Here is a 57327-nt window from a genome sequence, read left to right as displayed (position 1 = left end):
AGCGCACGCCGCCGTCGGCGATCAGGGGCACGCCGCTGCCGCGCAGGGCCGTGGCCACGTTGTCGATGGCCATGATCTGCGGCACGCCGACGCCCGCCACCATGCGCGTGGTGCAGATGCTGCCGGGGCCGATGCCGACCTTCACCGCGTCTGCACCGGCCTCGGCCAGCGCCAGGGCGGCCGCGCCGGTGGCGATATTGCCGCCGATCACATCGACGTTGGGATAGTTCTGCTTGACCCAGCGCACGCGTTCGATCACGCCCTTGCTGTGGCCATGCGCCGTATCGACCACGATGGCATCGACGCCGGCACGCACCAGCGCTTCGACGCGTTCTTCGGTGCCGTCACCCACCCCGACCGCCGCGCCCACGCGCAACTGGCCCCGGGCATCGCGCGCCGCATTGGGGAAGCTGGTCTGCTTGGTGATGTCCTTGACGGTGATCAGGCCCTTCAGCTCGAAGGCTTCGTTGACGACCAGCAGCCGTTCGAGCTTCGACTTGTTCAGCAGGGCCTTGGCTTCGGCGAGCGAGGCGCCTTCCTTCACCGTGACGAGCTTCTCGCGCGGCGTCATGATTTCGCTCACCGGCACGTCGTAGCGCGTCTCGAAGCGCAGGTCGCGGCTGGTGACGATGCCGACCACCTTGCCGCCGTCGCACACCGGGAAACCGGAAATGCCGAGTTGCGCGGCCATGTCGATGACCTGGCGTACGGTGTGTGTCGGCGTGATGATGACCGGATCGCGCAACACGCCGGATTCGTAGCGCTTGACCTTGGCCACTTCGGCGGCCTGCTGCTGCGCGGTGAGGTTCTTGTGCACGATGCCCATGCCGCCCTCCTGCGCGATGGCGATCGCCAGGCGAGCTTCGGTGACGGTGTCCATGGCGGCGGACACGAGCGGCAGGTTCAGGGTGATGTTGCGCGACAGACGGGTCGCAAGGGAGGTGTCCTTGGGAAGGACTTGGGAGAACGCAGGCACCAGCAACACGTCGTCGAAGGTGAGCGCTTTTCCTAGCAGGCGCATAGATCAAAGCTCCAAAAGACCGATTGTACTAGGGCGCGAGGCGCGACACATCCGCCTACGCCTTGTAACCGTTTCCAGCAAAGTCTTTTCGGATAAAGCGCAAATCGCGCAGGCTGCGGCATGTTCATCCGACGCCCCCGGCGCTAAACTGACTGGATGCAGCTTTTCAAGACCCTCGTCCTGACCGCCGGCCTCGGTTTCGCCCTAGCGGCGTCGGCCCAATGGCAGTGGGTGGACAAGGATGGCAACAAGGTGTTCAGCGACCGCGCACCGCCGTCCGACATTCCCGACAAGAACATCCTGCGCCGGCCGGGCGGCAACCGCCCTGCTCCGCCGCCGGTCGCCGTGGATGCCGCCGCCACGCCCGCCGCGCCCCAGGCGAAGGGCACGGACCCGGCGCTCGAAGAGAAGAAAAAACTGGCCGAGGAGGCCGAGGCCGCCAAGAAGAAGGCGGAGGAAGCCAGGATCGCCGCCGCGCGCGCGGAAAACTGCACCCGTTCACGCCAGGCCAAGGCGTCCTTCGATTCCGGTCTGCGCATCGCGCGCACCAATGCCCAGGGCGAACGCGAAATCCTGGACGATGCGGCGCGTGCCGCCGAAACCAAGCGGCTCCAGGAGATCATCGCGGCGGACTGCCGCTGACCGGCCGGTCAGTAGCCGGCCTTGGCGCCAGCACGTTTCTTGGCGAACAGGCCGGTTGCGCGCGCGCCCTGGGTGGCAAAACGTTCGCGCCGGGCTGTCTTCGGATCGACGAGCAGCGGCCGGTACACCTCGACGCGATCGCCCTCTTTCAGACGCTGCCGGCCTTCGACCTGGCGCCCCCAGATGCCGATCCGGCCCGGCGAAAGCCCGGCCGCGGCCAACGCGCTCGACACCGCCGGGTGCGCCAGCGCGTCCTGCACGCAAGCCCCATCGTGCAGCGTCACTTCGAGTTCGACCACTTGCCTCGGTGCCGCCGCGTACACGACGGCGACGTGGAGGCGGGGCGTGTCGCCAGCCATGGCAGTCAGCCGTAGACCTGTTCGGCGCGCTTCACGAAGGCATCCACCAGGCTGCCGGCGATGCGGTCGAACACCGGGCCGACCAGTGCCGACAGCGCGATGTTGTCGAAGCCGTAGTTGAGCTGGAGTTCCACCCGGCAGGCGCGCTGCTGGCCGTCGCCCACCGGGGCGAAGGTCCAAACGCCGTCGAGTTTCGAGAACGGTCCCTTGACCAGTTTCATCGTCACCTGGCGGCCTGGAACGTGGGTGTTGCGCGTGGTGAAGGTCTGACGCAGGCCGCTGAAGGCGATGCCGACTTCGGCCGTCATGCCCTCGGTGTCGGTGCTCAACACGGCCGCACGGTCGCACCAGGGCAGAAACTCCGGGTATTTGTCCACCGCTGTCACGAGGGCGAACATTTCTTCGGGGCTGTACCAGATCAGGACGGACTTATGAACGTTTTTCATAGAATGCAAGGCTGCGCGGGATTGTAGACAAGCCTTGCCGAATTGCCCGACGCCCCCAACTGTGACCCCATGGCCAAGAAACCTGATACCTCTTCCCGCATTGCCGACAACAAGAAGGCCGCCTACAACTATTTCTTCGAGGAACGTTTCGAAGCCGGGCTCGTGCTCGAAGGCTGGGAGGTCAAGGCGCTGCGCGAAGGCAAGGTGCAGCTCACCGATGGCTACGTGGTGGTGCGCGATGGCGAGCTGTTCGTCATCGGCTGCCAGATCAATCCGCTTAAAAGCGCCTCGACGCACATCACTCCCGATGCGGTGCGCACCAAGAAGCTGCTGCTGCACAAGGAAGAGATCAAGAAGCTGATCGTCAAGGTGGACCAGAAGGGCTACACCCTGGTGCCGCTGAACCTGCACTGGAAAGCGGGCAAGGTCAAGTGCGAGATCGCGCTGGCCAAGGGCAAGGCCGAACACGACAAGCGCGACACCATCAAGGACCGCGAAGGCAAACGCGAAGTGGAACGCGCGATGAAGTCGCGCAACCGTTAACGGAGAAAAGAAAAGCCCCGGCGCTCAGGCCGTCACGTGGCAGGCGCAGGCTTCGCCGTGTGCCGCCGCCACGAGCTCATGCAGGATGCCGCATTCGCCCTGGCCGTGTTCCCCGCTGCACAGCGAACGCAGCTGCACCAATTGTTTTTCCAACGCCTGCATGCTTTGCAGCCGGGCGCGCACGCGGGCGAGTTGAGCGTCCACCAGCCGGTCGACGTCGGCGCAATCGCCAGCCGGCGCATCGCTCAGGTCGAGCAGGCGCTTCACGTCGGACAACGGCATGTCCAGCGCGCGGCAGTGCCGCACGAAGGCCAGCCGTTCGAGGTGGGCCGCCGTGTAGTCGCGGTAACCGTTGTCGCTGCGAGCCGGCGCCGGCAGCAGGCCTTCCTTCTCGTAGAAACGGATGGTTTCGACCTCGACGCCGGTGGCCTGGCCGAGTTCCTTGATGCGCATGTTGCTGCTCCTAAAGCCTTGCTTCAGTATAGGACTTGACCCTCTAGCGACTTCAGGGTTTCCAATCAAGGCCTTACCAGGAATACGCCGAATGACCACCCATCCACATGCCGGACACGACCACGACTGCTGCGCGCCATCCCTGGCGCCAGCGGCGGGCTTCAAGCCGGGCGCCGACGAACGCGGCCAGGCCTTCCGCATCGCGAGCATGGACTGCGCCGCCGAGGAGTCCGACATCCGCCGGGTGCTCGAACCGCTGGCGGGTATCCGCAGCCTGCGTTTCCATCTCGGTGCCCGCACCTTGGTCATCGATGCGGAAGAGGCCGCGCTGCCGCCCGCGCTCGACGCGATCCGCAAGGCCGGTTACGACCCGCAGCGGCAATCCGCCGAAGCCGATGCGCCGCAAGGCCATCTGCACGAACATGGCGCCGGCATGGCCGGCGGCACCATGCGCCTGGCCACCGCACTCGGGCTGGCCATCGCCGCCGAAGCCGTCGCGTTCTTTGCACCGGACGCCCTGCCCTGGAAGCTGGCCGGCATGGCCGTGGCCGCCGTGGCGATCTGGCTCGCCGGCGTGGAAACCTACCAGAAGGGCCTGGTCGCACTGCGGCATCTGCGCCTCAACATCAACGCGCTCATGAGCGTGGCGGTGACCGGCGCCTTCCTGCTGGGCGAGTGGCCCGAGGCGGCGATGGTGATGGCGCTCTACGCCATCGCGGAGATGATCGAAGCCCGGGCGGTCGATGGTGCGCGCGGCGCGATCCAGGGCCTGCTGGCGCTTGCGCCGGAGACCGCCGAAGTACGCCAGGCCGACGGCCGCTGGCAGGCCACGCCGGCGCGTTCCGTCGCCCTCGGTGCCATCGTGCGCGTGAAGCCCGGCGAACGCATCGCACTCGACGGTGCGGTCACCGATGGCCGCAGCGCGGTCGACCAGTCGGCCGTCACCGGCGAAAGCATCCCGGTCGAGAAGTCCGCGGGCGACCCCGTCTTCGCCGGCACCGTCAACACCTCCGGCGGGCTCGAATTCCGCGTGACGGCCGAAGCCGGAAACTCCACCCTGGCGCGCATCATCCACGCGGTGGAAGAAGCCCAGGGCAGCCGGGCGCCGACGCAGCGCTTCGTGGACCGCTTCGCCGCCGTCTACACGCCGGCCGTGTTCGGGCTCGCACTCGCCGTGGCGATCGTGCCACCACTCTTCTTCGATTGGGCCTGGGCCGCGGCGCTGTACAAGGCGCTGGTGCTGCTGGTGATCGCCTGCCCGTGCGCGCTAGTGATCGCCACGCCGGTCACGGTGGTCAGCGGGCTCACGGCGGCCGCGCGACGCGGCATCCTGATCAAGGGGGGTGTCTACCTCGAGGAGGCGCGCAAACTCAAGGCCGTGGCGCTGGACAAGACCGGCACACTCACCGAAGGCAAGCCACGCCTGGTGGACTGGCAGGCGTTGGACGCGGGCCAGTGGTCGCGCGACGATCTGGCCTTGCTGGCGTCGAGCCTGGCGGCCCGGTCCGACCATCCGGTCTCGCGCGCCATCGCAGGCGGCCTGCCAGCGGCACACGAAGCCGTCGAGGACTTCACCGCCCTGCCCGGCCGGGGCGTGCAGGGTGCGCTGCGCGGCCGTGTCTTCGCGCTCGGCAATCAGCGGCTGCTGAGCGCGCCGGGCGCGGCCGGCCTGCAGGCATGGCTCGCCAGGTACGAGGCCGATGGCCATTCGGTGAGCCTGCTCACGACCGATGGCTTGCCGCTGGCCGTGTTCGCCGTGGCCGACACGATCAAGCCCTCTTCGCGCGCCGCCGTGGCCGAACTTCAGGCCATGGGCGTCACGCCGGTGATGCTGACCGGCGACAACGCCGCCACCGCCCGCCACGTGGCGCAACAGGCCGGCATCCAGGATGCACGTGGCCAGCTGCTGCCTGAAGACAAGCTCGCCGCTATCGAGGACATGCAGCGCCGCTACGGCCCGACCGCCATGGTGGGCGACGGCATCAACGACGCGCCGGCACTGGCCCGGGCCGACATCGGTTTCGCCATGGGCGGCGCCGGCACCGACATTGCCATGGAAGCCGCCGACGTGGTGATCATGACCGACGACCTGCGCCGCATCGCCACCACCATCGCGTTCTCGCGTCGCGCCCATGCCGTGTTGTGGCAGAACATCGTCATCGCGATCGGCATCAAACTGGTTTTCTTCGCGCTCGCGGTGTTCGGCACGGCCAGCATGTGGATGGCCGTGTTCGCCGACATGGGCGCCAGCCTCCTGGTCGTGGCCAACGGCCTGCGGCTGATGCGCGGCGGCCCCGGCGCGCATCAGCCGCAGGCCATGCCGCCCCCCCGCCCCACCGCTGTGCACGACCACGACACCGCGCACGCCGGCCACGCGCACTAGTCGGATCGGCGGTCCTCGGCACCGGAGCCAGGCCCGCACCAGGGGCGATAATCCACGCCCATGCCCCAGCGCCCCACCGAGATCCCCTTGCCCAGCCAGCCACCCGCATCCGCGGGCGCGATCACCGACGTCGCCGGCATCGAAGTCGGGCAGTTCACGCACACCGGCCGCCCCACGGGCTGCAGCGTGGTCATCGCGCGCGATGGTGCGGTCGCAGGCGTGGACGTGCGTGGCGCAGCGCCGGGCACGCGCGAGACGGAACTGCTGCATCCGAGCAACCTGGTGCAGAAGGTCCATGCCGTCGCACTCTGCGGCGGCAGTGCCTGGGGCCTGGATGCGGCCAGCGGCGTGATGCGCTGGCTCGAGGAACAGGGTATCGGCCTGGTGGTCGGCCGTGGGCTGGTGCCGATCGTGCCGGCGGCGGTGCTGTTCGACCTGCACGTCGGTGATACGCACATCCGGCCCGACGCCGCCGCCGGCTACCAGGCCTGCGTGGATGCCAGCCGCGCCGCACCGGCGGAAGGCAATGTGGGCGCGGGCGCCGGCGCGCTGGTGGGCAAGCTCTATGGCCTCGGGCGCGCGATGAAAGGCGGCATCGGTACGGCATCCTTGCGGGTGGACGGCGTCACGGTCGGGGCGCTCGTGGCCTGCAACGCGGTCGGCGACGTGATCGATCCCGACACGGCCCAGGTCGTCGCCGGCGCCCGCACGCCGGACGGCACGGGCCTGCTCGACACCCGCCGCGCGGTGCTCGCCGGCCTGCCGCCCAGCTCGCCGCTGGCCGGCACCAACACCACCATCGGCGTGGTCGCCACCGACGCGGTCCTGACCAAGGCACAGGCACATCGCCTGGCCCAGGTGGCGCACGACGGCCTCGCCCGCAGCATCAACCCCGTGCACACCATGCTGGACGGCGACACGATGTTCGCGCTCGGTACCGGCGCGTCGGGACGGACGTCGGACATGACAACCCTCAGCGTGCTGGTCGCCGAGGTCACGGCACGTGCGGTGGTCCGGGCCATCCTGGCCGCGCGCGCGATCACTGTGGATGGCATGCACTGGCCAGCGGCACATGACATCGGCGCCCTGCGCGGCCCTCGCCCGACAGGTGCGGGCGGCCCGCGCTGATGCAGCCCTCCTCGTTCTGGCGCTCCCTGCGGCCGTCGCACACGCCCAGCCGCGCGCCGGTGGCCGTCGCCGCGTCCGATCTCGCCCTTGCACGGGTCCTGCCCTGGCTGGTGCTGCTGTTGTCGGCCGCGCTGTCGGGCTTGCTCATCGCCCATCTTGAAGAGAGCCGCCTGCAACGGGAGCGGAACCGTGTCACGGCCCTGGTCGGCGACCATGCGGTGGCCATCCAGACCCTGGTCGAGCGCGCATTGTCCAGCACCCAGGCTTTGGCGGAGATGGTGCGGCAACGACGCGGCGCCATCGACGATTTCGACCGGGTCGCCACCGAGATGATGCCGCTGTACCCGGGCGCATCGATCCTCGGCCTCGCGCCGGGCGGCGTGGTGCGCTACGTCGTGCCCAAGGCCGGCAACGAACGCTCGATCGGCTTCGACCTGTTCAAGGATCCCGTGCAGAAGAAGGACGCCTTCGCCGCGCTCGAAAGCGGCGAACTCACGCTGGCCGGGCCGCTGAACCTGGTGCAGGGCGGCCTCGGGGCCGTGGGCCGCCAGCCGATCTACCTGCCCGACGGCGAGGGGCGGCTTGCCTTCTGGGGCTTCGCCTACGTGGTCATCCGCTTTCCACAGGCGCTCGAAGGGGCGCGGCTGGCGCAACTCGTCGAACAGGGTGTGGACTACGAACTGTGGCGCGTGCATCCCGATACGCAGTCGAAACAGCTCATCGCGGCCTCGCCCACGCACACCCTCATCGATCCGGTGGGCCGCACCGTGCATCCACCGGGGGGGCTGTGGGTGCTCAGCGGCGCGCCCACGCACGGCTGGAGCGACCCGGCCGGCCTGGCCACACAATCGGCCATGGCCCTGGCGGTGTGCCTGCTGCTGGCCTACCTCACCAAGCTGCTGGCCACGCTGCGCGCCCAAGGCCGGGGCCTGGAGGCCCTGGTCACGGAACGCACCAGCGAAATCTTCGCCACGCAAAACCGCCTGCAAGCCACGCTCGACGCGATACCCGACCTGATTTTCGAGCTCGGCCTGGACGGCACCTGCCACGACTTCCGCGCGCCGGCCGGCGAGTTCGGCACGGCGCAACGCGGCCGGCTGGTGGGCCGACGCGCCGACCAAGTGCTGCCGGCCGCGGCCGCCCAGACCGTGCTGGCTGCGTTGGCGCAGGCGCTGCGGCACGGCCGGTCCGAAGGGCACCAGATCGAAGTCACGCGACCCGGAGACGCCCGCGCGAGCTGGTTCGAGTTCTCGGTGGCGCACAAGCGGGACGCGCAGGAGTCGGCTGGCGGCGAGCCGCGGTTCATCGTGCTGGCGCGCGACATCACAAAGCCGAAACAGGCCGAGTCGGACCTGCGCGTGGCGGCCACGGCCTTCGACGCGCAGCAGGGCATGGCCATCACCGGTACCGACAAGCTCATCGTGCGCGTGAACCCGTCTTTCACCGCGATCACCGGCTACAGCGCCCAGGACGCGATCGGCCGCAGCCTGAACTTCCTCAACTCCGGCCGCCACGAAAGCGCCTTCTACGAGAAGATGTGGGCCACGGTAACGGCCACCGGCGCCTGGCGCGGCGAGGTCTGGAACCGGCGCAAGAACGGCGAGATCTACCCCGACATGCGCACCGTGACGGCGGTGCGCGCCGAGGACGGCGCGATCACCCATTACGTCAACACCTTCGCCGATTTCAGCGAACGCAAGGCCACCGAGGACGAGATCCGCAACCTCGCGTTCTACGACGCGCTGACCCAACTGCCCAACCGGCGCCTGTTGCTGGACCGGCTGCGACAGTCCCTGCTGGCGAGTGCCCGCAACCACCATTGCGGCGCGCTGCAGTTCATCGACCTGGACAATTTCAAGACGCTGAACGACACGCTGGGCCACGACATGGGCGACCTGCTGCTGCAGCAGGTTGCCGAACGCTTGAGCCTCAGCGTGCGCGAAGCCGACACCGTCGCCCGGCTGGGCGGCGATGAATTCGTGGTGATGATCGAAGGCCTCGATCCGCTGCGCGAAGCCGCCGCCGCCCAGGCTCGGCTGCTTGGCGACAAGATCCTCGCGGCGCTGAACCTGCCCTATGCGCTGGCTGGCCGCGAATACCACATCACCCCCAGCATCGGCGTGGCCATCTACAGCGGCAGCCACGAAACCACCGACGAGGTGCTGAAACACGCCGACCTCGCTATGTACCAGGCCAAGGCCGCCGGGCGCAATGCGCTGCGCTTCTTCAACCCCGGCATGCAGGCCGCGGTGAACGCGCGCGTCTCGCTCGAGTCCGACATCCGGCGCGGCCTGGTCGAACAGCAGTTCACGCTGCATTACCAGCCGCAGATCGACGGCAGCGGCCGCACCGTCGGCGCGGAAGCCCTGCTGCGCTGGCAGCATCCGGAGCGCGGCGCCATCTCGCCGGCCGAGTTCATTCCCGTGGCCGAAGAGACCGGGCTGATCCTGCCGCTGGGTGAATGGGTGTTGAAGACCGCTTGCGCGCAGTTGAAGGCCTGGTCCGCCTACGCGGCCACGCGCGCACTGACCCTGTCCGTCAACGTGAGCGCGCGCCAGTTCCGCCAGCAGGATTTCGCCGAACACGTGTTGGCGCTGGTGCGCAGCATGGAAGCGGACACGGGCGCGTGCCGGCTGAAGATCGAACTCACCGAAAGCCTGCTGCTCAACGACGTCGAGGACACCATCGCCAAGATGAACCTGCTGAAGGCGCACGGTGTGGGGTTCTCGCTCGACGATTTCGGCACCGGTTATTCCTCGTTGTCCTACCTCAAGCGCCTGCCGCTGGACCAGCTCAAGATCGATCAGTCCTTCGTGCGCGACCTGCTCACCGACGCCAACGACGCCGCCATCGCACGCACCGTGATCGCGCTCGGTCACAGCCTGGGCCTGGCCGTCATCGCCGAGGGCGTCGAGACCGAGGCGCAGCGCGCCTTCCTGTCCACGCAGGGCTGCGACGGCTACCAGGGCTACCTGTTCAGCCGGCCGCTGCCTGCGGCCGCGTTCGACGCATGGCAGCGCGGGCGTACCGGCCCCGATCATGCGCAGCCGGCGGTATTTTTCGAGATCTGATGCCCATGCCCAAAACCCTCAAACTGATCCTGTTGTCCGTGCGCGATCTGATTGTCTCGGCAGGCCCGGTGGTGTTCATCGTCATCGGCGCGCTCGTCGCAGCCTATTGGTACCTCGATCCGCAGCCGCCGAAAAAGGTCACCCTCGCCACCGGCCCGGCCGGCAGCGCCTATGCCGCGTTCGGCAAGCGCTACGCCGACGCGCTGAAGGCCGACGGCATCGAGGTGGTGCTCAAAGCCACCGACGGCGCGGCCGACAACCTGCAGATGCTGCGCAACGGCGAGGCCGACGTGGGCTTCGTGCGTGGTGGCAGCGCCGATCCGGTGGCCGACGAAGAGGCCGGCCTGGTCTCGCTGGGCAGCCTGTTCTACGAACCGCTGTGGCTGTTCTACCGCAGCGACGCGGCGCGCCGCATCGACGGCCAGGCCGCCACGCTCACGACCTTGACGCAGCTCAAGGGCCTGCGCGTCAATGTCGACAAACAAGGCAGCGGCGTGCCCGACATCATGGCCAGGCTGCTCAAGGCGAACCACATGGAGACCACCGCACTGCGGCTGTCGAACCTGGAGCCGGCCCCGGCCACCGAGGCCCTGCTCGCCGGCCGGCTCGACGCCATCGTGCTGGCGTCCGCGCCGCAGTCACCGCTCGTGCAGCGGCTGCTGCGCGCGCGCGGCATCCAGCTCATGGATTTCGGCCAAAGCGACGCCTACGCGCGGCGCTTCCCCTTCCTGTCGGCCGTCACGCTGCCGCGCGGCGTGGTCGACCTGGCCACCGACATGCCGCCGCACGACGTGGCCCTGCTGGCCGCGACCACTTCGCTGATCTCGCGCGAGCAGACGCACCCCGCCCTGCGCCAGCTGTTCGCGCAGAGCGCGCAGAGCGTGCACAGCGGTGCCGGCTGGTTCAACCGCGCGCGCGACTTCCCGAACACGCGCACCAGCGAATTGCCCGTGAGCGCCGAGGGCGATCGCGCCATCAACGGCACGCCACCGTTCTGGCAGCGGTACCTGCCGTTCTGGGCGAGCAACCTGATCGAGCGCATGTGGCTGGTGCTCGGCGGACTCGTGGTGCTGATGCTGCCGCTGTCCAAGATCGTGCCGCCGCTCTACCAGTTCCGCGTGCGCAGCCGCGTGTTCCGCTGGTACGCACGGCTGCGCGAGATCGAAACCAAGGTGGATGCGCGAGAAGGCGAGCGCGATGCGCTGCTCGATGAGCTCGACGAACTCGACCGCGTGACGCACCGCATTGCGGTGCCGCTGTCCTACACCGACGAGCTCTATGCGCTGCGCAACAACATCTATGCGGTGAGGAAACGGCTGCTGGCGACCTGGCCGAAGGAGGCCGAGGCGACCGGGGGCTGAGGGCCTTCGACAAGCTCAGGCCGAACGGCGCTCGGGCTGCACCGGGTGCTTCGACAGGCTCAGCACGAACGGCTCCAAAACAAGAACGGCCCGTAAGAACGGTCCGGACTTATTCCAGAACAACCGCGGAACGGGCTTTGCCCGGCCGCTGGTTGTGCCCCCTGCAAGGGGGAGGAGCGACACGAAGTGCGCAACTTGGGGGTGTGCTACTTCAATGCCTTGAACCGCATGCGCTTCGGCTTGGCGCCTTCTTCACCCAGGCGCTTGCGTTTGTCCGCCTCGTATTCCTGGTAGTTGCCGTCGAAGAAGTTCCACTGGCTGTCGCCTTCGCAGGCCAGGATGTGCGTCGCGATGCGGTCCAGGAACCAGCGGTCATGGCTGATGACCATCAGCGTGCCGGCGAATTCGAGCAAGGCGTCTTCCAGGGCGCGCAGGGTTTCCACGTCGAGGTCGTTCGACGGTTCATCGAGCATCAGCACGTTGCCGCCGGCAATCAGGGTCTGCGCCAGGTGCAGCCGGCCGCGTTCGCCGCCGGACAGCATGCCAACCTTCTTCTGCTGGTCGCTGCCGTTGAAGTTGAAGCGGCCGCAGTAGGCGCGGCTGGCCATCTGGAACTTGCCGACGTTCAGGATGTCGAGCCCGCCCGATACGGCTTCCCACACGGTCTTGTCGTTCTCGAGCTCGTCGCGGTTCTGGTCGACGAAGACCATCTTCACGGTCTTGCCGATCTTGACCTCGCCGCTGTCGGGCTGCTCCTTGCCCGCGATCATGCGGAACAAGGTGGATTTGCCCGCGCCGTTCGGGCCGATGATGCCGACGATGGCACCGGCCGGCACCTTGAAGCTCAGGTTGTCGATCAGCACGCGGTCGCCGAAGGACTTGGTCACGTTGACGAACTCGATCACCTCGTGGCCCAGGCGTTCGGCCACGGGAATGAAGATTTCATTGGTCTCGTTGCGCTTCTGGTATTCGAAGTCCGAGAGTTCCTCGAAGCGGGCCAGACGCGCCTTGCTCTTGGCCTGGCGCGCCTTGGGGTTCTGGCGCGACCATTCCAGTTCCTTCTTCAAGGCCTTGGCGCGCGATTCCTCGCCCTTCTGTTCCTGCTCCAGCCGGGCCTGCTTCTGCGTGAGCCAGTCGCTGTAGTTGCCCTTGTACGGGATGCCGGAGCCACGGTCGAGTTCCAGAATCCATTCGGCGGCGTTGTCGAGGAAGTAGCGATCGTGGGTGATGGCCACCACGGTGCCGGAATAACGCTGCAGGAACTGCTCCAGCCAGTCCACCGATTCGGCGTCCAAGTGGTTGGTCGGTTCGTCGAGCAGCAGCATGTCGGGCTTGGACAGCAGCAGGCGGCACAGCGCGACACGGCGTTTTTCACCGCCGGAGAGCACGCCGACGTTGGCGTCCCACGGCGGCAGGCGCAGCGCGTCGGCGGCAATTTCGAGTTGATGCTCGGAATCCGTGCCCGCGGTGGCGATGATGGCTTCCAGCTCGGCCTGCTCGGCGGCGAGTGCGTCGAAGTCGGCATCCTCCTCGCCATAGGCGGTGTAGACCTCCTCCAGCCGGGCCTTGGCGCTGAACACCTTGCCCATGGCGGATTCGACGCTTTCGCGTACGGTCTGGGTCGGGTCGAGTTGCGGCTCCTGCGGCAGGTAACCGATGTTCAGCCCGGCCATGGGCACGGCTTCACCTTCGATTTCCTTGTCCACGCCGGCCATGATCTTGAGCAAGGTGGACTTGCCCGAGCCGTTCGTGCCGAGCACGCCGATCTTGGCGCCGGGGAAGAAGCTGAGCGAAATGTCCTTGAGGATCTGGCGCTTCGGCGGGACGATCTTGCCGACGCGGTTCATGGTAAAGACGTACTGGGCCATTGATGGGTGCTTTGTGAAAAGAGACAGGAAAAGACAGCCGAAATTGTTCGGGCGAACGCCGATTATCCCAGCATGCGACAATACACCGGTTGCGGCATTCCAATTGGCTGCAACGCCAGCGTTTCGCTGGGGGCCAAAATCTCTATTTTGCGTCCATCTCCTTGTATCTGTCGGCCTTTGATTGGTGCACGTGTTTTCACACACGCGCGACAGGCCAGACGTCCAAGCGCCCAGGACGGGCGCAATAAAATGAACTTTGAAGAACTGAATCTGGCCCCGGCCATTCTGAAGGCCGTGCAAGAGCAAGGCTATACCGAACCAACCCCCATTCAGGCCCAGGCCATCCCCGTCGTTCTCGCCGGCCACGATCTGCTCGGCGGCGCCCAGACCGGCACCGGCAAGACCGCTGCCTTCACCCTCCCCCTGCTGCAGCGACTCTCTGAATCCGCGCCGGCACAGAACAAATTCGGCGGCAAGGGCATTCGAGCGCTGGTGCTTACGCCGACGCGCGAACTGGCCGCCCAGGTCGAGGAATCGGTCCAGACCTACGGCAAATACCTCGAGCTGACTTCCACCGTCATCTTCGGCGGTGTGGGCATGAACCCGCAGATCACCAAGGTCAAGAAAGGTGTCGACATCCTCGTGGCCACGCCCGGCCGCCTGCTCGACCTGATGCAGCAAGGCGTGCTCGACCTCGGTCAGGTGCAGATGCTGGTGCTCGACGAAGCCGACCGCATGCTGGACATGGGCTTCATCCATGACGTGAAGAAAGTGCTGGCCGCCGTGCCCAAGGACAAGCAGAGCCTGTTGTTCTCGGCCACCTTCAGCGATGAAATCCGCGACCTCGCCGCCACCCTGCTGAAAAACCCGCAGAGCGTGCAGGTCACGCCGCGCAACACCACCGTGCAGCGCATCACCCAGGTGATCCATCCGGTCGGCCGCGGCAAGAAGAAGGCCCTGCTCGCCCACATCATCCAGGAACACAACTGGAGCCAGGTGCTGGTGTTCACCCGCACCAAGTTCGGCGCCAACAACGTCGCCGAATTCCTGACCAAGAACGGCATCCAGGCCATGGCCCTGCACGGCAACAAGAGCCAGTCGGCACGTACACAGGCGCTGCAGGGCTTCAAGAGCGGCGACATCCGCGCCCTGGTGGCCACCGACATCGCCGCGCGCGGCATCGACATCGATGACCTGCCGCACGTCGTCAACTACGAAATTCCGAACGTCTGCGAAGACTACGTGCACCGCATCGGCCGCACCGGCCGCGCGGGTGCCGAAGGCGCAGCCGTGAACCTGGTGTGCCTCGACGAAGAAGGTTTCATGCAGGACATCGAACGCTTCACCAAGCGCGAGATCCCGGTGCAGGTCATCGAAGGCTTCATGCCCGAGCCCGGCGAGAAGGCCGAGCCGATCGCCATGGGCCGCCAGACCATCTGGGGCGGCGCCGGCAAGCCGCCGAGCCGCGACGTGATGCAGGCCGCCGCCAAGGCCGCCCGCACCGAAATGCTGCAGCGTGTGCGTGAAAACAAGGGCGCACAAGGCGACGGCGCAGGCCGCGGTGGTAACGGTGGTGGTGGCGGTGGCCGCAATGCACCGCGCGGCGGCCAACGCTCGGCCCCGGCCGGCGACGGCCAGCCGCCGCGTTCCCAAGGCCCGCGTCCGCCACAAGGCGGCCGTGGTGGCCGGCCGAATGGTGGTGGCGGCGCACGCACCGGTGGTGGCGGCTACGGTGGCGGTGGCAATGGCGGTGGCGCTTACGGCGGCCTGCAGCCCGACCACACGCGTTCGGCTTCGATGGGCGGCCATGCCACGCCGGTGGCACGCGCGCCTGGTGGCCAGCCCGACCCGATGCGCACCAGCGTGGACAGCATGTCGGCCGGCGGTCGTCGTGGCGGTGGCGGCTACGGCGGCAACCGCAGTGGTGGCGGCGGCGGCGGTTACGGCGGTGGCGGTGGCCGCAGCGGTGGCGGTGGTTCCCGCGGCCCGGGCGGCGGCTCGCGCGGTCCCTTCGGCCGCTGAACTTCCGGCTGAATGACAAAGGGCGCCTTTTCGGCGCCCTTTTTGCGTTGGTGCGCCGTTCGGGGCTCAGGCGCGCACGAACATCGTCACCAGCGGCTCGTCTCCGACCTGGCGGCTCCAGTGGCCATGCAACTTGGCATCGAAGCTCGCGCCTTCGGGCAAGGTGTCGACGGAATAGAAGTGTTCACCCGGCTTGAAGACACGGCTGCTGCCGTCCTGCAGTCCGATCTCCATCTGCCCGCTCAGGATCACCACCCACTGCGGCGTCACGCTCACGTGGAACTGGCTGCGAAAGCCGACCGGGCTGTGCCGGACCTGGAAGCCGCCGGTCGCCATCAATGGCGACAACATCGCCTGCGGGCTGCCTTCGGTGAGTTCGATGGCGTCCTCGCGGAAGCGGGCGCGGCCATCGGTGTCGGTGAAAAGCGTGACTTTGGTGAACGTCGTCATGGGGAGTCCTGTGTGAATTTCGGGGTGGCCCGTTCACGCTGCCGGACATCAGGCCGGAGGCGCCTCGGGTCGATGCTCATTAGGGGGGCAGTTGCAGCGAAGCCACGACGGATGCAACGACAACCTCGGTCGCCTGCGTCACGTCGAAGGCCAACGCATTTTCGTCGGGCGCGGGCGGCTCGAGCGTGGCCAGCTGGCTGTCCAGCAGCGAGGCCGGCATGTAATGGCGCGTGCGGGCGGCCATGCGCTTGGCCAACACGGCGGCATCGCCGTGCAGGAAGACGAAACGCAGGCGGTCCGAGCCCGCGCGCAACATGTCGCGGTAGCTGCGCTTGAGCGCCGAGCATGAAAGCACCAGGCCCTGGCGCTGACGGTCAGCCTCGGCGATGTGGCCAGCCAGGGTGCGCAGCCAGCCTTCGCGATCGGCATCGGTCAGCGGTACGCCGGCGGCCATGCGGGCCACGTTGCCGGCGGGGTGAAAGTCGTCGCCCTCAAGGAAAGGCACTTGCAGCGCCACGGCCAGCCGCTGCCCGACCGTGCTCTTGCCGCACCCGCTGACGCCCATCACCACCACGATGGGCGGCTGGCTGGAGGAAGTGGATTCGGAAGTCATGGGGCCAGATTACACCGCAAGGAGGTATGCCGCCGTCCTCGGCTGGCACGCCTCAGGATCATTCGATACGCTGGCCGGACGCCTGATCGAACAGATGGGCCTTGCTGGCCTCGATGTCCAGCATGACGATATCGTCGGGCTTGGCGTCGGTACGGCCGTGCATCACCAGCACCAGCCGGGAGCCGCCGATCTCCACCAGCAGTTCCGTTTCGGCGCCGGTCGGCTCCACCACGATGACCTTGGCCGGAATGCCCTGGCCGGTACTGGAGATGGCCACATCGGTCGGCCGCACGCCATAGTGCACGGCCTGCCCTTCCCTCCCCTGCGTGGCCGCGCCCATCGGCCACTGCGCACCCTCGGCCTCGACCCAGGCACGGTCGGCGGACTTGCGCAGCGTGCCCTTGAGCACGTTCATCGACGGCGAGCCGATGAACTGCGCAACGAACAGGTTGCCCGGCCTGTCGAACAGTTCCAGCGGCGTGCCGATCTGCTCGACAATGCCGTCGTGCATCACCACGATGCGATCGGCCATGGTCATGGCTTCGATCTGGTCATGCGTCACGTAGACGGTGGTGGTCTTGAGCCGCTGGTGCAGTGCCTTGATCTCGGCGCGCATCGCCACACGCAGCTTGGCATCCAGGTTGGACAGCGGTTCGTCGAACAGGAACACCTTGGGATCGCGCACGATGGCCCGTCCCATGGCCACGCGTTGGCGCTGGCCGCCCGAGAGTTCGCGTGGAAAACGGTCGAGCAAGGCGTCCAGGTTGAGAATGCGCGCGGCATTGCTCACGCGCTTCTGTGTCAGCTCGGCATCGGCATTGCGCAGGCGCAGGCTGAACGCCATGTTGTCGCGTACCGTCATGTGCGGATACAGCGCATAGCTCTGGAACACCATGGCGATGTCGCGGTCCTTGGAGTCGAGTTCGTTGACCACCTTGCCGTCGATCGCGATCTCGCCGCCACTGATGTCCTCCAGGCCGGCCAGCATGCGCAGCAGCGTGGACTTGCCACAGCCCGACGGCCCGACCAGCACCACGAATTCACCGTCGGTGATCTCGAAGCTGATGCCGTGGATGATCTTGACCTTGCCGAAGTTTTTCTCGATTTTCTTGAACGATACGGATGCCATGTTTCTCTTTCTTTTGGATCTGGTCGAGGACGTGAGGGTCAGCTCTTGACTGCACCGGCGGTCAATCCACCAACCATGTAGCGTTTGAACGTGTAGTAGATGGCCGCAGGCGGCAGCGCGTAGATCAGGCCGGTGGTCATCAGGAGCTCCCACGGCGAATCGTCGGCCGACAGGAAGTTGCCGAGCGCGACGGCCAGCGTCACGCTGCGGTCGTTCGACAACAGCAGGAAGGCGTAGAGGTACTCGTTCCAGGCCAGCAGCAGCGCATAGGTGCCCACCGCCACCAGCGACGGCACCATCAGCGGCAGGTAGACCAGGCGGAACAGCTGCATGGCCGTGGCGCCGTCCATCTTGGCGGCTTCGTCGAGTTCGTAGGGCAGCTTGTCGGAAGCCTGCTTCAGCACCCAGATGCAGTAAGGCGAGGCAATCGTCACCATCGCCAGGATCAGCGACCACTGGCTGTTGAGCAGGCCATAGTTGCCCATGGTCTTGTACATCGGCACGGCCAGGAAGGCAGCCGGGATGAAATAGGTGAACAGCGCCAGGTTCAGCACCGTGCGCCCACCGCGCAGCTTGAGCCGGCTGATGGCGAACGCGGCGCAGGTCGACACCATCAGCGTGAGCGCCCCCACCGACACGGCGATCAGCAGCGAGTTGCCCATCTGCAGCCAGAAGTGGTCGAGGTAGAAGTGCTTCTGCTGGAACACGATGCGGAAGTTATCCAGCGTTGGCTGCTTGGGCCAGAGCCGGCCCGAAGTGGCCGAGTCCTTGCCGGAAATGGCGAACAGCACCATGTGGTAGACCGGTATCAACGTCCACAGCACGACCGGGATGCCGATCAGCAGCAGCTTGGCCTCGGTGGTGACCGATTTGAGGCTCCAGGATTTCATGTTGTCCTCCGACGAGCCGTCTCCAGGCGGGCAACGCCCCCCCTGGGAGGCAGCGAATACACGCAGTGATGAGCGAGGGGGTTCATTTCGACAGCCTTTTCATCATGAAGAACACCAACGGGAGTACGAGCGGCATCGCCACCACGATCGAGGCCATCGACAGGTCGACCTGGTCCAGCCGCAGGTAGCGGATACCGAGCGTGGCCAACACGTGGGTCAGGTCGGCTGGCCCGCCGCCGGTCAGCAGGTAGACGGAGTTGAAGTCGCCCAGCGTCCAGATCATCGACAGGATGGTCGAGGTGAGGTAGAGATTGCGCATCGAAGGCCAGGTGATGAAGCGGAACTTCTGCAGGCTAGTGGCGCCATCCACCGACGCGGCCTCGTATTGCTCGGCCGGAATGGCCAGGCGCCCGGCCACGAGAATCAAGGTCCAGAACGGCAGCGATTTCCAGATATGGGTCAGCATCGCGAGCGTCAGTGCCAGGATCGGATCGTTCAGCCAGTTGGGGCCGTCCATGCCAGTGAGCTTGAAGATCAGCGAATTCACCACGCCCCATTCGGGGTTGAGCATGAAGCGGATCGACAGGATGGTCGGGATCGACGGCAGCGCCCAGGGCAGGATGAACAGCGCGGCGACGATCTTGATCCACCAGCGCGGTGTGACGAAAAAGCCGGAGAGCACGAGCGCGACGATCATCTTGACGTTGATCGCCACCACCAGGAAGAACACGGTGTTGATCACCGCGCGGAAGAAAATGGGATCTTCGAACAGCTTCACGTAGCTGGACGGATGCCGCGCCAGCCAAAGGCCGTAGCCCACGGGATAGAGCACGAAGATCAGGAACACCAGCAGATAAGGGACAACCATCACCATGCCCCAGAACTGCCAGGAAGACATGGGCTTCTTGGGACTGCGGGCCGGCGGCGAAAGCGTCGTGGAGGTGAGGGTATTCATGTTGAAAGCGTCCTGTGCACCCGCCGCGCACTGCCATGGCGGCACGCGGCGGGGTTGGGGGTCAGCAGGGATCCGATGACCCGGGTTCGGCCATCCGACTTAACGGGCCACCGTCTTGATGCGCTCGATCATTTCGTCGACCGCCTTGTCGACCGGCACCTTCTCGCTGACGATGCGGTTCATGGCCTTGGCCCAGACGTTTTCGTTGTTCAGGATGGTGAACTTGTAGTTCTTCGTGAACTCGAAAGGCACGGTGCCATTGGCGTACTGGTTGTAGACCGACAGGCGATGCGGATCGGCCTTCCAGAACGGACGCTCCTGCGCCGCTTTGGTCACCGGGAACCAGCGGCCCAGCGAGCCTTCGACATAAGGCGTGAGGTTTTCCTCTTCCATCAGGAATGCCACGAATTCCTTGGCACGCTTGACGTTCTTGCCGGCCTTGAACACCACACCGGTCTTCACCGCGGTGCGGTAGATCATCTTCGTGCCGTCCGGCTTGTTCGGGAAGCCCGCCGTGCGGATGCGCTCGGTGTAGTTCAGCTTGGCCTGTTCGCGCTGCTCGGGCGTGAGCGCGGCGTTGTTGGAATCGTCGAGCCACTTCGCTGCGATCGAGATGGTGGCGTTGTGCGTCATCACCGTGGTCTTGTTGTGGAAGGCCACGTTGTTGTCCGGGTCCTTCCAGCTCGTCGACGACGGTGGCGTGCAACCCTTCACGTAAGGCGTGGTGTAGTCCGTCATGGCGTTGATGAGGCCGGTGCGCACGGCGGGATCATCGACCAGCAGCTTGCCGCTGTCGTTGACCAGCTTCACGTTGTAGGCGTCCATGAAGGTCAGGAAGGAATAGAACGCATCGCTCGAGTCCACGCCCATGGGCTGGCCGATGCCGTAGGTGCGCGCGCCGGTCTTGGCGCGGCTGGCGGGTTGCACCTTCTCGCACCAGAACGACCAGTAGCTCTTCCAGTCGGTCGGGATGTCGGACTCCTTGAAGCCGGCGTCGGTCAGCATGTCGCGCCAGTACTCGATGTGCATGGTCTGCTGCTTGATCGGGAAGGCGTAGTAGGCGCGCTTCTTGTCCACATCGTTGTACAGGAAGGTCGTCTCCACCGTGTTCGGCGCAAAGCGCGACGTGATCGGCGAGATGACGCTCGAGAGGTCCTCGAGCTTGCCCTCGAAGGCCCACTTGCCTGTGACCTGGAAGTCATAGACATCGGAATAGGCCACGTCGGGCGGGCTGCCGGAGTCCATCGAGGCCACGGTCTTGGGGATCATGTCCTGGATCGGGTACTGGGAGAGTTCGATCTTCACATCCTTGTGCTTGGCCTCGTATTTCTTGATCGCCGCGAACAGCGCATCGTCCTCGGCCTTGTAGAACCCCTTGACCCAGAACACGGTCAATTTCTCCTGGGCTGACGCGTACCCCGACGCGAGCAGCGCCGAAGCCATGAGCGCCGCGGTTGCAGCAAGTTTGAACTTCATCTGACTGTCTCCTTCTTGGTTGTGGAAAACTGAAACCCGTGAATCCCCGCCGTGGCACCAACGCACCACGACGTATCGAACCGTCTCAAGCCGCCTTCAGTGTCGGTGGTGGCTTGCTCAGCCGCGGCAGCCGCCGACGCGAGGCCAGCACCTGTTCGATGTCGTCGTGGGCGCCATCGATCAGCACCAGGATGGCCTTTTCGGCGCATTCGACATCCTTCGCGGCCACCGCATCGAGCACGGCGCGGTGCAGCGGCAGCGACTTGCGCGGACCGTCCTTCTTGATCGTCGATATCTCGAAGCTCGTGCGCAGCAGCGCACCCAGCGCCTTGCTCATCTGGATCAGCATGCGGTTGTGCGAGGCCCGCAGCAGCCCCTGGTGGAAACGCAGGTCGTAGGTGACGTAGTCGCCGCCGCCCATCACCGCGCGCTTCATGCCGGCATAGGCATCCTCGATCCCGGCGATGTCCTCCGCCGTGGCCCGGCTCGCCGCCAGCCGCACCGCCGCCGGTTCGACCACGCGGCGCAGGTCCTGCAGGTCGCGGATGAACTCGTTGGACAGGCCGGTCTTGGCCTGCCAGGCGATCACGTCGGCGTCGAACCAGTTCCAGTCGTCCCACGGCAGCACGCGTGTGCCGACCTTCGGGCCGGTATGGATCATGCCTTTGGCCACCAAGGACTTGATGGCCTCGCGCACGACGGTGCGGCTCACGCCCAACTCTTCGCACAGCACCGGCTCGGGCGGTACCGCGCCGCCCACCGGATACCGGCCGGCGACGATCGCCTCGCCGAGGTAATCGACGGTGTTGCCGTGTACGTTCTTGATGATCATGGATGCCCCGTCATCATAGGAACTGGTGGCACGCGTTCACTGCAGGTAAACCCGATGCGGCCGGGCCGTCAGGCCGGCACCGGCGTCAGCAGGGGCTTGCCGGCAAAGTGGGCATGCAGGTTGCCGTAGGCCAGGTCGGCCATGGCGCGGCGCGTCTGCCACGTGGCACTCGCGATGTGCGGCGTGAGCACCACGTTGTCGCGCTGGCGCAGCGCCTCGGGCACTTGGGGCTCGGCTTCGAACACGTCGAGCGCGGCACCGGCGATCGTGCCCTGCGCCAGCGCATCGATCAGTGCGGCCTGGTCCACCACCGTGCCGCGCGCGACGTTGATCAGAATGCCGTCCGGCCCGAGCGCCTTCAGCACCTCGGCGTTGATCAGGCCCTTCGTGCCCGCGCCGCCTGGCGTGATGACGATCAGGAAGTCGACCTCGGCCGCAAGGGCCTGCGGCGTCGGGTAGTAACGGTAAGGCGACTGCGGCTTCGCGGTGCGCGTGGTGTAGGCGATGGACATGCCGAAACCCTCGGCGCGCGTGGCGATGGCCTGGCCGATGCGGCCCAGGCCGACGATGCCCAGCCGCGCGCCGCTGACCTTGCGCGCCAGCGGCATTGGGCCGTTCGGCCATTCACCGGCGCGCACGAACTTGTCAGCGTGCGGGATACGCCGGGCGATCGACAGCATCAGCGCGATGCCCATGTCCGCCACGTCGTCGGTGAGCACGTCGGGCGTGTTGGTGACGGGGATGTTGCGCTCCGCGGCCGCGGCGACGTCGACGCCGTCATAGCCCACGCCGAACACCGAAATCACTTCAAGCGCGGGCAGCCTGTCGATCAACTCACGCGGCACCTTGGATTCGCCATTGGCAGAAATGCCGCGGATGCGTGGCGCCACCTCGGCGAAGGCCGCCGGATCGGATTCATGAAGGCGGTCATGCACCACGAACTCGGTGAGCAGGGCTTCCATCAGCGGAGGCCACAGCTTGGCGACGACCAGGATTTCGGGTTTTGACAAAACGCACTCCAGACAACGGAAACACAAGTTCGACTCAGGCAAAACGGCCATGACGACGGTGCGACATGAGCCTTTTTGCGTTCTTATCATATGACGATTGGAATGGCCCAAACTTAGGTGAAAACCCGCGCGTCGATCGCAGGGTTTTCCAGCAACATCGGCGTCATCGGATGCGGAAATCCCTGAGCCACGCTTGGCTAAAATCTCAATCATCGTACGATATGACATTGGAACGACCCTGCCCCAAGGCGCCCGCCGCGGGCTTCCCTTAAGCCTTCACCCGCACCCTTTTCTTTCCCCCTCAACCCCACCAACACCATGAGCCAATCTCCCAAGAAACCCCCATCCGAACTTCGCAGCCAACAATGGTTCGGGCGGCAAGACCGCGACGGTTTTGCCTACCGCAGCTGGGTCAAGGGCAAGGGTGTGCCGCACGACCAGTTCGATGGCCGTCCGGTCATCGGCATCTGCAATACCTTCAGCGAACTCACGCCCTGCAACAGCCATTTCCGCACGCTCGCCGAACAGGTCAAGATCGGTGTCTACGAAGCTGGCGGCTTCCCGCTCGAGTTCCCGGTGATGTCGCTCGGCGAGACGCTGCTGCGCCCTACGGCGATGCTGTATCGCAACCTGGCGTCGATGGATGTGGAGGAAAGCATCCGCGGCAACCCCATCGACGGCGTGGTGCTGCTCATGGGCTGCGACAAGACGACGCCCTCCCTGCTGATGGGCGCCTCCAGCGCTGACCTGCCGACCATCGGCGTCTCCGGCGGCCCCATGCTCAACGGCAAGTGGCGCGGCCAGGAGCTCGGCTCGGGCACCGGCGTGTGGAGCATGAGCGAGCAGGTGCGCGCCGGCACGCTGAAGCTGGCCGATTTCTTCGAGGCCGAGAGCTGCATGCACCGCAGCCATGGCCACTGCATGACCATGGGCACGGCCAGCACCATGGCCAGCATGGTCGAGGCCCTGGGCATCGGCCTGCCGGGCAATGCCGCCTATCCGGCGGTGGACGGTCGGCGCAACGTGCTGGCGCGCAACGCGGGCCGGCGCATCGTCGAGATGGTGCATGCCGACCAGACGATCTCCAAGGTGCTGACCCGCAAAGCCTTCGAGAACGCCATTACCACGCTGGCGGCCATCGGCGGCTCGACCAACGCCGTGATCCACCTGATCGCCATCGCCCGTCGCCTGGGCGTGGACCTCACGATCGACGACTTCGAACGCATCGGCAGCGAGCTGCCCTGCCTCTTGAACCTGCAGCCGTCGGGCGAGCACCTGATGGAAGACTTCTGCTACGCCGGCGGCCTGCCGGTGGTGATGAAGGAAATCCAGCACCTGCTGCACCGCGACATCGTCACCGTGAGCGGCCTGACGGTGGGCGAGAACATCGCCGACGCCGAAAACTACGACCCGCGCGTGATCAAGACTTTCGACGCGCCGTTCAAGGAAAAGGCCGGCATCGCCATCCTGCGCGGCAACCTCGCGCCGCGTGGCGCGGTCATCAAGCCGAGCGCGGCCACACCTGCGCTGATGGTGCACACCGGCCGCGCCGTGGTGTTCGAGACCAGCGACGACTTCCATGCCCGCATCGACGACGAGAACCTCGACGTGGACGAAACCTGCATCCTGGTGCTGAAGAACTGCGGCCCCAAGGGTTACCCCGGCATGGCCGAGGTCGGCAACATGCCGCTGCCGCCCAAGGTGCTGCGCAAGGGCATCACCGACATGGTGCGCATCAGCGATGCGCGCATGAGCGGCACGGCCTATGGCACGGTCGTGCTGCACACCACGCCCGAGGCGGCGGCCGGCGGCCCGCTGGCCATCGTGCAGAACGGCGACATGATCGAGCTCAACGTGCCCGAGCGGCGCATGCAGCTGCTCATCAGCGACGAAGAACTGCAGCGACGCCTGGCCGCCTGGGTACCACCCGAGCCACCGCTCAAATCGGGCTACTGGAAGCTCTATGTGGACCATGTGCTGCAGGCCGACGAAGGCGTCGATTTAGACTTCCTGGTGGGCAAGCGCGGCTCCTTCGTCCCCAAGGACAACCACTAGCGTCCGGCGCCTCGTCGGGGGCGGATGGCGACGAGGGGAGAATCGCGCCATGAGCATGACCGCCCACCGACTCCTCGAACTGCTGCGCCAGGTGCGCAGCCTGGATTTCACGGCCCGCAGCGAAAGCGACACGGGCTGGAACGGCCGAGGCAGTGGCAACGTCGAGATCGAATCGCCGCTGCCGGATATCGTGCTGTTCCACGAATCCGGCCAATGGCAGGCCGAAGGCCAGCCCGGCCGCGTGGCCTTTCGCAACGTCTATCGCTGGTCCGTGGTCGATGCCCTGACAGTGCGCCTGGAGCACCTGCGCCTGGGCCGGGACCAGCCCGTGTTCCTGCTCGACCTCGCGGCCGGGTCGGACGGCATCTGGCAGGCTGCCGTGCCCCACCTTTGCGTGGACGACCGCTATGCGCTGCGGCTCACGGCCGAGCCGGCTGGCCTGCGCGCCGTGTGGACCATCCACGGCCCGAAGAAGCAGGAAACGCTGGACTACGCCTATACGTTCTGAGCCGCATCCTCGGCACCGGCTTCGGCGCGCCGCACGAAACGCCCTGCCCTGGCCCCCGTCGCCCGCCCGGTCGCGGTGTAACTCAGCACGCCGTTCACCCAGACCTGCTCGATGCCTTCGCTGAATTGCTTGGGCGCCTCGAAGGTGGCCTTGTCACGGACCCGCTCGGGATCGAACACCACCACGTCGGCCATGAAACCGGCGCGCAACTCGCCACGGCTGCCGATGTGGAAGCGCCGCGCCGACATGCCGGTCATCTTGTGCACCGCCTGCTCCAGCCGCAGCAGGCCCTTGTCGCGCCAGTAGCTGGCCAGCACGCGCGGGAACGCGCCCCACAGCCGCGGGTGCGGGCGCTCGTCGTGCGGCAGGCCGTCGGAGCCGATCATGGCCAGCGGATGGGTGATGACCCGTTCCACGTCGTCCTCTCGCATCTGGAAGTAGCAGGCGTTGCCGGGCTTGAGCTTCACGGCGGCCTCGGCCTGGGGCACGCCCCATTCCTTGGCGATGTCGGCCAGGTAGCGCCCGCCCATCTCGGGATGCGGCTGGCTGCTGGTGATCAGCACGTCGATGATGCCGTCCACCAGGTCTTCACGCAGCACGGTGGAGCCCGCGGTGTAGGGATAGACGTCCATGCCGATGGGCTGGCCCTTGGCGAGTTCCTCGATCAGGGGCAGGGTTTCCCGCGTGCGGCCCCAGTTGGCCGGGCCGGCGCACTTGTGGTGCGAGATCACCAGCGGCAGGCCGGACTGCTTGGCCGTCAGCGCCGCCTCCTGCAGCGCAGGCAGGATGCCGGCCAGTTCGTCGCGGATGTGGGTGGCGTACACGCCACCGTTCCTCGCGGCCACGGTGGCCACGGCGACCAGTTCGGCCAGGTCCGCGGCGTAGGCTTCGACATAGAAGATGCCGGATGAAAGCCCCAGCGCGCCCGCATCCATGGCCTCCTGCATGGCCTGGGCCATGGCCTCGCGTTCGGCCTCGCTGGCGGGCTGGCGCAGGTCGGCCAGGTGGCGCATGCGCAGCGCGGTGTGGCCCATGAGCGCGGCCACGTTCACCGCCGGCTGGGCGGCGTCCACGGCCTTCGCGTAATCGGCCATGCCGGCATGTTGGAACTGCAGCCGGCCCAGCAGCGACAGCGGTGCGGCCGGCGTGTCGGTCACGATGGGTGCGAGCGAGATGCCGCAGTTGCCCACAATCACCGTGGTCACGCCTTGCGACAGCTTGGGCAGCATGCCCGGGCCATCGATCACCGCCGCATCGTCGTGCGTGTGCACGTCGATGAAGCCCGGCGCGATCACGCGGCCGGTGCAGTCGATGGTTTCCAGCGGACCGGAGGCCGCCAGGGTGGCGGCCTCGATCTGCCCCGGTGCGGCCACGGCGGCGATGCGCTCGCCGACGAGCAGGACGTCGCCGAGCCAGCCCGGGCGGTCGGTGCCGTCGACGATCAGTCCGTTCCTCAACAGGGTTGCGTTCGGTGGTGTTGGTGTGGTCATGTCATTCCCCGCTGGATGGGTCGGTCCGGGCCTCTTTCCGAGCGGCCTCGTTCTCGGTGGCGCCGGCATATTCGGCGCTGTCGAAGCCGTGCTTGTGCAGCAACTGCTTGAACTGCTGCAGCCCGCGTGTCGCCACCGGCCCGAGTTTCTGAGCCAGGCGCACCATCAGGATCTCGATGACCACCAGATGCGCCAGGTAGGCTTCGGTGCCGACCCGCATCACCGCGTCCTGCGGCACCGAGACGGCCAGCAGCAGATCGGCGATTTCGGCCAGTGGCGTGCCGGGCTGCGTCAACGCCACCACCGTCGCGCCCTGCGAGCGCGCGAACCGCGCGGCCTCCAGCGTGTAGGGCATGCGGCCCACGTGCGAGATCACGAAGACCACGCCATCGGGCCCGAGCGTGCTGGCCGACACCAATTGCTGGTGGGCATCGAAGATCGCGTTCGAGGTGCAGCCCAGCCGAAACAGGCGGCTCTGCAGTTCGCTGGCCATGAAGGTCGACGCGGCGCCGACCGAATAGCAGTCGATGCGCTTGGCCGCAGCAAGTTTGTCGGCCACGGCATCGATCAGCTCCGCATCAAGTCGGCGCCCGAGCTCGGTGAGCGAGGACACGGCCGCGTGCACGATCTTGCTCGACACGTCGCTGGCGCTGTCTTCGGCCAGCACGCTGCGGTGCAGGTAGGAGCCGGAAACGGCCAGGTCCTGCGCCAGCGCCACCATGAATTCACGCACCGAATCGAAGCCGAAGCCACGGCAGGTGCGCACGATGGTCGGCATCGACACGCCGGCCTGCTGGGCGAGCTGTTCCACCGTGGCCACCACGGCCGCACGCGGGTCGTCGAGCACGATGCGCGCCACGTTGCGCTGGGCCTCGGGCAGGTCGGGCAGCCGCTCGCGCAGTTGCTGGAGAAGATTGGTGTGGTCGACCATGTTCAGAAACGCGTGTGGATGGCGCCGGAAACGGACCAGTCGTCCGCCACCAGCGGCAGCCAGCGCCATTTGTCGAAAGTGGTGCAAGGGTGCGAGATGCCGAGCGCCACGCGGTCGCCGACGGCCGGCACCGGGCCGGCCGGGTCGAAGCGCAGGTAGGCATGCTGGTCGTTCAGCGCGCTGACGGTCCAGCCCGAGGGCGCATCGCCGGCCTGCCGTTCACCACGCCTGGCTAGGCGCACCGGGATCGGCATCTCGAGGTCGTAGGACACGTCGCGCCGGCCACAGGTCAGCAAGGCCAAGCCCGGCTCGGGCACGGACTGCACCATCGCCCACACTTCGAGCGCGGGACGCAGCGAGGTGTCCAGGCCTTCGCGTTGTTCCACGTTCTTCAGGAACCTGGCGTAATTGCCGTGGTCGTGCGTGATGTAGCAGCCCGAGCGCAGCACGCCTTCCACCGGTTTGGACAAGCCCTGCGTGCGCAGCAGCGGAACCACCAGATCGAACACCGCCGAGCCGCCCGCGGTGAGCATGATGCTGGCATCGGCGAACAATCCTTGCGCATCGCATTGGCGCGCGGCCTCGGTGACGCGGCGCACGAGTGCGGTGACTTCCCTCGCGTCGTGTTCGCTTTCGCACCTGGCCACACCGCCTTCATAACACTCGATGCCACCGAGTTGCGCGGCCGACGACCCGGCGATGGCCTGGGCCAGCGTGACGGCCTCCTCCAGCGTGCGGCAGCCGGTGCGCTGGCCGGGCACACCGATCTCCAGCAGCGTGTCGAAGCGGCGCCTGGAATGGCGGCGCGCGGCCCAGTCTTCGATCAAGGCCAGTTGGGCGAGCGAATCGACCAGGAACCAGACACGCAGATCGGCGTGCTGCGTCAACAGCACATCCAGCCCATCGAGGTCGGCATCACACACCACCTGGTTGGCAATGATGGCGCGGCGCGCCCCGGCTTCCACGCCCACGCTCAGTTGGTAGATCGTCGCAAACGTCAGGCCCCAGGCGCCGGCCGCGAGTTGCTGCCTGAACAGTTCCGGCGACATCGTGGTCTTGCCGTGCGGCGCGAGCGCCACGCCTTTGCGCGCGGCGAAATCCTGCATCCAGGCCAGGTTGTGGGCCAGTGCCGAGGTGCGGATCACCGCCAGCGGATAGGCCAGGTCATCGGCCAGCAGGTTCCAGCCCTTGGCGCCGAGGTCGGCACCAAGGCATGGCGTGGCGGTCTGCGGGTAGCTTTTGCTGCGGTGGTCGAGGGTGAAGTCTTGTGTCATGTCGATTCGCTTCTTTTTGATTTCGAAACCATTTTGATATCACCGTTCGGGCTGAGCTTGTCGAAGCCGCTCTGCAGGCACAGGCCGTTCGACGGGGCTCAGGATGATCGGGATGCCCTTCGACAAGCTCAGGGCGAACGGGGTTGGCGTCATAGGGCTTGGGCTGTTTTCCAGCAGGCGTTGAAATGGCCGGCCGCGGTTTCCTGCAGTTGCATGTCGGCACTGGCGCAGCGCTCTTCGGCCAGCGGGCAACGCGTGCGGAACACACAGCCCGAAGGCGGATTCGCCGGGCTCGGCAGGTCGCCTTGCAGCAGCGGAATGGTACGGCGTTGCGCCGGGTCGGGGATCGGCGCGGCGGCCAGCAAGGCGCGGGTGTATGGGTGCTGCGGATTCGCGTAGAGCGCCTCGGTCGGTGCGATCTCCATCACCCGGCCGAGGTACAGCACGACCACGCGGTCGCACAGGTATTCGACCACGTCGAGGTCGTGCGAGATGAACAGCAGTGTCAGGCCGAGCTGGTCCTTCAACTCGCCGAGCAGGTTCACCACCTGGGCCTGGATCGACACGTCGAGCGCCGACAGCGGTTCGTCGGCGACGATGAACTTCGGCTCCACGGCCAGCGCACGCGCGATGCCGATGCGCTGGCGCTGCCCGCCCGAGAACTCGTGCGGAAACCGCTCGGCGTGTTCGGGCCGCAGGCCGACCTGCTGCAGCAGTTCGTGGATGCGCGGCAGCCGCAGCCGGCCCTTCGCCAGGCCGTGCGTGTCGAGTGCCTCGGCCAGCACCTCGCGGATGCGCATGCGCGGGTTCAGGCTCGCGTACGGGTCCTGGAAGATGATCTGGATCTTCGAGCGCAAGGGCCGGTATTGCGACTGCGACAACGCCGCCAGGTCCTTCTCGGCGCCGTCGCCGTGATAGAGCATGTGGCCGCCGGTGGGCTCGACCAGGCGTGTCAACAGGCGGCCGATGGTGCTCTTGCCCGAGCCGGATTCGCCCACCAGGCCCAGCGTCTCGCCCTTGCGGATGGCGAAGCTCACGTCGTCCACGGCCCGCACCGGATGCGTGCCGCTGCCGAAGTACTTCTTCAGGTGGCGGACTACGAGCAGCGGCGCGGCGCGGCCGGCGGCAGTTCCAGGTTTTTCTTCGAGAACGGCGTTCATGGATTCACCTCGCGGTTGATGCAGCGCACCATGCGCCGGGGGCCAGCCGCTTCAAGCGTTGGCATGGCCGCGTCGCAGGCAGGCAGCTTGCGGTTGCAGCGCGGCGCGAAGGCGCAACCGGGTGGCGGCGCCAGCGGGCTCGACACCTGGCCGGGAATCGCCACCAGCTTGCGCCGGCCGACGTGGGCCGCACCCTCATGCCGTTCCTTCTGCCGCGCCACGCCCGGCAGGCAGGCCAGCAGGCCCTTGGTGTAAGGATGCTCCGGCCGGGCGAACAGGTCGTGCACGCGTGCCGACTCGACGATGCGGCCTGCGTACATCACGGCCACGGCGTCGGCGTATTGCGCCACCACGCCCAGGTTGTGCGTGACGAACAACATGCTCATGCCCGTTTCCTTCTGCAGCCGGCCCATCAGCGCCAGGATCTGCGCCTGGATGGTGACGTCGAGGGCGGTGGTCGGTTCGTCGGCGATCAGCAGCGTCGGGTGGCATGCCATGGCCAGCGCGATCATCACGCGCTGGCGCATGCCGCCCGAGAGCTGGTGCGGATACTCGTTCACACGCTGCGCGGCGGCCGGTATCTCGACGAGTTCCAGCATGCGCCGCGCGTGTGCGTGGGCCTTGGCGCGGTCCATCCCGAGGTGCAGCCGCGCCGATTCGGCGATCTGCTCGCCGACCGTCAGCACCGGGTTCAGGCTGGTCATCGGCTCTTGGAAGATCATCGCCAGTTCGTTGCCGCGCAGGGAACGTTTCTGCGCTTCCGGCATGGCCAGCAGGTCGACGCGCCGGCCGTCGCGCTGCACGAACCAGGCTTCGCCCGTGACCTGCGCCTGCGAGGTCTTGGCATGCAGGCCCATCAGCGTGAGGCTGGTGACGGACTTGCCCGAGCCCGATTCGCCGACCAGCGCCAGCGTCTCGCCGGGATGGATGGTGAACGACACGTCGGCCACGCTCTGGATGCGGCCGGCGTCGGTGGCGAACGAGGTCGAAAGGCCGCTGACTTCTAAGCGGGCCGACGACGCCGGCATCGCCTCAATGGAGGAAGGTAAAGCGCTCATACAGCCTTCTTCAGTTTGGGGTCGAGCAAGTCACGCACGCCGTCGCCGAGCATCTGCAGCGACAAGGCGGTGAGCACAATGGCCAGGCCAGGGGAAAGAATCGTCCAGAAGGCCTTGTCGGCGTACTCTAGGCTGCCGGCGATCATCGTGCCCCAGGTGGGGATGTCGGGTGGCACGCCGACGCCCAGGAACGAGAGGCCGGCCTCGGCCAGGATCGCATAGGCGAAGATGAAGGTCACCTGCACCAGGATCGGCGACATCAGGTTGGGCAGGATGTGTTTCCACAGGATCTTCGGCGTGCGCACGCCCAGGGCCCGCGCCGCGTCGACGAACAGCAGTTCGCGCAGCACCAGCGTGGCCGCCCGCACCACGCGTGCCACACGGGGTGTATAGACGATGACCAGGGCCAGCATCACGTTCCACAGCGACACGCCGAGGATGGACACCAGGGCGATGCCCAGCAGGATGTCCGGAAAGGACATCATCGCGTCCACCACCCGCATGATGGGGGCATCCAGCCGCCGGAAGAAGCCGGCGAACATGCCCATCAGCGTGCCGAACAGCACGGCGCCGGCCGCGGTGATGAAGCCGATCAGCAACGAGTAACGCGCGCCGTGCACGATGCGCAGCATCACGTCGCGGCCGAGCTCGTCGGTGCCGGCCCAGTGCGTGGCCGAAGGTTCGCGCAGGCGTTCGCTGATCGACAGCGCATTCGGATCGGCGTCCGATATCCAAGGGTAGATCACGGCGATGCCGACCACCAGGAACAGCGCGATGGCCGAGGCCAGTACCACCTTGCGCGCGAACAGCCGGCGCAACACGGCGGCCATGCGGCCCCAGGATGAGGAAGTGTTCATCTGCCCTCCAGACGAATGCGTGGGTCGACCAACGTGTAGATGAAGTCGATGGCCAGGTTGATGAACACGTAGATGGCCGCGATGACCAGCAGCGTGCCCTGGATCACCGGGTAGTCGCGGCGCAGCACGGCGCGTACCACGAGGTTGCCGACGCCGGGCAGGTTGAACACCGTCTCGGTGACCACCGTGCCGCCGATCATCAGCGCCATGGTCAGGCCGAGCACGGTGACGATGGGCACGAGTGCATTGCGCAGCACGTGTTTGACCATGATCGTGCCCTCGGCCAGGCCCTTGGCGCGCGCGGTGCGCACGTAGTCCTCGCCCAGGATGTCGAGCATCGAGGCGCGGGTGAAGCGTATGATCAGCGCCGAATTCAGCACGCCGAGCACCAGGGCCGGCAGCATCAGGTGCTGCAGCCGGTTGCCGAGGCCGGCCGTGGGGTCGCCGTAACCGGACGCCGGAAACCAGCCGAGCTTCACGGCGAACAGCTGGATCAGGATCAACCCGAGCCAGAAGCTCGGCACGCTCGCGCCCAGCATGGCCACGCTGCTCACCGCCTGGTCGGCCGCGCTGCCGCGCCAGATGGCCGCGGCCATGCCGGCCGGAATGCCGATCAGTGCGGCGATCGCCACGGCGAATAAGGCCAGGAACAAAGTCGGCTCGGCGCGCTCGAGCAGCGCCTGCGCCACCGGCCGCTGCAGGAACAGCGACTGGCCCAGGTTGCCCTGCAGCAGTTCGCCGATCCACAACACGAACTGCGTGGGCAAGGGTTTGTCCAGGCCGTACTGCGTGCGCGCCTTGGCAATGTCCTCCACGGTGGCCTGGTCGCCGAGCAGCAGCGCCACCGGATCACCGGAGGCCAGCCGCGTCAGCGCGAAGACGAGGATCGCCACGAGGGCGAGCACCACCACCGCCCCGCCGAGGCGGTTCAATAGAAATTTCAACATTTGGTTCACTCCAAATCGCCCCGCCACGCGTGCGCGGCGAAACACTCCTGACTTGTCCCGGCGAGCCGGAACTGGCTTGGCCTTGGGCTAACGAGACTTGGACAATCTCGGCGCGAAGGGTGGTCTTGGCATCCCTTCCAGGGATACCGCGGAACCGGCTTCGCCGGGCCGCTGGTATCGCCCCCTGCAAGGGGGTGGGCGGCTACTTGCGTGATTGGCCCTGTGGGCCAATCCCGGGGCAGTGCGCCAACCTGGGGGTGTGCCTATTTCCCGAGGGACGTGTTCCAGAAGAACGGCCAGATGGCTGGCGTGTAGCCTTGCAGCTTGGCCGAGCGGGCCGACAGGCCGTTGAACTTGCCGACCTCGATGAACGGCACCTCGTCGTACACCACCTGTTGCACCTGGCCCCACAGTGCGCCGCGCTTGGCGGGGTTGGTTTCCTGGTTGAAGGCCGCGAGCGTGGACTTCTTGGCCGCGGAATCCCACCAGCCGGGCGCGCCGTCACCCAATTGCGGCGGCGACAGCATCGGCTCGGGGAACAGGCCGGAATGCGTGAAGTAGACGTCCCACAGCTTGGAGTCGTTGCGGCGCTGCACGAGCGTGGCCCAGTCGACCACCTGCAGGTCTGTCTTGAAGCCGGCTTTCTTCAACTGCTCGGACATCACCAGCGCCATGTTGTAGTGGAACTCGTACTGGCGGCTGGCCATGATGCGGATCGGCTGGCCGTTGTAGCCGGCCTTGGCGGCCTGGTCCTTGGCGGATTGCGGGTTGCGTTCGTTGTAGAGGTTGCCGCCGGCCGCCGAGTAGTACGGCGTGCCCTTGGGGAAGAAGTTCGGTTCGACCACGAAGAAACGGCCATCGCCAAAGCCACCGGCCATCAGCTCGCCCGTGCCGACGGCGGTCTGCACCGCGCGGCGCATCGGCTGCGGGGCCAGCACACCTTCCTTGGTGTTGAACACGATGTAGGGGAAACCGAAGTTCTTGGTCACGATCGGCACCACGCCGGCACCGGCCTTTTCCACGCGGCCGATGGCTTCCACCGGCAGCAGGTCCGAATACTGGAACTGGCCCGACAGCGCGCCTTCCACGCGCGTGTTGGCGCTGGGCACTGGCACGAAACGCAGTTCGTCCAGCAGTGCCTCACGCTTGCCGGCGTAGCCGCTCGGCGCTTCCTTGCGCGAGGCGTAGTCGTCGAAGCGCACCAGCACCGTGAACTGGTCCGGGCGGCGCTCCTTGAACTTGTAGGGGCCGGTGCCGATGAAATCCTTCAGCTGCGGTGCGATGCTTTCCTTGGCCATGATGGCGGCCATGCCGGAAGGCAGGGCCAGCTGGGCCAGCAGCGGTGCATACGGGTTCTTGAGCTTGATCTCCACCGACAGCGGACCCTTGGCGGTGAGCGAGGCGACTTGCTTGCCCACGGCCTTGCCGCGCGGCGACAGTTCCATCCAGCGCTGCAGCGATGCGACCACGTCTTCCGAAGTCAGTTCGCGGCCATTGTGGAACTTCACGCCCTTGCGCAGCGCGATGGTGTAGGTGAGGCCGTCCTTGGACACCACGGGCATGCTCTCGGCCAGCATCGGCGCCACGTTCCAATTGGCATCGAAGGTGAACAGCGGCTCGTAGACGTGCTGCATGATGGTGCCCACCAGGTCGGCCGTGCTCACCATCGGATCCAGGCCTTGGGGTTCGCCGACCATGGCCAGGTTGGCCGCGCCACCCTTTGCCGCGGGTTGGGCGAAAACGGCGCCGCCGGCCAGGCTCAGCGCGGACGCCAGGGCCACCGCACCGATGAAGCCGCGCCGGGCCGGCTGCTGCAATTTGGTGCCTGAAGCCGGGCGTGATGCGGAAGGCGACGCCGAATGCACCAGATTGTTTTGGAAAGTTTGCATCGTGGACCTCAAAGTAATAGGATTACAGCTACAAGCACTATTTATGCCAATATTTGGCTGTTGTGCTGAATTTTCGATCAACACATGTAATATCTTTACACATAGAAAGCCCTGACATGACAGTAGAAACCCTAGGTCAATCGCCCCTCGCCTCTGACCGCCAAGCCCGCCCCCTGTCGCCCGCCACGCGGGCCGGCGATTTCGTTTTCGTCTCGGGACAGGTGCCTACCGACGACGAAGGACAGGTCATCGTCGGCGGCATCGAAGCCCAGACGCGGCAGGTGTTCAAACGGGTCAAGGATGCGCTGGCGCTGGCCGGCTGCACGCTGGAGGACGTGGCCAAGGTGAACTGCTGGCTCGCCGACGCGCGCGACTTCGGCAGCTTCAACCGCGTCTACATGGAGTGTTTCGGCACCCACCGTCCTGCGCGTTCGACGGTGGAGTCGCGGCTGATGATCGACGCCAAAGTGGAGATCGACGTGACGGCGTACAAGCCGAAGGTCTAGGCCCGCCGCCCGGTGGTATGTGGGCTCGGCCACCTCGCGATCAAAGGCGCTTCAGTCGAATTGCAAGCCGCCGTTCAGGTCGAGCACTTCGCCGGTGATGAAGCCGCTCAAGGGATGCGCCAGGAACAACACGCTGTGGGCGAGTTCTTCCAACTCGCAGAAGCGGCCGACCGGGATCTTCTGGCGCAGTTCGGCCTGACGTTCCGCACTGACCTGCTCGGTCAGCATCTGGGTTTTCACGAAGGTCGGCGCCAGTGCGTTGCAAGTGACGCCGAAAGGCGCGTATTCACGGGCGAAGCTGAAGGTCAGAGAAACCACGCCCCCCTTGCTCGCGGCATAGGCGGGCAACGGCGACAGGCCGCCGGTCTTCGCACCGAACGAAGCCATGTTGACGATGCGACCGAAGCCGCGCGACTTCATGCCGGGTGCGACGCGCTGGCTCACGTAGAACACGCCGTCGAGGTTCACACGCAGGGTCTTGTGCCACAGCTCCGGCGTGGTCTGCTCGCAATTGGCGTACTGCAGGAAACCGGCGTTGTTCACGCACACGTCGATGCGGCCGAAATGGGCTTCGATCGCATCGCAGGCGGCGTGCACCTGGGCGATGTCGCTCACGTCCATCGTGAAGCAGGCCAGCCGGTCGCCGTGGGCGGCCAGCGTGCTGGCCACATCGTCCGTGCGCAGGTCGGTGGCGGCAACGCGGTAGCCGGCGTCCAGCAGCGCACGGACGGTGGCCAGGCCCATGCCGGCATTGGCGCCGGTGACAAGGGCCACTTGATCTTTGATGGCGGGTGCAGCGTTCATGGCATTCAATCTCTGGTGAAGTGAGGATGACCCCGGGCGCGAAGGCCCGGATGAGGAGAAAAATGGGACGAAAAGTTCAGTGCAAGGCCAAGGCATTCACCTCGACCAGCGCAGCGCCCGCGCCGACCGCCTGGATACGCGCCAGCCAATGCGTGACACGTCGGGTCCAGCGTTCTTCATGCAGCAAGGCCTCGCCCCAGATCGAGGCGACGCCAAGCAGCGCCTGCACCGTGCCCTGAGCATCGCCACGGTGCGCGCGCGCCAGGGTTTGCAAGGCTTCTGCCTGTGGGTCCGAGATGGCATAGCCCCTGTCCTGTTCGTCCTCGGCCAGCAGGTAGCGCATCCAGATGGCAGCGGCGAAGGCCAGCGGCTCCGCGCCCTGCCCGGCCTGCAGGTTGTCGTTCAGCGTGGGCAACCAGCGCAAGGGAATCTTCAGTGAACTGTCGGTCGCGATCTGATGCACCTTGTGCTGCAGCGCCGGATTGGCGAAGCGCGCCAGCAGCGCATCGCGGTACGCCGGCAGGTCGGGCCGCTGCAGGTGCGGCATGACCATCTGCGTCATCAGGCCGTGCACGAACTGGCGCACGTCCGGCCGGGCCACACCGTCGGCCACCGTCGGCCAGCCCTGCACCGCGCCGAGCAGGGCCATGGCGGTATGGCTGCCATTGAGCATGCGCAGCTTGGCCTCCTCGAAGGGCTTCACGTCCTCGACCACGTTGACGCCAACCGCGCGCATCACGGCGGCATCCGACGGGTCGGCAAAACGGTCTTCCATGACCCATTCCCAGAAGGCTTCGGTGGCGAGCGCACCGGCGTCGTCAAGGCCGAACGCCAGCGCTGCATCGGTGCGTTGCCGTGCGGTGGCGGCGGGCACGATGCGGTCGACCATGCTGTTGGGGAAGGCGCAGCGGGACGCGATCCACCCAGCCAGCGCCGTATCCTGCTGCGCCGCCACGTCGAGGCAGAGTCGCTGCAACTTGCTGCCGTTATCGGACAGGTTGTCGCACGACGCCACCGTCAGGCCATCGAGCCCGGCGGCACGGCGCGCCGCCAGTCCCTGCACCAGCAGTTCCGCGAGCGCCGGGCCGTAACCCTTCTCCGTCACGGTGAGCGTGACCCAGCGCGTCGCCGGGGCGGCCAGCGCAGCCACGACCTTCCCCGGCTCCCGCGCTGCAACGCAGGTGTCGCATAGCGAGCCGACCACCTGCCAGTGCAGGCCTTCGGCGCTGGCCACCTGCACGGCGTAGAGACCGTCCTGCAGCTTGAGCGCATCGGCCAGTTCGGTGCTGCGCATGGCCACGCCCAGCACGCCCCAACGTGGGTTTCCGTCCTGCAGCAGGCGGTCGAACACCATCGCCTGATGGGCGCGGTGGAATGCCCCCAGGCCGAGATGAACCACGCCGACGTGCACCGCGTCGCGCCTATAGCGCGGCAGGGAGACAGATGACGGATGGGAAGCGAAGGTGGCCAGCGTGGCGGTGTTCAGTGCGGGCATCGGTGTCGGCATGTGCAAAGCCACGATTGGACAACTGGACCAACCAATTGCGAGTCATGGTAAACCACTATGGTGAATATTGGTTCACCAATTAATATTTGGTCCAACCACTTTGACCGCACCATGGCACTTCATCTGATTCAACCCGGCGACGGCCCCGAAAGCGCACCCAAACCCGCGGCCGACCGTTCCTACCAGCGACTGGCGGCCCAGTTGCTGACGCTGATCGCGCAGGGGGAATTCAAGGTCGGCGAGCGCCTGCCTTCCGAACGTGCGCTGGCGGAACGCTTCGACGTGAGCCGCACCTCCGTGCGCGAAGCCACCATTGCGCTCGAACTGCAAGGCGTGGTGGAAGTGCGCGGCGGCTCCGGGATCTACGTCACGCAGGCGCCGTCGGCACCGGTGGCCTTTCCTGGTTTCATGCCGGCCGCCGAACCGGGGCCGTTCGAATTGCTACGCGCACGCTGCCTGATCGAATCCGAGATCGCCTCGCTGGCCGCCGAAACACGCAAGGACGGCGACCTGGACCGCATCTTCTCCGCGCTCGCCGACATGCGCGAACACATCGACGACAAGGAAGCCAACGAGGCCGCCGACCAGTTGTTCCACCTGCGAATCGCCGAATCCACAGGCAACAGCGTGCTGCTGCAGATGGTGACCGCGATGTGGGCCCAATCCAAGGGGCCGGTGTGGACCAAGATCGAACACCACTTCCACACGCCGGAACTGCGGCTCGCCTCGCATGCCGACCACCAGCGCATCTTCAAGGCGCTGCTGGCACGCGATCCGGTGGCCGCGCGTGGCGCCATGCGTGCCCATCTGGAGCGGGTGATCGGCGAATTCGCCCAGGCCTGGCGCTGAAGCGCTGCAGGCCCTTCATTCACAGACGACCCGAGAAACACCAAGGAGACGACATGACTTTGAAGCCCCGACACTCAGCCCTCGCCCGCCGCTGGCTCACTGGCCTGCTGCTGGCCGCCGGCAGTTCCGCGCTGTTGGCGCAGGCCCCGCCCGCGCCGGGTGCCAGCCCGCGCATCGACGCCATCCGCAAGGCCGGCGAGCTGCGTGTCGGCGTGCTGCAGAACGCGCCCTGGCTCAATGAAAACACCACCGGCAACGGCGCCGCCTGGGATGGCCCGGCCTGGCTGCTGGCCACCGAATACGCCCGGCTGCTCGGCGTGAAGCTACGCCCGGTGGCGGTGTCGCACGAGACCAAGGTGCCGGTGCTCGCGGCCAACCAGGTCGACATGACGATCAGCCCGCTGGGCGAGACGCCCGAGCGGCTGAAGGTGGTCGATTTCGTCATCTACTCGAAGACCAGTGTCTGCATGTTCGGCCGCGCGGGCAACGACAAGCTCGCCAAGATCAATTCGGTGGACGATCTCAACAGCCCCGACATCACCATCGCCTACTTCACCGGCGGCGCCGAGGAAAACTGGGTGAAGGAGCGTTTCCCCAAGGCCAAGCTGCGCGCCGTGGCCAGCTCCGGCGCCACCGCGCCGGTGGAAGAGATCATGGCCAAACGCGCCGATGCGGCCCCCATCAACCGCGTGCCCTGGGTCAACCTGAACCAGAAGGTCAAGGGCCTGGTGGTCTATCCGAAGGACAACAACTGCCAGGACAGCCAGGAGAAGGCTTCGCCGGTCGGCCTGGCCATCGACAAGAACCAACCGGCCTACCTCGACTGGTTGCGCCAGGTGGAAAAGACGATGCAGGCCACGCTGACGGCCGACGAAAAACGCATCGTCGAAAACATGAAGTGACCCCAACGGGATCACGCACGGCGTGATCCGCGGCGCGGGACCGCGAAGGCTTCCCGAATTCCCCATCCACCGGAGACAAATCATGCATAAGAATGCTGCCCGCCTTGGCGCGGCCAAAATCATCGCCGCGGCTGCCGTCTTGGCGACCGCTTCTTTCGCCGCCCTGGCGCAGACCCCGCCGCCTCCGGGCGCCAGCCCCCGCATCGACGCGATCCGCAAGGCCGGCGTGCTGCGCGTCGGCGTGGTCAACAACCCGCCCTGGCTCGCACAGAACACCACCGGCGAAGGCGATCCCTGGTCCGGCCCTTCCTGGTTGCTCGGCAAGGAATTCGCCAAGCTGCTCGGCGTGAAGATCGAACCCGTGCCGGTGAGCCACGAAACGAAGGTGCCGTCGCTGATCGCCAACCAGATGGACATCATGATCGGCCCGCTGAACCAGAACGCGGAACGCGCCAAGATCATCGATTTCGTGACCTTCTCCAGCACCGGCGTGTGCATGTTCGGCCGCGCGGACAACCCCAAGTTCACCAATGTGAAGACGCTGGAGGAGTTCAACAAGCCCGAGATCACCATGGCCTATTTTTCAGGCGCGGGTGAAGAGCCGATGGTGCGCGAAACCTTTCCCAACGCCAAGCTGCGCGGCGTGACCAATTCGGGTTCGGTCGCCCCGATCGAAGAAGTACTGGCCGGCCGCTCCGACGTGGCGCCGCTGAACCGCATGCTCTGGCCCAACATCAGCAAGAAGGTCAAGGGCCTGGCGGTGTTCCCCAAGGAAAACAACTGCCAGGACAGCAAGATTTTCGAGATCAAGACCGGCATGGGTGTGAACAAGAACGAGCAGGTCTATCTGGACTGGCTGCGCGAGGTCGAAAAACGCATGCAGCCGGCACTCGCGGCCGAAGAGGTGCGCATGACGCAGAACCTGAAGTAAGCCGAACCGGCAAACGCCCCACTGAACGGACGCACACGGCATGGATGTCGACTTTTCCCCGCTGATCGACAACTGGCGCTTCTTCGCCAGCGGCTTCGGCGTGACCATTGCGCTGAGCGTGATCAGCGCCATCACCAGCATCCTCGCCGGGCTGGTGATCGCGCTGCTACGCCTGTACGGGCCGCGCTGGCTCAAACCGCTGCTGGTGTTCTATGTGGACACCATGCGCTCGATTCCGGTGCTGGTGGTGCTGGTGTGGATCTACTTCGCGTTCCCGATTCTCGCCGGCGTGACCTTTCCGCCTTTCTGGGCGGCGCTGGTCGGCCTCACGCTGCACATCGCGGCCTATGCGGCGGAAATCATCCGCGCCGGCATCGAGTCGATCCGCCCGGGCCAGACCCGGGCCGGCCTGGCGCTGGGCATGTCGCGCGCCCAGATCCTGCGCAAGATCGTGCTACCGCAGGCCACCATCCGCATGCTGCCGGCCTTCGGCTCGGTGCTGACCATGGCCATCAAGGACACCGCCATCGCCACCGTGATCGCCGTGCCGGAGCTCATGCACCGCGCCGAGACCGTGGCCGGCCAGAGCTATCGCCCGGTGGAAGTCTTCACCGCGGTGATGGTGCTTTATTTCCTGCTGCTGTTTCCGGTGACGCGTGTCGTCGACCGGCTGTATCAGCGGCTCGCACACCTGGGGCGGTCATGAATTTAGATTGGAATGTGGTCTGGACCAACCGCCAGGTCCTCATGGAAGGTGTGGGGCTCACGATCGGGCTCACCGTCGCCACCATGGCGTTGGCCGTGCCCGGCGGCATCCTCCTCGCGCTGATGCGGCTCTCGTCGAACAAGCTGCTGAGCACGGCCTCGCTGTGGTTCGTGGAGTTCTTCCGCAACCTGCCGCTGATCCTGGTGATCTACTGGGCCTTCTACGTGATGCCGATCGCGTTCGACGTGCAGTTCTCGGCCCTGACCACGGCCCTGGTGGCCCTGGTGCTGAACGTCTCAGCCTACAACGCCGAGACCTTTCGCGCCGGCATCAACTCGATCCGCAAGGGGCAGATGGAAGCCGCGCTGGCCATGGGCATGTCGCGCCGCCAGGCGATGTTCAAGGTGGTGATTCCGCAGGCGGCGCGGCGCATCCTGCCGGTGATCGCCAGCACCTGGATCTCGCTGTTCAAGGACACCTCGCTGGTCTCGGTGATCGCCGTCGGCGAACTCGCCTACACGTCGATGCAGATCCGCGCGCAGACCTTCCGTGTGCTGGAAATGCTCACCGCCATGGCGGCGCTCTACTGGCTCATGGGTTATCCGCAAGCCAAGCTGGTCGACTGGATCCACAAGAAATACGGAGTCAAGGAATGAATGCTGCCATCCCCACCACCCACCAGCCCCGCAAGGGCGCGGACCAGCCACCGGTGCTGGTCTACGAGAACGTGCGCAAGATGTACGGCGACTTCGTGGCGCTCAACGGTGTCTCGCTGCAGGTCAACAAGGGCGAGGTGATGTGCCTGATCGGGCCGTCGGGCTCGGGCAAATCCACCCTGCTGCGTTGCACCAATGCACTGGAGACCCTGAATGGCGGCCGCGTGCTGCTGGATGGCGTCGCCCTGCCCACCCAGGAATCCGAGGTGCGCAAGGTGCGCCAGCGCATGGGCATGGTGTTCCAGAGCTTCGAGTTGTTCCCGCACAAGTCGGCTTTGGACAACGTGGCCATGGGCCCGATCACGGTGCTCGGCATGAACGAGGCCGACGCCCGGGTCCGCGCCATGGCGCTGCTCGAGAAGGTGGGTCTGGCCACCAAGGCCGGCAACTTCCCGGCCAACCTTTCGGGCGGCCAGCAGCAGCGTGTGGCCATCGCCCGCGCACTGGCCATGGAGCCGGAGGTCATGTTGTTCGACGAGCCGACCTCGGCGCTCGACCCGGAAACCGTGGGCGAAGTGCTGGACATCATGAAAAAGCTGGCCCTGGAAGGCATGACCATGATCGTCGTCACCCACGAGATGAGTTTCGCGCAGCGTGTGGCCAACTGGGTGGTGGTGTTCGAGAACGGCGCCATCCTCGAAGAAGGCCCGCCGACGCAGATCTTCGACAACCCGACCAAGACACGTACACGCGACTTCCTCGGCCACCTGGGCTGGAATGGCTGAAACGGCCCGTACCCTGCATCCCCTACCCCGGATCCCCATGAAAATCACCAACGCCCGCGTCATCGTCTGCAGCCCCGGCCGCAACTTCGTCACGCTGAAAATCGAGACCGACGAAGGCCTCACCGGTATCGGCGACGCCACCCTCAATGGCCGAGAACTCGCCGTGGCCGCCTACCTCACGGAACATGTCGTCCCCTGCCTCATCGGCCGTGACGCGCACCAGATCGAAGACATCTGGCAGTACCTGTACAAGGGCGCCTACTGGCGCCGCGGCCCGGTGACGATGAGCGCCATCGCGGCGGTGGATACTGCGTTGTGGGACATCAAGGCCAAGGCCGCGAACATGCCGCTGTACCAGTTGCTCGGCGGCAAGAGCCGCACCGGCGTGATGGTGTATGGCCACGCCAACGGCAGCGACATCGAGCACACGGTGGACGAGGTGCTGCGTTACGCCGACATGGGCTACAAGGCGATCCGCGCGCAAAGCGGCGTGCCGGGCCTGGACAAGGTCTACGGTATCGGCCAGGCCGGCGCCAAGGTCTACGACCCGGCCGATGCCAGCCTGCCCGGCGAACACGACTGGTCCACCGAAAAATACCTGCAGTTCGCACCCAAGCTGTTCGAGCGTGTGCGCGAAAAACTCGGCTTCGAACACCACCTGTTGCACGACGTGCACCACCGGCTGACGCCGATCGAAGCCGCGCGCCTGGGCAAATCGCTCGAGCCCTACAACCTGTTCTGGATCGAGGACCCGACGCCCGCCGAAAACCAGGACGCCTTCAAGCTCATCCGCCAGCACACCACCACGCCGATCGCGGTGGGCGAAATCTTCAACAGCATCTGGGACTGCAAGGATTTGATCCAGAACCAGTTGATCGACTACATCCGCGCCACGGTGGTGCATGCCGGCGGCATCACCCACCTGCGCCGCATCGCCGACCTGGCGTCGATGCACCAGGTGCGCACCGGCTGCCACGGCGCCACCGATCTCTCGCCGGTGTGCATGGGTGCGGCCCTGCACTTCGACATGTGGGTGCCGAATTTCGGCATCCAGGAATACATGAAGCACACCGAGGAAACCGACGCGGTGTTTCCCCATGCCTACACCTTCGAACAGGGCATGCTCCACCCCGGTGACGCGATCGGCCACGGCGTGGACATCGACGAGAAGCTGGCCGCCAAGTACCCGTACGAGCGCAAATACCTGCCGGTGAACCGGCTGCAGCACGACGGGACGCTATGGAACTGGTGACCGGGCACACCCCCAGGTTGCGCACTGCGTGTCGCGCCCACCCCTCCTTCGACAGGCTCAGGACAGGCTTGCAGGGGGCAACGCTGGCGGCCCGGCGGAGCCGGTTCCGCGGCGTTCTGGAATAAGACGGGGCGCGCCGTTACCGTTGTTCTGCCGCTCCCCCCGCCGTTCGTGCTGAGCTTGTCGAAGCACTTTTGACGGGAAGGTTCCGAATCGGGGCGCGGGTGTAATAGCATTCCGGTTGTTCCATCCACGCTCCAACACCTTTTCCGTCCATGAACAAAACAATTGACGTCGTCGCCCTCGGTGAGGCGATGGTCGAATTCAACCAGACGCATCCCGGCCAGCCGCAGTACCTGCAGGGCTTCGGCGGCGACACCAGCAACGCCGTCATTGCCGCAGCGCGGGCCGGCGTGAAGACCGCTTATCTGACGCGTGTGGGCGCCGACACCTTCGGCAATGCGCTCATCGACCTGTGGGCCGGTGAAAACGTGAGCACGGCGCTGGTCGAACGCGACGCGGCCCATCCGACCGGCATCTATTTCGTGACCCACGGCCAGAACGGTCACGAATTCAGCTACCTGCGTGCCGGCTCGGCCGCCAGCCGCATGACACCGCAGTGGCTGCAGGCCGGCGTGGCCGACACCATTGCCGCCGCGCGCGTGCTGCATCTGTCGGGCATCTCGCTGGCGATTTCACCGAACGCCTGCGACACCGCCTTCGCCGCCATGCGGGTCGCGCGCGAAGCCGGCACGCTGGTTTCGTTCGACTCCAACCTGCGCCTCAAGCTGTGGCCGCTGGACCGCGCGCGCGCCTGCATGGCCCTGGCCGTGTCGCTGTGCGACGTGTTCCTTCCCAGCCTGGAGGACGTGACGGCGCTGGTGGGCATCAGCGACCCGGACGAGGTGGCCGACTGGGGCCATTCGCTCGGCGCACCCACCGTGGTGCTCAAGCTCGGCCCCGAAGGCGCGCTGATCAGCCAGGGCATCGGCGCGGCGAACAAGCGCGAACGCATTCCGGGCCACAAGGTCCAGCTGGTCGATGCCACCGGCGCCGGCGACTGCTTCTGCGGCAACCTGCTCGCGCAACTGGCCAAGGGCACGCCGGTCGTGCAGGCCGCGCGTTATGCCAATGCGGCCGCAGCCATCGCCGTGCAAGGCTTCGGCGCCGTGGCACCGCTGCCACGCCAGGCCGAGGTCGAGGCCATGCTGTGAGCGCGTCGGCATCGCTGGTCGCGGTCGACTGGGGCACGTCTTCGCTGCGCGGTGCGCTGCTCGATGCCGACGGCGCGGTCATCGAGGAAAGGCCGTTCTCCCGCGGCATCATGACGGTGGCGCCAGGTGAGTTCCCGGCGGTGTTCGAGGCATGTTTCGGCGACTGGCTGGCGCGCAGCAGCGGCCTGTGCCTGGTCTCGGGCATGGCCGGCAGCCGCCAGGGCTGGATGGAAGCGCCCTACTGCGCCTGCCCGGCCGGCTTCGCCGAGGTCGCGGACCAACTCGCCTGGATCGCGGCGCCGCCCAGGGGCTGGCGCATCGCCATGGTGCCGGGCCTGAGCTGCGAGCACACCTGCGCAGGCTTGCCTGCCGTGCCCGACGTGATGCGCGGCGAAGAGGTACAGATCTTCGGCGCCATGCAGCTCGCGGGTTTGCGCGACGGCATCTTCGTGCTGCCCGGCACCCACAGCAAATGGGCGACCGTGCAGCACGGCCGCATCACCGGCTTCAGGACCTTCATGACCGGCGAGGTCTATGCGCTGCTGAGCCAGCATTCGATCCTGTCCCGGACCATCGCCGCCGACGCGCCGTTCGACGATGCCGCCTTTGCCCAGGGACTGGCCCAGGCGCAAGGCCAGGACCAAGGCAACAGCGGGCTGCTGCACCATGCGTTCAGCGCCCGCACGCTGTCGTTGTTCGGCCGCATGGAGGCCGGGCCGCTCGCCAGTTATCTCTCGGGCCTGGTGATCGGCGAGGAACTGCGCGCCAACACCGCCTCGACGCTGCACGCCAACACCGAGGTCGTGCTGATCGGCTCGGCCAACCTCACGCGCCGTTACGCGCAGGCGCTCGGCCACCAAGGCGTCGCCAGCCGCGCACTCGGCTCCGAAGCCACCTGGGCTGGCCTCCGCGCCCTGGCCCAAGCCATCACCTAGGATTGAAAAACATGTCACCCATCGAAAAATTCGCAGGCAACTTCAAAACACTGCCGCTGGTCGCGATCCTGCGCGGCCTGACGCCCGAGGAGGCGCCAGCCGTTGGCGAAGCCCTCGTCGGCGCAGGCATTCTGTTGCTCGAAGTGCCGCTGAACTCGCCGCGCCCGCTGGAAAGCATCGGCCTGCTGGCCGCGAAATACCCGCAGGCGCTGGTCGGCGCCGGCACGGTGCTGACGCCGGCGCAGGTGCGCGAAGTGCATGCCGCCGGTGGCGAACTCATCGTCTCGCCCAATTTCAATGCCGAGGTGATCCAGGAGGCGGTCAAGCTCGGCATGGTCTGCCTGCCGGGCATCTTCACGCCGACCGAAGCCTTCGGCGCGCTCGCCGCGGGCGCCCACGGCCTGAAGCTGTTTCCGGCGGAAATGGCCTCGCCCGGCGCGGCCAAGGCGCTGCTGGCGGTGTTGCCCAGGGGCACGCTGCTGCTGCCGGTCGGTGGTGTCACCCCCGGCAACATGGCGAGCTGGAAGGCCGCGGGCGCGCATGGCTTCGGCATCGGGTCGGCGCTGTACAAGCCCGGCAAGTCCGCGGCCGCCGTCGGCCAGGATGCTTCAGAATTCGTAGCAGCCTACGCAGGCACCATCAGCGCCTGAGGCCAAAAACACCATGAACACAGCTTTGAACAACACCGCCATCACGCTCGGCCTCGCCGGCAAGAGCGTCATCGTCACCGGCGCCGCGCGCGGCATCGGAGAAGCCTGCGCGCGGCGTTTCGCGCGCGAAGGCGCCAAGGTCGTGCTGGCCGACGTGCTCGATGCCGAGGGCCGGGCGCTGGCCGCGGAACTCGGTGGCATCTATGTGCATTGCGACGTGGGCGACAAGGCCCAGGTCGATGCGCTGGTGGCGCGCACGCTTGAGGCGCACGGCCGCATCGACATCCTGGTCAACAACGCCGGGATCTTCCGCGCGGCCGATTTCCTCGACGTGACCGAGGAAGACTTCGATGCCGTGCTGCGCGTCAACGTCAAGGGTTCGTTCCTGCTCGGCCAGGCCGCGGCGCGGGTGATGGCCCAGGCCGGCGGCGGCAACATCGTCAACATGAGCTCGGTCAACGGCGTGCTGGCCATCCCCAACATCGCCAGCTACAACGTGAGCAAGGGCGGCATCAACCAGCTCACGCGGGTGATGGCGCTGGCCCTGGCCGACAAGAACATCCGTGTCAACGCCGTGGCGCCCGGCACCATCGCCACCGAACTCGCCGCCAAGGCCGTGCTGACCAGCGAGGAAGCCAAGGCCAAGATCATGATGCGCACGCCGATGAAACGCCTGGGCGAGCCCAGCGAGATCGCCGAAGTCGTGGCCTGGCTGGCCAGCGACGGCGCGAGCTACATCACCGGCGAGATCGTGGTGGTGGACGGCGGGCGCATGACGCTGAACTACACCGTGCCGGTGTAGTCCGCCCGCACACGATCAGTCCGGCACCACCGACGGGCGCGCCAAAGTCTGCGCCGGTGCCGGCCGGCCGAAGAAATAACCCTGGAAGCCATCGCAGCCGATCTGGGCGAGGAAATCGCGGTGCTCGGCGGTCTCGACGCCTTCGGCAATCACCCGCAACCCCAGGCTCTGGCCCAGCGCCACGATGGTGCGGGCGATGACGGCGTCGCTGGCGTCGACGAGCACGTCGCGCACGAAGGACTGGTCGATCTTCAACTGGTCCAGCGGCAGGCGCTTGAGGTAGGACAGCGAGGAATAGCCGGTGCCGAAGTCGTCGAGCGAGAAACCGACGCCTTGTGACTTGATCTGGTTCATCTTGCGGATCACGTCTTCCATGTCGCCCACCAGCATGCTCTCCGTGAGTTCGAGCTTGAGCAGCCGCGGATCGGCGCCGGTGCGGGCGAGCGCCTGGCTCACGTGGTCGACGAAATCGACCTGGGCGAACTGCGAGGCGCTCACGTTCACGGCCATGGTCCAGCGCGCGGTGACCGGATCGGCGGCCCATTCGACGAGTTGCGCGCAGGCGCTGTCGAGCACCCACTGGCCCAGCGGCAGGATCAGCCCGGTCTCCTCGGCCAGGGGAATGAAGTGGCCGGGCGCCACCAGTCCGCGCGACGGATGCTGCCACCGCACCAAGGCCTCGGCGCCCAGGGTGTCTCCGCGGCCATCCACCTGGACCTGGTAATACAGCACGAACTCCTTCATGGCCAGGCCGCGACGCAGGTCCTTTTCCAGTGCCTCGTGGGCGGCCACGGCCGCCTGCATTTCGGGATCGAAGAAGCGTGCATTGTTGCGGCCGGCGGCCTTGGCCTGGTACATGGCCAGGTCCGCCTTCTTCAGCAGCTCGTCCACACCGTCATGGTCGCTGCCGAACACCACGATGCCGATGCTGGGGGTGCTTTCGTGCTGCTGCTGGCGCAGCGAGAACAGCGGCTTGAAGGCGTCGAGGATCTTCATCGCGGTGACCTCCGCATGGGCCGCCGCCTCCCGCGGCTGGCGGCTCAGGTCTTCCAGCAGCACCACGAACTCGTCGCCGCCCAGGCGCGCCACGGTGTCGCACTCACGCACGCAGCCGCGCAGGCGCTCGGCCGCCTGCTGGAGCAGGATGTCGCCCACGTCATGGCCGCGCGAATCGTTGAGCAGCTTGAAGTGGTCGAGGTCCAGCAGCACCAGGGCGCCGTGCTGGCCGGTGCGGGCCGAACTGGCCATGGCCTGCTTCAACCGGTCCATCAGCAGCCGCCTGTTCGGCAGGCCGGTCAACAGGTCGAAGAAGGCCAGGCGCCGGATTTCCTCCATGGCCTCGCGCTCGCGGGTGATGTCGCGCACCACCCCGATGAAGGCGTTGTCGCGGCCCTCGCCGTTGCTCGACACGGTGAGGCTCATTGGGAACACGCTGCCATCCTGGCGCCGGCCTTCGTATTCGCGCGCGCCGTCGGTGATCTGCAGCGTTCCGGTGCCGAGTTGTTGCAGCAACCGGGCACCGTCGGATTGCGGGGCCGGTGCGGCCATCAGCATGGTCAGGTTGTGGCCGAACGCCTCTTCCGGCGCATAGCCGAAGATCGCGCTTGCGGCCTTGTTGAAGGAGTCGATGCGTCCTTGCGCATCCACGGTGATCACACCGTCGCTCATGTTGTCCAGGATCGCCTGGGTGCGGCTGGACGCGGCGCGCAGTTCGTCTTCGGCGTGCCGGCGCTCGGTGATGTCGTGGAACGCGCCGCGCAGGCGCACGATGTGGTCATCTTCGCGCACGGCGAAGCCCTGGCTGCGCACCCAGATGTGGCGGCCCTTGGCTGTGGTCATCGGCCACTCCATGTCCCACGGGTGGCCCTCGTCGACGGCGGCCTGCACGGCAGCGCGCACCACAACCTGCCATTCGGGGGTATAGAACGCCAGTGCCTGGTCCAGGCTGGGCGAGAACGGCGGCTCGACCTCGTGGATGCGGCAGGTCTCCCGCGAAAAATACACCTGCCCGCTGCGCAGGTCGAGTTCCCAGCCGCCGACCTTGGCGGTTTCCCCGGTCCGCTCGAGCAGTTCGGCCGTCTGCTCCAGCGCCCGCGCGACGCGGTAGGCCTCGGTCACGTCGCTGAACACCATCACCACGCCGACGATGCGGCCCTGGCCGTCGCGTATCGGCGCGCCGCGGTCGGAAATCTGGTACTGCCTGCCATCGCGCGACAGCAGCGTCGTGTGGTTGGCCAGGCCGACGACCTCGCCGCGACTGAGCACCAGCTCCGCCGGATTGGTGACGGGCTCACCCGTCTGCGCGTTGACGATGCGAAACACTTCCGCCAGGGGCAGGCCCTGCGCTTCTGCCAGGGTCCAGCCGGTCAGACGTTCGGCGGTCGGGTTCATGCGGGTCACGCGGCCCAGCGTGTCGGTGGCGATCACCGCGTCGCCGATCGACTGCAGCGTGATCGCCAGGCTCTCTTCGCTCAGGCGCAGTTCTTCCGCCGCCCGCCGGCGCTCGCTCACGTCGCGGAAATACACCGTGACACCTTCGGGCGATGGGTACAGGCGCACCTCGAACCATCGGTCGAAGGGGGCGAAATAGTCTTCCAGCTGGGCTGGTTGCTGGTCGGCGATCGCCTGCGCCATCCGGTGGTAGGTGCCGTGGTCACTCAGTCCGGGAAACACGGTGTCGATGCGCTGGCCGATCAGCTCGGCCGGCGCGCGGCCCAGCAAGGCCGCGGCGGCCGGGTTGATGTACGTGTAGCGCAGTGTGCGGTCCAGCGCCACGAAGGCGTCGGTGATGCGCTCGAAAATGCTGAGCCGCTCCTGCTCGGCCCGCTTGCGCTGGTCGATGTCCATGCGCACGCCCACCAGCCGCTGTACCTCGCCGCTGGCGTTGCGGCTCAGCGCCTTGCCGATCACGCCAATCCAGCGGTAGGTACCGTCGGCGTGGCGCATCCGCGCCTCGTAGCGGTATTCGACCTCGCGCCGGGCGAGCACGTCCGCAACCTTGGCGGCCACCGCCTCCCGGTCCTGCGGATGAAGGCGTTCGATCCAGCGCTCGCGGCTGGTGAAGCCCTCTTCCGGGTCATAACCCAGCATGGTGAAGTACATCGGCGTGGCGTACCAGCGGTCGTTCTCCGCATCCCAGTCCCAGACGCCGATCGAGGCCGCCTCGGTGGCCAGCACCAACCGCTGCGCCATCCGCTGCTGGTCGGCGTCAGCCCGCTGCAGGCGCAGCCAGGCCTTGTAGGCGAAGAAGCAGATCGTCACCACCGTGGCCGAGCCCAGGAGCCACAGCACCAACGCCAGCCATGCCAGCTGCCGCCAGGCCGAGAGCGCGAGCGCGTAGGACTGCCCCACCACCACCACCAGCCCGGGCTGCGTGCTCATCGTGCGGTAGGCATAGACGCGCGTCTGCCCGTCGATCGGGCTGGTTTCCTCGACGCGCCCCTCGGCGCTGCGCGGCAGGTACTGGGTGAACAAGGCGTTCTTGCGAAAGTCCATGGCCATGGCGGCGTCGTCGAACGGACTGCGCATCATCAGTTCGCCACTGCGGCGAAAAAGCGCCACCGAGCCGCCTTCGCCCAGGTCCGCCAACCGCCACAGCCGGTCGAAATAGGGCGGCTCCAACCCGGCCACGACCACACCCTGGAGGCTGCCGTCGGCACCGATCAACGGCCGCGAGATGCCGATCAGCCAGGTGCCGCTGCCTCGGCTGCGCACCGGGCTGCCGATGTGGAGCGTGGTCTGGGGTTGGCTCTGGTAGATCTGGAAATAGCCGCGGTCGGCCAGGCTCAGGCCGATGTTGCCGACGTCCGAGTCGTAGGCGATGCGGCCCTGCGCGTCGAGCACCCACATCGCACGCACGAAGGGCAGATCCTTGATCTGCTCGCGCAGCATGGTCCTGACGGTCGTCTCGCCGAGCGGGCCGGCGGCGCCTTGCTCGGCCAGGCGGCGCGCGGCCAGTTGCAGTTGCTGGTCCACGGTCTGCAGCGTGCGGCTGGTCTGTTCTTCGATCACCTGTGCGAAAGAAGCCGTGAGGCGCTCCGCCGCCTGCACGGCCTCGCCGTGCAAATGGGCCAGCACGCCGCACAACACGGCACCTGACAGCAGGATGAGGCTTGCCGCCAGAACGAACAACCTGCGCCGCACAGCCGGCCCGGTAAGCAAAGCTGCACTTTCCATCAAGCTCGAGGAACCAGAGGACGTTGGAACGTGCATGGACCCGAATCCGTAGCGAGGAGGCCGCCAGTTTAGGGCCTTTTCAAAGGTTTTCGGGGGGTTTTCGGGGTTCGCGACGAGGCCGCCACAGCACCGTCGAAGTCGCCGAATTGTCAGCCGATCCGCCTCGGCCACGCGGACAATGTCCGCACTCGCAACGACGGAGCCCGCATGAACGACCGCCCTACCACCAACACCGACCAGACCGCCGCCTGGCTGGCCGAGGAACTAGACATCCGCACACGCATGGCGGCCGGACCGGGCCCGGGCGTGTCCAGGCCCGAGCAGATCGCCGGCAAGACCGGGCTGGAGGTGCTGCAGGCCATCCTTCGCGCCGAGCTGCCCTACGCCACCATCGCCCAGACGCTCGACTTCCTGCTGGTCGACGTCGGCCCGGGCCGGGCCATCTTCCAGGGCACGCCGGGCGCCGCCCACCTGAACCCGATGGGCACGGTGCACGGCGGCTGGTTCGCCACCCTGCTCGACTCGGCGCTGGGCTGCGCGGTCCACACACTGATGCCGGCCGGCCGGGGCTACACCACGGCCGAGCTCGGCGTCAACATGGTGAAGGCGCTGACGCCCAAGGTGCAGCGCGTGCGCGCCGAAGGCAAGGTCATCCACTGCGGACGCCAGCTCGCCACGGCCGAGGCCCGGCTGGTGGGCGCCGATGGCACGCTCTATGCGCACGCGACCACGACCTGCCTGTTGTTCGAGATGCCGGCACGCTGAGGCGCTGCACGCCGGCGCAATCGTGGCGACAATGCAAGGTCTTGCCACAACCCACGAATCCACGACATGCGCCTTCTCCACACCATGCTGCGCGTTGGCAACCTCCAGCGCTCCATCGATTTCTACACCAAGGTGCTCGGCATGACGCTGCAACGCACCTCCGAGAACCCCGAATACAAGTATTCGCTGGCCTTCGTCGGCTATGGCACCAATCCCGAGCACGCCGAGATCGAACTCACCTACAACTGGGGCGTCGACCGCTACGAGCTCGGCACGGCCTATGGCCACATCGCCCTCGGCGTGCCCGATGCCTATGCGGCCTGCGAGAAGATCAAGGCCGCCGGCGGCGTGGTGACCCGCGAGGCCGGGCCGGTGAAGGGCGGCACCACCGTCATCGCCTTCGTCACCGATCCGGACGGCTACAAGGTCGAGCTCATCCAGCGCGCCGAAGACGCGCCGGGCGGCGGCCTGCGCTGAAGACCGCCACAGGCCGCAGCGCGTCGCAAGGAGTCGCGCGCAGCCGCGCACTTACACCGCCTTACAGGATGGCTGCCGCCTCCCCCTTTTGCGCTTGACAAGGCGCGCCATGGGGGCAGATTATGTTTGCCGTCCCACCCAAGACGGAGAACATCATGGCCCACAAGGAAGAAGGCAAATCACGCCTCGCCAAGACCACGGCGCTGTCGCTGCACATCGGGCTCAATGCGGTCAGCCCCGCGGCCTATAGCGGCTGGAGCGGTGAACTCGCCGCCTGCGAATTCGACGCCAACGACATGGCGGCCATCGCCAGGTCCAAGGGCCTCAAGCCGACGGTGCTGCTGACCAAACAGGCCACGCGCGCGAAGATGCTGGGCGCCATGCGCAGCGCGGCCAAGGCGCTGAAGGCGGGAGACTTCTTCTTCATGAGTTATTCGGGCCACGGCGGGCAGGTGCCGGACGTGAGCGGCGACGAAGCCGACAAGCAGGACGAAACCTGGTGCCTGTACGACGGCCAGCTGATCGACGACGAGCTGTACTTCGAACTCGGCAAATTCAAGGCGGGCGTGCGCATCCTGGTGCTGTCCGACAGCTGCCACAGCGGCACCGTGGTGCGCGAACTGCCGCCGCAGTTCGACACCCTGCCGCACCAGCGTCCCAAGCTCATGCCGCCGGCCGTGGCCATGCGCGTCTACCGCGAGCACCAGGCCTTCTACGACGACTTGCAGAAGGAAGTCGGCAAGGCCGCGGGCAAGGCCATGATCGACCCCGACGCGGCCTTGGCCAACGTCGCCGTGAACGTGGCCACGAGCGGCCGGCTCACCACCATCGCGTCCGCCTTCAAACCCGCGGTGGTGCTGATCTCCGGCTGCCAGGACAACCAGACCTCGATGGACGGCGACCACAACGGGGCCTTCACCGAGCAGCTGCTCAAGGTCTGGAACAACGGCGCGTTCACCGGCAGCTACGCCCTGTTCCAGGCGCGCATCAAGGCCGGCCTGCCGCCCACCCAGTCGCCGAACCTGTTCACCCTGGGCGCAGCGGCGGCTTTCCTCAAGCAAACGCCGTTCACCGTGGAGCCGCCGCCCGAGAAAGTCAAAGCCGCCTGAGCCCCGTCCGAAGGGGGTGACCGGCCCCCTTTCCCGCCAGTCCGCCACAGGAGGCTTCCATGGCCAGCCGAGCGCAGCACGACATCGGGTTCACCGTACCGGGCCAGCCGGTGGCGGCCGCGCGGGGTTCGCCAGGCCCACAGCACCGCGGCCGGGTGAAGCTGTCGGTGCGGATCGGCCCCGGGGCTTCCCGCGACAACGTCCAGAGCCCGCAAGCCGGGGTCACCGCAACCGCCCGCCCCGGCGAAGACGTGGTGGTGCTGGGCCTGACCGACGGCCCGACGCTGGTGCTGCACCCCGAAAACGCCCGCGACCTGTTCCGCGCCCAGACCGAGGGCCTGGTGCGCGGCGCGATGAAGGCCGCCGACCGGCAGCCGGTGCAGGTGACGGCGCAACTGGCCTGGTCGGGCCTGACGCGCGGCGAAGCACCTCAGGCGCGCACAATGATCGGTCAGGCACTGCTGCACGGCTTCGACATCGTCACCGGCCTGCCGGGTGCGGCCGCGGGCCTGGCCGGCGCGGCCATCACGGTCGCGCTGGACGCCCAGGTCGAGACCGGCCTGTATGCCCTGCCGGACGCGCTGTCGCCAGGCGCCCTGCCCGCCTCCCTCAAGGGCAGCGGCCTGCTGTGCGTCCAGCCGCCCCCCGCGGCGGAAGGCCCCTTGCTGGTGCTGCTGCACGGCACCTTCGTCGACACCATCGCCACCTTCGGCCAGATGTGGACGCAACACCCGCAACAGGTGCAGGCGCTGTTCGCCCATTACGCCGGCCAGGTGTACGGCTTCGACCACGCGACGCTGGGACAGAGCCCGATCGCCAATGCACTGGCGTTGGTGCGGACGCTGCCCGACGGCGCACGGTTGCACCTGCTCGCGCATTCGCGCGGCGGGCTGGTCGGCGAGGTGCTGGCCAGGGCCTGCGCGCCGCAGCCGGTGGATGCCGCCGATCTGGCCTTTTTCGAGGGGCCGGCCTACGGACCGCAGCGCAACGATCTGCAACACCTGGTCGAACTGGCGCGGGGCAAACGCATCCGCGTCGAACGCGTGCTGCGCGTGGGTTGCCCCGCGCGCGGCACGCTGCTGGCGTCTAAACGGCTCGACGCCTATCTCTCGGTGCTCAAATGGAGCCTGGAGCTGGCCCATGTGCCGGTGGCGCCGCAACTGGTCGACTTCCTGTACGAGGTGGCGCGCCGTCGCGCCGACCCGGCCGAGCTGCCCGGCCTGGAAGCCATGATGCCCGACAACCCAATGGTGCGCTGGCTCAACCAGACGCCGCTGCCGGTGCCCGGCACGCTGCGCGTGGTCGCGGGCGACACACAGGGCGACAGCCTGGCGACGTGGGTGAAGACCTTGCTGTCCGACGCCTTCTTCTGGACCGACAACGACCTGGTGGTGCAGACGCGGTCCATGTACGGCGGCGTGCCGCGCGCCGACGGTGCCAGCTTCGTACTCGCGCGCGGCGGCCACGTGTCGCACTTCACCTATTTCGCGAACGAAGCTTCGGTGGCGGCCGTGGTGGCGGGTCTGGCCGACAACTCGCCGGCCGGCTTCAAGACCATCGGCCCGCTGTCCTGGGCCGGGCAGGACACCAGAGGCAGCCGCGGCCCGCCCCCGGCCCTGCGTCCGCGTGGTGTCGACGCCGCCAGGCCCGCCGTGTTCCTGCTGCCCGGCATCCTCGGCTCGAACCTCAGGCGCGACGGCGAACGCATCTGGCTGGCCCTGCGTTTCGTCAACGGCTTGAAAAGCCTGGCTTGGGATCCGGCCACGGCCGGCCACGTGGAGGCCGACGGTCCGGTCGGCCAGGTCTACGACCGCCTGATCGCCAGGCTGGCCGAAACACATGAGGTGATCGCGTTCGGCTACGACTGGCGCCGTCCCACCGAAGACGAGGCACGCCGCCTGGCACTGGCGGTCGATGCGGCGCTGGACGCGCGTGCGGCCAGCGGCCAGCCGGTGCGGCTGCTCGCGCATTCCATGGGTGGCCTGCTGGCGCGCACCATGCAGCTCGAACGGCCGGCCACGTGGCAACGCATGATGGCCCACCCCCGGGCCCGGCTGCTGATGCTCGGCACGCCCAACGCGGGATCGTGGTCACCGATGCAGGTCCTCTCGGGCGACGACAACTTCGGCAATGCGCTGGCGGCCTTCGGCGGCCTGTTCGACAACCGCGGCGCGCGCGAGGTGATGGCGGCCATGCCTGGCTTCCTGCAGCTGCAGGCGGCCCTGCTCGATCCAGCGCTGCGACTCGACCTGGCCACCACCTGGCAGCAGCTGGCCGACGACGACCTCGCCCGGCTGCGCGAACGCAGCTTCTGGCACGACGCCAGCCTGCAGCTCACCGCATACCAATGGGGCGCGCCGCCGCAACCCGTGCTCGACCAGGCGGTGGCGCTGCGCCGGCGGCTGGACGCGCAGGCCCTGACGCTTGGCGCCGATGCCGCGAAGATGCTGCTCGTCGCCGGCCATGCCCCGTTCACGCCCGACGGCATCACCATGGGGGCGGACGGCCTGTCCTACCTGGATGCGCCCGGTGGTGGCGACGGCCGTGTCACGCTGGCCAGCGCGCGGCTGCCGGGGGGCGCGGCCTGGCAGGTCGATGCGGCGCATGGCGACCTCCCAGGCGTCGCCGCGGCCTTCCCGGCTTACCTGGAGTTGCTGGAGACGGGCACGACGCAGTTGCTGCCGCGGTTGCCGGACGCCGCACCGGCCACGCGCGGCGCCGTCGATCGGCACGTTCCCAGCCGCCCCTCGCGCGGCACCCAGGCGAGCCAGCCGCCTTCGGACATCGCGGACGTGTTCGGCACGCCGTTGCCAGCCACCCCGTCTCCTCGCCGCGAAGGCGGCCTCGCCGATCCCCCCTTGCGCGTGGCCGTGCTCAACGCCGACCTGCGTTTCGTGCACCAGCCGCTGGTCGTGGGCCACTACCGATCGCTGTTGCTCACCGGCACCGAGGCCGTGGTCGATGCGCTGCTGGGCCGGGCCATGAGCCGTTCGCTCGCCGCCGGCCTGTATCCCGACGCGCCCGGCGCGCAGCAGGTCTTCATCAACCTGCATCGGCCCGCGGACAACCTGCTCGACCTCCCGCGGCCGCACGCCGTGGTGGTGGCCGGCCTGGGCCACGAGGGACGGCTGCGCGCCACCGACCTGGCCTACAGCGTCTGCCAGGCGGTGCTGGCCTATGCGCAGCGCGTGGCGGAACGCTCGGCCACGGAATTCGAGATGGCCGCCACCCTGGTCGGCAGCGGCGGCAGCGGCATCAGCGCCGGCGCCGCCGCCCAGGCCGTGGCCCAGGGCGCGTTCGACGCACGGCGCAAGCTGCGGCAGAACGGCGGACCGGCGTTGCGCCAGCTCATCCTGGTCGAACTCTTTCTCGACCGCGCCAGCGAGGCCTGGCGTTCGCTGCAGGTGCAGGCCACGGCCGCGCCGGGGCAGATCATCGTGGCCGGCCCGGTGCGCCAGGGCACGGGCGCGATGCGCCGTT

General features: G+C 67.0%; 49 protein-coding genes (2 of these 49 running past the window's edge). 25 read left to right on the top strand and 24 right to left on the bottom strand.

What is annotated here, in order from left to right:
- Window positions 1–1021, bottom strand: partial view of an IMP dehydrogenase gene (guaB, locus tag RD110_RS13405; protein ID WP_076199946.1) — the 5' portion only. 449 nt of this gene lie to the left of the window's left edge; 1021 of the gene's 1470 nt are visible here — the first part of the coding sequence; its start codon is at window positions 1019–1021; its stop codon lies off the left edge, out of view.
- A 156-nt stretch (window positions 1022–1177) separates the two neighbouring features.
- On the opposite strand from guaB, the gene RD110_RS13400 reads away from it, so the two are divergent.
- Entirely contained in the window at window positions 1178–1663 is a 486-nt protein-coding gene (locus RD110_RS13400) for a DUF4124 domain-containing protein (protein ID WP_076199945.1), read from the top strand.
- A gap of 8 nt (window positions 1664–1671) precedes the next feature.
- Here the strand turns inward: RD110_RS13400 and RD110_RS13395 are convergent, their stop codons facing one another.
- Both RD110_RS13395 and RD110_RS13390 read right to left on the bottom strand, forming a co-directional pair.
- Entirely contained in the window at window positions 1672–2022 is a 351-nt protein-coding gene (locus tag RD110_RS13395; RefSeq protein ID WP_076199944.1) for an RnfH family protein, read from the bottom strand.
- Window positions 2023–2027: 5 nt separating this feature from the next.
- Window positions 2028–2468: a type II toxin-antitoxin system RatA family toxin gene (locus RD110_RS13390; protein ID WP_076199943.1), complete on the bottom strand. Its 441-nt coding sequence runs from the start codon at window positions 2466–2468 to the stop codon at window positions 2028–2030.
- Between the two features lie 69 nt (window positions 2469–2537).
- On the opposite strand from RD110_RS13390, the gene smpB reads away from it, so the two are divergent.
- Complete coding sequence (gene smpB, locus RD110_RS13385; protein ID WP_076199942.1) at window positions 2538–3011, top strand: SsrA-binding protein SmpB; 474 nt, start codon at window positions 2538–2540, stop codon at window positions 3009–3011.
- A 24-nt stretch (window positions 3012–3035) separates the two neighbouring features.
- Here smpB and cadR read toward each other — a convergent pair whose 3' ends face one another.
- Entirely contained in the window at window positions 3036–3464 is a 429-nt protein-coding gene (gene cadR / locus RD110_RS13380; RefSeq protein ID WP_076199941.1) for a Cd(II)/Pb(II)-responsive transcriptional regulator, read from the bottom strand.
- A gap of 91 nt (window positions 3465–3555) precedes the next feature.
- Between cadR and RD110_RS13375 the strand changes: the two genes are divergently transcribed.
- From RD110_RS13375 to RD110_RS13360, 4 genes are read left to right on the top strand one after another with little or no spacing between them, the layout of a single operon-like run.
- Window positions 3556–5847: a heavy metal translocating P-type ATPase gene (locus RD110_RS13375; protein ID WP_076199940.1), complete on the top strand. Its 2292-nt coding sequence runs from the start codon at window positions 3556–3558 to the stop codon at window positions 5845–5847.
- A 60-nt stretch (window positions 5848–5907) separates the two neighbouring features.
- Window positions 5908–6975: a P1 family peptidase gene (locus tag RD110_RS13370; protein ID WP_076199939.1), complete on the top strand. Its 1068-nt coding sequence runs from the start codon at window positions 5908–5910 to the stop codon at window positions 6973–6975.
- Window positions 6975–10046, top strand: coding sequence for a bifunctional diguanylate cyclase/phosphodiesterase (locus RD110_RS13365; protein WP_083686257.1), 3072 nt, complete (start codon window positions 6975–6977; stop codon window positions 10044–10046). The genes RD110_RS13370 and RD110_RS13365 overlap by 1 nt, the downstream gene beginning before the upstream one ends.
- Complete coding sequence (locus RD110_RS13360) at window positions 10046–11407, top strand: TAXI family TRAP transporter solute-binding subunit (protein WP_076199938.1); 1362 nt, start codon at window positions 10046–10048, stop codon at window positions 11405–11407. The genes RD110_RS13365 and RD110_RS13360 overlap by 1 nt, the downstream gene beginning before the upstream one ends.
- A gap of 206 nt (window positions 11408–11613) precedes the next feature.
- Here the strand turns inward: RD110_RS13360 and ettA are convergent, their stop codons facing one another.
- The gene (ettA, locus tag RD110_RS13355; RefSeq protein ID WP_076199937.1) at window positions 11614–13275 is read right to left on the bottom strand and encodes an energy-dependent translational throttle protein EttA; all 1662 of its coding nucleotides are present in this window, start codon (window positions 13273–13275) and stop codon (window positions 11614–11616) included.
- 249 nt (window positions 13276–13524) lie between these two features.
- On the opposite strand from ettA, the gene RD110_RS13350 reads away from it, so the two are divergent.
- Window positions 13525–15297 (top strand): DEAD/DEAH box helicase, encoded by a 1773-nt coding sequence (locus RD110_RS13350; protein WP_076199936.1) that lies wholly within the window; start codon window positions 13525–13527, stop codon window positions 15295–15297.
- Between the two features lie 66 nt (window positions 15298–15363).
- Here RD110_RS13350 and RD110_RS13345 read toward each other — a convergent pair whose 3' ends face one another.
- From RD110_RS13345 to RD110_RS13310, 8 genes are all read right to left on the bottom strand, one after another.
- Window positions 15364–15747, bottom strand: coding sequence for a cupin domain-containing protein (locus RD110_RS13345; protein WP_076199935.1), 384 nt, complete (start codon window positions 15745–15747; stop codon window positions 15364–15366).
- 79 nt (window positions 15748–15826) lie between these two features.
- Complete coding sequence (locus tag RD110_RS13340) at window positions 15827–16360, bottom strand: gluconokinase (protein ID WP_076199934.1); 534 nt, start codon at window positions 16358–16360, stop codon at window positions 15827–15829.
- Window positions 16361–16418: 58 nt separating this feature from the next.
- Window positions 16419–17489 carry an ABC transporter ATP-binding protein gene (locus RD110_RS13335; RefSeq protein WP_076199933.1) on the bottom strand — a complete coding sequence of 357 codons (1071 nt, stop codon included), beginning with the start codon at window positions 17487–17489 and terminating at the stop codon, window positions 16419–16421.
- A gap of 38 nt (window positions 17490–17527) precedes the next feature.
- On the bottom strand, window positions 17528–18379 hold the full coding sequence (locus RD110_RS13330) for a carbohydrate ABC transporter permease (RefSeq protein ID WP_076199932.1): 852 nt from the start codon (window positions 18377–18379) through the stop codon (window positions 17528–17530).
- A gap of 82 nt (window positions 18380–18461) precedes the next feature.
- Window positions 18462–19277 (bottom strand): carbohydrate ABC transporter permease, encoded by an 816-nt coding sequence (locus RD110_RS13325; RefSeq protein ID WP_239467285.1) that lies wholly within the window; start codon window positions 19275–19277, stop codon window positions 18462–18464.
- A 156-nt stretch (window positions 19278–19433) separates the two neighbouring features.
- Window positions 19434–20810, bottom strand: a complete 1377-nt coding sequence (locus RD110_RS13320) for an ABC transporter substrate-binding protein (protein ID WP_076199930.1) — start codon at window positions 20808–20810, stop codon at window positions 19434–19436.
- Between the two features lie 85 nt (window positions 20811–20895).
- Window positions 20896–21639, bottom strand: a complete 744-nt coding sequence (locus tag RD110_RS13315; RefSeq protein ID WP_076204945.1) for a FadR/GntR family transcriptional regulator — start codon at window positions 21637–21639, stop codon at window positions 20896–20898.
- Between the two features lie 71 nt (window positions 21640–21710).
- Window positions 21711–22703, bottom strand: coding sequence for a 2-hydroxyacid dehydrogenase (locus tag RD110_RS13310; RefSeq protein ID WP_076199929.1), 993 nt, complete (start codon window positions 22701–22703; stop codon window positions 21711–21713).
- A gap of 267 nt (window positions 22704–22970) precedes the next feature.
- Between RD110_RS13310 and RD110_RS13305 the strand changes: the two genes are divergently transcribed.
- Together RD110_RS13305 and RD110_RS13300 are read left to right on the top strand one after the other, a co-directional pair.
- Window positions 22971–24707, top strand: coding sequence for an IlvD/Edd family dehydratase (locus RD110_RS13305; protein ID WP_076199928.1), 1737 nt, complete (start codon window positions 22971–22973; stop codon window positions 24705–24707).
- 49 nt (window positions 24708–24756) lie between these two features.
- Entirely contained in the window at window positions 24757–25215 is a 459-nt protein-coding gene (locus RD110_RS13300) for a DUF6314 family protein (RefSeq protein WP_076199927.1), read from the top strand.
- Here RD110_RS13300 and RD110_RS13295 read toward each other — a convergent pair.
- The 8 genes from RD110_RS13295 to RD110_RS13260 all read right to left on the bottom strand — a co-directional run bounded on the left by RD110_RS13295 (window position 25203) and on the right by RD110_RS13260 (window position 34821).
- Window positions 25203–26705, bottom strand: coding sequence for an N-acyl-D-amino-acid deacylase family protein (locus tag RD110_RS13295; RefSeq protein WP_076199926.1), 1503 nt, complete (start codon window positions 26703–26705; stop codon window positions 25203–25205). The two genes, RD110_RS13300 and RD110_RS13295, sit on opposite strands and share 13 nt — an antisense overlap.
- Window position 26706: 1 nt before the next feature.
- A complete protein-coding gene (locus RD110_RS13290; RefSeq protein WP_076199925.1) occupies window positions 26707–27636 on the bottom strand; it encodes a MurR/RpiR family transcriptional regulator in 930 nt (309 codons plus the stop codon).
- A 2-nt stretch (window positions 27637–27638) separates the two neighbouring features.
- On the bottom strand, window positions 27639–28910 hold the full coding sequence (locus RD110_RS13285; RefSeq protein ID WP_076199924.1) for an amino acid deaminase: 1272 nt from the start codon (window positions 28908–28910) through the stop codon (window positions 27639–27641).
- Window positions 28911–29059: 149 nt separating this feature from the next.
- A complete protein-coding gene (locus RD110_RS13280; protein ID WP_076199923.1) occupies window positions 29060–30070 on the bottom strand; it encodes an ABC transporter ATP-binding protein in 1011 nt (336 codons plus the stop codon).
- Complete coding sequence (locus RD110_RS13275; protein ID WP_076199922.1) at window positions 30067–31128, bottom strand: ABC transporter ATP-binding protein; 1062 nt, start codon at window positions 31126–31128, stop codon at window positions 30067–30069. Before RD110_RS13275 ends, RD110_RS13280 begins: the two co-directional genes overlap by 4 nt.
- A complete protein-coding gene (locus RD110_RS13270; RefSeq protein WP_076199921.1) occupies window positions 31125–31985 on the bottom strand; it encodes an ABC transporter permease in 861 nt (286 codons plus the stop codon). The genes RD110_RS13275 and RD110_RS13270 overlap by 4 nt, the downstream gene beginning before the upstream one ends.
- Entirely contained in the window at window positions 31982–32932 is a 951-nt protein-coding gene (locus RD110_RS13265; RefSeq protein WP_076199920.1) for an ABC transporter permease, read from the bottom strand. The genes RD110_RS13270 and RD110_RS13265 overlap by 4 nt, the downstream gene beginning before the upstream one ends.
- Before the next feature lie 263 nt (window positions 32933–33195).
- Window positions 33196–34821: an ABC transporter substrate-binding protein gene (locus RD110_RS13260; protein WP_083686256.1), complete on the bottom strand. Its 1626-nt coding sequence runs from the start codon at window positions 34819–34821 to the stop codon at window positions 33196–33198.
- Between the two features lie 116 nt (window positions 34822–34937).
- On the opposite strand from RD110_RS13260, the gene RD110_RS13255 reads away from it, so the two are divergent.
- Complete coding sequence (locus RD110_RS13255; RefSeq protein WP_076199919.1) at window positions 34938–35327, top strand: RidA family protein; 390 nt, start codon at window positions 34938–34940, stop codon at window positions 35325–35327.
- 51 nt (window positions 35328–35378) lie between these two features.
- Here RD110_RS13255 and RD110_RS13250 read toward each other — a convergent pair whose 3' ends face one another.
- On the bottom strand, window positions 35379–36131 hold the full coding sequence (locus RD110_RS13250; RefSeq protein WP_076199918.1) for an SDR family NAD(P)-dependent oxidoreductase: 753 nt from the start codon (window positions 36129–36131) through the stop codon (window positions 35379–35381).
- 76 nt (window positions 36132–36207) lie between these two features.
- Window positions 36208–37626, bottom strand: a complete 1419-nt coding sequence (locus tag RD110_RS13245) for a mannitol dehydrogenase family protein (RefSeq protein WP_076199917.1) — start codon at window positions 37624–37626, stop codon at window positions 36208–36210.
- Between the two features lie 123 nt (window positions 37627–37749).
- Between RD110_RS13245 and RD110_RS13240 the strand changes: the two genes are divergently transcribed.
- The 11 genes from RD110_RS13240 (at window position 37750) to RD110_RS13190 (ending at window position 47320) form a co-directional block, all read left to right on the top strand.
- On the top strand, window positions 37750–38487 hold the full coding sequence (locus RD110_RS13240) for a FadR/GntR family transcriptional regulator (RefSeq protein WP_076199916.1): 738 nt from the start codon (window positions 37750–37752) through the stop codon (window positions 38485–38487).
- 53 nt (window positions 38488–38540) lie between these two features.
- Complete coding sequence (locus RD110_RS13235) at window positions 38541–39389, top strand: substrate-binding periplasmic protein (RefSeq protein ID WP_157900177.1); 849 nt, start codon at window positions 38541–38543, stop codon at window positions 39387–39389.
- Window positions 39390–39471: 82 nt separating this feature from the next.
- A complete protein-coding gene (locus RD110_RS13230) occupies window positions 39472–40320 on the top strand; it encodes a transporter substrate-binding domain-containing protein (protein ID WP_076199915.1) in 849 nt (282 codons plus the stop codon).
- A gap of 40 nt (window positions 40321–40360) precedes the next feature.
- The gene (locus RD110_RS13225; RefSeq protein ID WP_076199914.1) at window positions 40361–41026 is read left to right on the top strand and encodes an amino acid ABC transporter permease; all 666 of its coding nucleotides are present in this window, start codon (window positions 40361–40363) and stop codon (window positions 41024–41026) included.
- Window positions 41023–41682, top strand: coding sequence for an amino acid ABC transporter permease (locus RD110_RS13220; RefSeq protein ID WP_076199913.1), 660 nt, complete (start codon window positions 41023–41025; stop codon window positions 41680–41682). The genes RD110_RS13225 and RD110_RS13220 overlap by 4 nt, the downstream gene beginning before the upstream one ends.
- The gene (locus RD110_RS13215; protein WP_076199912.1) at window positions 41679–42467 is read left to right on the top strand and encodes an amino acid ABC transporter ATP-binding protein; all 789 of its coding nucleotides are present in this window, start codon (window positions 41679–41681) and stop codon (window positions 42465–42467) included. Before RD110_RS13220 ends, RD110_RS13215 begins: the two co-directional genes overlap by 4 nt.
- A gap of 37 nt (window positions 42468–42504) precedes the next feature.
- Complete coding sequence (manD, locus tag RD110_RS13210; RefSeq protein ID WP_076199911.1) at window positions 42505–43719, top strand: D-mannonate dehydratase ManD; 1215 nt, start codon at window positions 42505–42507, stop codon at window positions 43717–43719.
- 275 nt (window positions 43720–43994) lie between these two features.
- Window positions 43995–44933 carry a sugar kinase gene (locus RD110_RS13205; protein ID WP_076199910.1) on the top strand — a complete coding sequence of 313 codons (939 nt, stop codon included), beginning with the start codon at window positions 43995–43997 and terminating at the stop codon, window positions 44931–44933.
- Window positions 44930–45868 (top strand): 2-dehydro-3-deoxygalactonokinase, encoded by a 939-nt coding sequence (locus tag RD110_RS13200; RefSeq protein ID WP_204250062.1) that lies wholly within the window; start codon window positions 44930–44932, stop codon window positions 45866–45868. Before RD110_RS13205 ends, RD110_RS13200 begins: the two co-directional genes overlap by 4 nt.
- 11 nt (window positions 45869–45879) lie before the next feature.
- Window positions 45880–46518 carry a 2-dehydro-3-deoxy-6-phosphogalactonate aldolase gene (locus RD110_RS13195; protein ID WP_076204934.1) on the top strand — a complete coding sequence of 213 codons (639 nt, stop codon included), beginning with the start codon at window positions 45880–45882 and terminating at the stop codon, window positions 46516–46518.
- Between the two features lie 13 nt (window positions 46519–46531).
- A complete protein-coding gene (locus RD110_RS13190) occupies window positions 46532–47320 on the top strand; it encodes an SDR family NAD(P)-dependent oxidoreductase (RefSeq protein WP_076199909.1) in 789 nt (262 codons plus the stop codon).
- 15 nt (window positions 47321–47335) lie between these two features.
- On the opposite strand, the gene RD110_RS13185 is transcribed toward RD110_RS13190, so the two are convergent.
- Entirely contained in the window at window positions 47336–51532 is a 4197-nt protein-coding gene (locus RD110_RS13185; RefSeq protein ID WP_083686255.1) for an EAL domain-containing protein, read from the bottom strand.
- Between the two features lie 171 nt (window positions 51533–51703).
- Between RD110_RS13185 and RD110_RS13180 the strand changes: the two genes are divergently transcribed.
- From RD110_RS13180 to RD110_RS13165, 4 genes are all read left to right on the top strand, one after another.
- Window positions 51704–52261: a PaaI family thioesterase gene (locus tag RD110_RS13180; protein ID WP_076199907.1), complete on the top strand. Its 558-nt coding sequence runs from the start codon at window positions 51704–51706 to the stop codon at window positions 52259–52261.
- 66 nt (window positions 52262–52327) lie between these two features.
- Window positions 52328–52738 (top strand): lactoylglutathione lyase, encoded by a 411-nt coding sequence (gloA, locus tag RD110_RS13175; RefSeq protein WP_076199906.1) that lies wholly within the window; start codon window positions 52328–52330, stop codon window positions 52736–52738.
- A 155-nt stretch (window positions 52739–52893) separates the two neighbouring features.
- A complete protein-coding gene (locus RD110_RS13170; RefSeq protein WP_076204928.1) occupies window positions 52894–53847 on the top strand; it encodes a caspase family protein in 954 nt (317 codons plus the stop codon).
- 59 nt (window positions 53848–53906) lie between these two features.
- Window positions 53907–57327: the 5' portion of a DUF7379 domain-containing protein gene (locus tag RD110_RS13165; RefSeq protein ID WP_076199905.1), read on the top strand. 2108 nt of this gene lie beyond the right edge of the window; 3421 of the gene's 5529 nt are visible here — the first part of the coding sequence; it begins with the start codon at window positions 53907–53909; the stop codon falls past the right edge of the window.

The sequence above is a fragment of the Rhodoferax koreense genome, assembly GCF_001955695.1.
Lineage (GTDB): Bacteria > Pseudomonadota > Gammaproteobacteria > Burkholderiales > Burkholderiaceae_C > Rhodoferax_B > Rhodoferax_B koreensis.
This window is presented reverse-complemented; position numbering and strand designations above follow the sequence as displayed.

What these genes read in the sequence shown, in the direction of transcription:
- RD110_RS13335 (WP_076199933.1), bottom strand. Translation starts at nt 17,489, where the DNA reads ATGGCATCCGTATCGTTCAAGAAAATCGAGAAAAACTTCGGCAAGGTC.
- RD110_RS13300 (WP_076199927.1), top strand. Translation starts at nt 24,757, where the DNA reads ATGAGCATGACCGCCCACCGACTCCTCGAACTGCTGCGCCAGGTGCGC.
- gloA (WP_076199906.1), top strand. Translation starts at nt 52,328, where the DNA reads ATGCGCCTTCTCCACACCATGCTGCGCGTTGGCAACCTCCAGCGCTCC.
- RD110_RS13195 (WP_076204934.1), top strand. Translation starts at nt 45,880, where the DNA reads ATGTCACCCATCGAAAAATTCGCAGGCAACTTCAAAACACTGCCGCTG.
- RD110_RS13320 (WP_076199930.1), bottom strand. Translation starts at nt 20,810, where the DNA reads ATGAAGTTCAAACTTGCTGCAACCGCGGCGCTCATGGCTTCGGCGCTG.
- RD110_RS13245 (WP_076199917.1), bottom strand. Translation starts at nt 37,626, where the DNA reads ATGCCCGCACTGAACACCGCCACGCTGGCCACCTTCGCTTCCCATCCG.
- RD110_RS13310 (WP_076199929.1), bottom strand. Translation starts at nt 22,703, where the DNA reads ATGGCCGTTTTGCCTGAGTCGAACTTGTGTTTCCGTTGTCTGGAGTGC.
- RD110_RS13255 (WP_076199919.1), top strand. Translation starts at nt 34,938, where the DNA reads ATGACAGTAGAAACCCTAGGTCAATCGCCCCTCGCCTCTGACCGCCAA.
- RD110_RS13350 (WP_076199936.1), top strand. Translation starts at nt 13,525, where the DNA reads ATGAACTTTGAAGAACTGAATCTGGCCCCGGCCATTCTGAAGGCCGTG.
- RD110_RS13190 (WP_076199909.1), top strand. Translation starts at nt 46,532, where the DNA reads ATGAACACAGCTTTGAACAACACCGCCATCACGCTCGGCCTCGCCGGC.
- RD110_RS13215 (WP_076199912.1), top strand. Translation starts at nt 41,679, where the DNA reads ATGAATGCTGCCATCCCCACCACCCACCAGCCCCGCAAGGGCGCGGAC.
- RD110_RS13265 (WP_076199920.1), bottom strand. Translation starts at nt 32,932, where the DNA reads ATGTTGAAATTTCTATTGAACCGCCTCGGCGGGGCGGTGGTGGTGCTC.
- RD110_RS13270 (WP_076199921.1), bottom strand. Translation starts at nt 31,985, where the DNA reads ATGAACACTTCCTCATCCTGGGGCCGCATGGCCGCCGTGTTGCGCCGG.
- manD (WP_076199911.1), top strand. Translation starts at nt 42,505, where the DNA reads ATGAAAATCACCAACGCCCGCGTCATCGTCTGCAGCCCCGGCCGCAAC.
- RD110_RS13295 (WP_076199926.1), bottom strand. Translation starts at nt 26,705, where the DNA reads ATGACCACACCAACACCACCGAACGCAACCCTGTTGAGGAACGGACTG.
- RD110_RS13225 (WP_076199914.1), top strand. Translation starts at nt 40,361, where the DNA reads ATGGATGTCGACTTTTCCCCGCTGATCGACAACTGGCGCTTCTTCGCC.
- RD110_RS13285 (WP_076199924.1), bottom strand. Translation starts at nt 28,910, where the DNA reads ATGACACAAGACTTCACCCTCGACCACCGCAGCAAAAGCTACCCGCAG.
- RD110_RS13360 (WP_076199938.1), top strand. Translation starts at nt 10,046, where the DNA reads ATGCCCATGCCCAAAACCCTCAAACTGATCCTGTTGTCCGTGCGCGAT.
- RD110_RS13305 (WP_076199928.1), top strand. Translation starts at nt 22,971, where the DNA reads ATGAGCCAATCTCCCAAGAAACCCCCATCCGAACTTCGCAGCCAACAA.
- RD110_RS13340 (WP_076199934.1), bottom strand. Translation starts at nt 16,360, where the DNA reads ATGACTTCCGAATCCACTTCCTCCAGCCAGCCGCCCATCGTGGTGGTG.
- smpB (WP_076199942.1), top strand. Translation starts at nt 2,538, where the DNA reads ATGGCCAAGAAACCTGATACCTCTTCCCGCATTGCCGACAACAAGAAG.
- RD110_RS13170 (WP_076204928.1), top strand. Translation starts at nt 52,894, where the DNA reads ATGGCCCACAAGGAAGAAGGCAAATCACGCCTCGCCAAGACCACGGCG.
- RD110_RS13185 (WP_083686255.1), bottom strand. Translation starts at nt 51,532, where the DNA reads ATGCACGTTCCAACGTCCTCTGGTTCCTCGAGCTTGATGGAAAGTGCA.
- RD110_RS13220 (WP_076199913.1), top strand. Translation starts at nt 41,023, where the DNA reads ATGAATTTAGATTGGAATGTGGTCTGGACCAACCGCCAGGTCCTCATG.
- RD110_RS13280 (WP_076199923.1), bottom strand. Translation starts at nt 30,070, where the DNA reads ATGAACGCCGTTCTCGAAGAAAAACCTGGAACTGCCGCCGGCCGCGCC.
- RD110_RS13345 (WP_076199935.1), bottom strand. Translation starts at nt 15,747, where the DNA reads ATGACGACGTTCACCAAAGTCACGCTTTTCACCGACACCGATGGCCGC.
- RD110_RS13260 (WP_083686256.1), bottom strand. Translation starts at nt 34,821, where the DNA reads ATGCAAACTTTCCAAAACAATCTGGTGCATTCGGCGTCGCCTTCCGCA.
- RD110_RS13365 (WP_083686257.1), top strand. Translation starts at nt 6,975, where the DNA reads ATGCAGCCCTCCTCGTTCTGGCGCTCCCTGCGGCCGTCGCACACGCCC.
- RD110_RS13325 (WP_239467285.1), bottom strand. Translation starts at nt 19,277, where the DNA reads ATGTCTTCCTGGCAGTTCTGGGGCATGGTGATGGTTGTCCCTTATCTG.
- cadR (WP_076199941.1), bottom strand. Translation starts at nt 3,464, where the DNA reads ATGCGCATCAAGGAACTCGGCCAGGCCACCGGCGTCGAGGTCGAAACC.
- RD110_RS13395 (WP_076199944.1), bottom strand. Translation starts at nt 2,022, where the DNA reads ATGGCTGGCGACACGCCCCGCCTCCACGTCGCCGTCGTGTACGCGGCG.
- RD110_RS13240 (WP_076199916.1), top strand. Translation starts at nt 37,750, where the DNA reads ATGGCACTTCATCTGATTCAACCCGGCGACGGCCCCGAAAGCGCACCC.
- RD110_RS13390 (WP_076199943.1), bottom strand. Translation starts at nt 2,468, where the DNA reads ATGAAAAACGTTCATAAGTCCGTCCTGATCTGGTACAGCCCCGAAGAA.
- ettA (WP_076199937.1), bottom strand. Translation starts at nt 13,275, where the DNA reads ATGGCCCAGTACGTCTTTACCATGAACCGCGTCGGCAAGATCGTCCCG.
- RD110_RS13290 (WP_076199925.1), bottom strand. Translation starts at nt 27,636, where the DNA reads ATGGTCGACCACACCAATCTTCTCCAGCAACTGCGCGAGCGGCTGCCC.
- RD110_RS13230 (WP_076199915.1), top strand. Translation starts at nt 39,472, where the DNA reads ATGCATAAGAATGCTGCCCGCCTTGGCGCGGCCAAAATCATCGCCGCG.
- RD110_RS13400 (WP_076199945.1), top strand. Translation starts at nt 1,178, where the DNA reads ATGCAGCTTTTCAAGACCCTCGTCCTGACCGCCGGCCTCGGTTTCGCC.
- RD110_RS13370 (WP_076199939.1), top strand. Translation starts at nt 5,908, where the DNA reads ATGCCCCAGCGCCCCACCGAGATCCCCTTGCCCAGCCAGCCACCCGCA.
- RD110_RS13250 (WP_076199918.1), bottom strand. Translation starts at nt 36,131, where the DNA reads ATGAACGCTGCACCCGCCATCAAAGATCAAGTGGCCCTTGTCACCGGC.
- RD110_RS13205 (WP_076199910.1), top strand. Translation starts at nt 43,995, where the DNA reads ATGAACAAAACAATTGACGTCGTCGCCCTCGGTGAGGCGATGGTCGAA.
- RD110_RS13275 (WP_076199922.1), bottom strand. Translation starts at nt 31,128, where the DNA reads ATGAGCGCTTTACCTTCCTCCATTGAGGCGATGCCGGCGTCGTCGGCC.
- RD110_RS13375 (WP_076199940.1), top strand. Translation starts at nt 3,556, where the DNA reads ATGACCACCCATCCACATGCCGGACACGACCACGACTGCTGCGCGCCA.
- RD110_RS13330 (WP_076199932.1), bottom strand. Translation starts at nt 18,379, where the DNA reads ATGAAATCCTGGAGCCTCAAATCGGTCACCACCGAGGCCAAGCTGCTG.
- RD110_RS13235 (WP_157900177.1), top strand. Translation starts at nt 38,541, where the DNA reads ATGACTTTGAAGCCCCGACACTCAGCCCTCGCCCGCCGCTGGCTCACT.
- RD110_RS13180 (WP_076199907.1), top strand. Translation starts at nt 51,704, where the DNA reads ATGAACGACCGCCCTACCACCAACACCGACCAGACCGCCGCCTGGCTG.